Origin of the sequence: Paenarthrobacter sp. NPDC058040 (assembly GCF_042885775.1) — a bacterium.
Classification (GTDB): Bacteria; Actinomycetota; Actinomycetes; order Actinomycetales; family Micrococcaceae; genus Arthrobacter.
Map to the genome: position 1 here is coordinate 196,414 of NZ_JBHVRN010000010.1, position 43,016 is coordinate 239,429.

General features: G+C 64.6%; 36 protein-coding genes and 1 pseudogene. 27 read left to right on the forward strand and 10 right to left on the reverse strand.

From position 1 onward, the window contains the following. Nucleotides 1–645 precede the first annotated feature (645 nt). Nucleotides 646–726, forward strand: a pseudogene (locus ACFVSJ_RS15845) (hypothetical protein); the annotation flags it as partial. Here the strand turns inward: ACFVSJ_RS15845 and ACFVSJ_RS15850 are convergent. After that, nucleotides 697–1,014: a hypothetical protein gene (locus ACFVSJ_RS15850; protein ID WP_387437903.1), complete on the reverse strand. Its 318-nt coding sequence runs from the start codon at nucleotides 1,012–1,014 to the stop codon at nucleotides 697–699. The pseudogene ACFVSJ_RS15845 and the gene ACFVSJ_RS15850 overlap by 30 nt on opposite strands. Before the next feature lie 36 nt (nucleotides 1,015–1,050). On the opposite strand from ACFVSJ_RS15850, the gene ACFVSJ_RS15855 reads away from it, so the two are divergent. Then, the gene (locus ACFVSJ_RS15855; protein ID WP_387437904.1) at nucleotides 1,051–1,512 is read left to right on the forward strand and encodes an endonuclease domain-containing protein; all 462 of its coding nucleotides are present in this window, start codon (nucleotides 1,051–1,053) and stop codon (nucleotides 1,510–1,512) included. 189 nt (nucleotides 1,513–1,701) lie between these two features. Here the strand turns inward: ACFVSJ_RS15855 and ACFVSJ_RS15860 are convergent, their stop codons facing one another. Next, the gene (locus ACFVSJ_RS15860; RefSeq protein WP_387437858.1) at nucleotides 1,702–2,124 is read right to left on the reverse strand and encodes a hypothetical protein; all 423 of its coding nucleotides are present in this window, start codon (nucleotides 2,122–2,124) and stop codon (nucleotides 1,702–1,704) included. 13 nt (nucleotides 2,125–2,137) lie between these two features. Continuing rightward, complete coding sequence (locus ACFVSJ_RS15865; protein ID WP_387437859.1) at nucleotides 2,138–2,809, reverse strand: trimeric intracellular cation channel family protein; 672 nt, start codon at nucleotides 2,807–2,809, stop codon at nucleotides 2,138–2,140. Here ACFVSJ_RS15865 and ACFVSJ_RS15870 point away from each other — a divergent pair, their 5' ends adjacent. The 15 genes from ACFVSJ_RS15870 (at nucleotide 2,810) to ACFVSJ_RS15940 (ending at nucleotide 19,983) form a co-directional block, all read left to right on the forward strand. Next, nucleotides 2,810–3,571 (forward strand): sirohydrochlorin chelatase, encoded by a 762-nt coding sequence (locus ACFVSJ_RS15870; protein ID WP_387437901.1) that lies wholly within the window; start codon nucleotides 2,810–2,812, stop codon nucleotides 3,569–3,571. Nucleotides 3,572–3,722: 151 nt separating this feature from the next. After that, entirely contained in the window at nucleotides 3,723–5,465 is a 1,743-nt protein-coding gene (locus ACFVSJ_RS15875) for a nitrite/sulfite reductase (RefSeq protein WP_387437860.1), read from the forward strand. Beyond that, nucleotides 5,462–6,175, forward strand: a complete 714-nt coding sequence (locus ACFVSJ_RS15880) for a phosphoadenylyl-sulfate reductase (RefSeq protein ID WP_387437861.1) — start codon at nucleotides 5,462–5,464, stop codon at nucleotides 6,173–6,175. The genes ACFVSJ_RS15875 and ACFVSJ_RS15880 overlap by 4 nt, the downstream gene beginning before the upstream one ends. Then, on the forward strand, nucleotides 6,172–7,131 hold the full coding sequence (cysD, locus tag ACFVSJ_RS15885; protein WP_387437862.1) for a sulfate adenylyltransferase subunit CysD: 960 nt from the start codon (nucleotides 6,172–6,174) through the stop codon (nucleotides 7,129–7,131). The genes ACFVSJ_RS15880 and cysD overlap by 4 nt, the downstream gene beginning before the upstream one ends. Continuing rightward, nucleotides 7,132–8,544 (forward strand): sulfate adenylyltransferase subunit 1, encoded by a 1,413-nt coding sequence (locus ACFVSJ_RS15890; RefSeq protein WP_387437864.1) that lies wholly within the window; start codon nucleotides 7,132–7,134, stop codon nucleotides 8,542–8,544. A gap of 97 nt (nucleotides 8,545–8,641) precedes the next feature. After that, entirely contained in the window at nucleotides 8,642–9,595 is a 954-nt protein-coding gene (gene mmuM / locus ACFVSJ_RS15895; protein WP_387437865.1) for a homocysteine S-methyltransferase, read from the forward strand. Between the two features lie 155 nt (nucleotides 9,596–9,750). Next, entirely contained in the window at nucleotides 9,751–10,908 is a 1,158-nt protein-coding gene (locus ACFVSJ_RS15900) for an ABC transporter substrate-binding protein (RefSeq protein WP_387437866.1), read from the forward strand. Nucleotides 10,909–11,031: 123 nt separating this feature from the next. Continuing rightward, nucleotides 11,032–11,763, forward strand: a complete 732-nt coding sequence (locus ACFVSJ_RS15905) for an ABC transporter ATP-binding protein (RefSeq protein WP_387437867.1) — start codon at nucleotides 11,032–11,034, stop codon at nucleotides 11,761–11,763. After that, on the forward strand, nucleotides 11,753–12,691 hold the full coding sequence (locus ACFVSJ_RS15910) for an ABC transporter permease (protein ID WP_387437868.1): 939 nt from the start codon (nucleotides 11,753–11,755) through the stop codon (nucleotides 12,689–12,691). Before ACFVSJ_RS15905 ends, ACFVSJ_RS15910 begins: the two co-directional genes overlap by 11 nt. 201 nt (nucleotides 12,692–12,892) lie before the next feature. Continuing rightward, on the forward strand, nucleotides 12,893–13,450 hold the full coding sequence (locus tag ACFVSJ_RS15915) for a dihydrofolate reductase family protein (protein WP_387437869.1): 558 nt from the start codon (nucleotides 12,893–12,895) through the stop codon (nucleotides 13,448–13,450). Nucleotides 13,451–13,485: 35 nt separating this feature from the next. Continuing rightward, a complete protein-coding gene (locus tag ACFVSJ_RS15920; protein ID WP_387437902.1) occupies nucleotides 13,486–14,529 on the forward strand; it encodes an LLM class flavin-dependent oxidoreductase in 1,044 nt (347 codons plus the stop codon). 135 nt (nucleotides 14,530–14,664) lie between these two features. Continuing rightward, nucleotides 14,665–15,576, forward strand: a complete 912-nt coding sequence (locus ACFVSJ_RS15925) for a glutaminase (protein ID WP_387437870.1) — start codon at nucleotides 14,665–14,667, stop codon at nucleotides 15,574–15,576. A gap of 113 nt (nucleotides 15,577–15,689) precedes the next feature. Further along, nucleotides 15,690–16,958: a uroporphyrinogen-III C-methyltransferase gene (cobA, locus tag ACFVSJ_RS15930; RefSeq protein WP_387437871.1), complete on the forward strand. Its 1,269-nt coding sequence runs from the start codon at nucleotides 15,690–15,692 to the stop codon at nucleotides 16,956–16,958. A gap of 101 nt (nucleotides 16,959–17,059) precedes the next feature. Then, nucleotides 17,060–18,526, forward strand: coding sequence for an FAD-dependent oxidoreductase (locus ACFVSJ_RS15935; RefSeq protein ID WP_387437872.1), 1,467 nt, complete (start codon nucleotides 17,060–17,062; stop codon nucleotides 18,524–18,526). Nucleotides 18,527–18,606: 80 nt separating this feature from the next. Further along, nucleotides 18,607–19,983, forward strand: a complete 1,377-nt coding sequence (locus tag ACFVSJ_RS15940) for a rhodanese-like domain-containing protein (RefSeq protein ID WP_387437873.1) — start codon at nucleotides 18,607–18,609, stop codon at nucleotides 19,981–19,983. 66 nt (nucleotides 19,984–20,049) lie between these two features. Here the strand turns inward: ACFVSJ_RS15940 and ACFVSJ_RS15945 are convergent, their stop codons facing one another. The 3 genes from ACFVSJ_RS15945 to ACFVSJ_RS15955 all read right to left on the reverse strand — a co-directional run bounded on the left by ACFVSJ_RS15945 (nucleotide 20,050) and on the right by ACFVSJ_RS15955 (nucleotide 23,563). After that, a complete protein-coding gene (locus ACFVSJ_RS15945; protein WP_387437874.1) occupies nucleotides 20,050–20,736 on the reverse strand; it encodes a FadR/GntR family transcriptional regulator in 687 nt (228 codons plus the stop codon). Then, nucleotides 20,733–22,010: an MFS transporter gene (locus ACFVSJ_RS15950; protein ID WP_387437875.1), complete on the reverse strand. Its 1,278-nt coding sequence runs from the start codon at nucleotides 22,008–22,010 to the stop codon at nucleotides 20,733–20,735. The genes ACFVSJ_RS15945 and ACFVSJ_RS15950 overlap by 4 nt, the downstream gene beginning before the upstream one ends. A 110-nt stretch (nucleotides 22,011–22,120) precedes the next feature. Beyond that, on the reverse strand, nucleotides 22,121–23,563 hold the full coding sequence (locus ACFVSJ_RS15955) for a PucR family transcriptional regulator (protein WP_387437876.1): 1,443 nt from the start codon (nucleotides 23,561–23,563) through the stop codon (nucleotides 22,121–22,123). A gap of 146 nt (nucleotides 23,564–23,709) precedes the next feature. On the opposite strand from ACFVSJ_RS15955, the gene ACFVSJ_RS15960 reads away from it, so the two are divergent. Together ACFVSJ_RS15960 and gabT are read left to right on the forward strand one after the other, a co-directional pair. Further along, nucleotides 23,710–25,140 carry a gamma-aminobutyraldehyde dehydrogenase gene (locus ACFVSJ_RS15960; RefSeq protein WP_387437877.1) on the forward strand — a complete coding sequence of 477 codons (1,431 nt, stop codon included), beginning with the start codon at nucleotides 23,710–23,712 and terminating at the stop codon, nucleotides 25,138–25,140. 30 nt (nucleotides 25,141–25,170) lie between these two features. After that, nucleotides 25,171–26,526: a 4-aminobutyrate--2-oxoglutarate transaminase gene (gene gabT / locus ACFVSJ_RS15965; protein ID WP_387437878.1), complete on the forward strand. Its 1,356-nt coding sequence runs from the start codon at nucleotides 25,171–25,173 to the stop codon at nucleotides 26,524–26,526. Between the two features lie 83 nt (nucleotides 26,527–26,609). Here the strand turns inward: gabT and ACFVSJ_RS15970 are convergent, their stop codons facing one another. From ACFVSJ_RS15970 to ACFVSJ_RS15980, 3 genes are all read right to left on the reverse strand, one after another. Continuing rightward, nucleotides 26,610–29,018 carry a polysaccharide lyase 8 family protein gene (locus ACFVSJ_RS15970; protein WP_387437879.1) on the reverse strand — a complete coding sequence of 803 codons (2,409 nt, stop codon included), beginning with the start codon at nucleotides 29,016–29,018 and terminating at the stop codon, nucleotides 26,610–26,612. 123 nt (nucleotides 29,019–29,141) lie between these two features. Continuing rightward, nucleotides 29,142–30,236 carry a LacI family DNA-binding transcriptional regulator gene (locus ACFVSJ_RS15975; protein ID WP_387437880.1) on the reverse strand — a complete coding sequence of 365 codons (1,095 nt, stop codon included), beginning with the start codon at nucleotides 30,234–30,236 and terminating at the stop codon, nucleotides 29,142–29,144. Then, on the reverse strand, nucleotides 30,236–31,261 hold the full coding sequence (locus ACFVSJ_RS15980; protein WP_387437881.1) for a hydroxyacid dehydrogenase: 1,026 nt from the start codon (nucleotides 31,259–31,261) through the stop codon (nucleotides 30,236–30,238). The genes ACFVSJ_RS15975 and ACFVSJ_RS15980 overlap by 1 nt, the downstream gene beginning before the upstream one ends. A 256-nt stretch (nucleotides 31,262–31,517) precedes the next feature. Here ACFVSJ_RS15980 and ACFVSJ_RS15985 point away from each other — a divergent pair, with 256 nt between their 5' ends. From ACFVSJ_RS15985 to ACFVSJ_RS16005, 5 genes are read left to right on the forward strand one after another with little or no spacing between them, the layout of a single operon-like run. After that, nucleotides 31,518–32,561 carry an ABC transporter permease gene (locus tag ACFVSJ_RS15985; protein WP_387437882.1) on the forward strand — a complete coding sequence of 348 codons (1,044 nt, stop codon included), beginning with the start codon at nucleotides 31,518–31,520 and terminating at the stop codon, nucleotides 32,559–32,561. Further along, complete coding sequence (locus ACFVSJ_RS15990; RefSeq protein WP_387437883.1) at nucleotides 32,545–33,492, forward strand: carbohydrate ABC transporter permease; 948 nt, start codon at nucleotides 32,545–32,547, stop codon at nucleotides 33,490–33,492. The genes ACFVSJ_RS15985 and ACFVSJ_RS15990 overlap by 17 nt, the downstream gene beginning before the upstream one ends. 31 nt (nucleotides 33,493–33,523) lie before the next feature. Next, nucleotides 33,524–35,173 carry an extracellular solute-binding protein gene (locus tag ACFVSJ_RS15995; RefSeq protein ID WP_387437884.1) on the forward strand — a complete coding sequence of 550 codons (1,650 nt, stop codon included), beginning with the start codon at nucleotides 33,524–33,526 and terminating at the stop codon, nucleotides 35,171–35,173. A 20-nt stretch (nucleotides 35,174–35,193) separates the two neighbouring features. After that, on the forward strand, nucleotides 35,194–37,143 hold the full coding sequence (locus tag ACFVSJ_RS16000; protein ID WP_387437886.1) for a DUF2264 domain-containing protein: 1,950 nt from the start codon (nucleotides 35,194–35,196) through the stop codon (nucleotides 37,141–37,143). Further along, the gene (locus tag ACFVSJ_RS16005) at nucleotides 37,140–38,501 is read left to right on the forward strand and encodes an alpha-L-fucosidase (RefSeq protein WP_387437887.1); all 1,362 of its coding nucleotides are present in this window, start codon (nucleotides 37,140–37,142) and stop codon (nucleotides 38,499–38,501) included. Before ACFVSJ_RS16000 ends, ACFVSJ_RS16005 begins: the two co-directional genes overlap by 4 nt. Before the next feature lie 71 nt (nucleotides 38,502–38,572). On the opposite strand, the gene rarD is transcribed toward ACFVSJ_RS16005, so the two are convergent. Further along, nucleotides 38,573–39,646: an EamA family transporter RarD gene (rarD, locus tag ACFVSJ_RS16010; RefSeq protein ID WP_387437888.1), complete on the reverse strand. Its 1,074-nt coding sequence runs from the start codon at nucleotides 39,644–39,646 to the stop codon at nucleotides 38,573–38,575. 130 nt (nucleotides 39,647–39,776) lie between these two features. On the opposite strand from rarD, the gene ACFVSJ_RS16015 reads away from it, so the two are divergent. The 3 genes from ACFVSJ_RS16015 to ACFVSJ_RS16025 form a co-directional block, all read left to right on the forward strand. Further along, nucleotides 39,777–41,213 (forward strand): FAD-dependent oxidoreductase, encoded by a 1,437-nt coding sequence (locus tag ACFVSJ_RS16015; RefSeq protein WP_387437889.1) that lies wholly within the window; start codon nucleotides 39,777–39,779, stop codon nucleotides 41,211–41,213. 96 nt (nucleotides 41,214–41,309) lie between these two features. Then, nucleotides 41,310–42,686, forward strand: coding sequence for a GAF domain-containing protein (locus ACFVSJ_RS16020; protein WP_387437890.1), 1,377 nt, complete (start codon nucleotides 41,310–41,312; stop codon nucleotides 42,684–42,686). Nucleotides 42,687–42,786: 100 nt separating this feature from the next. Then, nucleotides 42,787–43,016 (forward strand): aldehyde dehydrogenase family protein (locus ACFVSJ_RS16025; protein ID WP_387437892.1); only part of this gene is annotated, 230 nt, incomplete at its 3' end.

The window sequence follows — 43,016 nt, forward strand, 5'->3', positions numbered from 1 at the left end:
GTTGCGGGGCTTGACTGGCCCTGTTATGCGGCGTGTCTCCGGCTAGCGGCCTCAAAGTGGGTGGTGGAGGTACGCAACAACGACGGCGGCACCCGACTTCGGCGACATCTCCCTCGGCGGTGCCGCCACGACCCACTTTGGGTGGTTGCGGGGCTTGACTGGCCCTGTTATGCGGCGTGTCTCCGGCTAGCGGCCTCAAAGTGGGTGGTGGAGGTACGCAACAACGACGGCGGAAGGCTGGCTTCGGGGCGCGCGGCAGTGGTTGGGCAGGCAACCAGGGCTTAAACGGAATGGCCCCGGCTCGCTGCAACGTTACGAGTCATACGCTGCACCGAACCGGGACCACAATCTCCGTTCGCATCAGACCCACCGGAGGCATTTAGTGGATCCGTGAATAGCTTATGACAACCCTGTCACATATGCAACTTATCGCGTCAAAGAATTTTCGGGTGAAGTGCTGTGATTTACAGACTCTGCCCGGTCCTTTACCACCCACTTTGATGCGGGGATCCCGGGACACGCCGGCTGACGGGTTTGTTGGGGTCGATGTAGGCGCAAAGTGGGTGGTGGAGGAACGCCGGGGTTTATCCACATAGGACCAGCCGAGGGCAGCGCTGGCCTGAAAGGGGCTCACAGCATGGGCTGATGGATATCACTCAATTTCTTCAAAGCCGTCATGGCGCTGCGACAACAGCATCACTCTATGCCGCTGGATTTACCCGGCGGGGCCTGGCCAAAGCAGTCAAAGAGGGTGCTGTCAGCAGACTGCATAGAGGTGTCTATGTCGCTCGGGACGCTGATCCCGATATCGTGGCCGCGTTCAGGGCCAACGGAAAGCTGACCTGTGTTTCCGCTGCCCGCTTCTATCAGCTGTGGACCCTGCACGGTGCTGAGCAACTCCACCTCAGCTGCGGAACGGGTCAGGCACGGCGGCGAATAGTTCACCACGGCCAATGCCTGCACCCCGACCACCCTTACTTGCCTGTGGCCGGAGTCGCGGACGTTCTGCTGCATGCCATGAGATGCCTCCCCGAGTTGGAAGCATTGGTCATGGTGCAGAGTGCTGTGAGCCAGGCGTTGCTGACCACCACGTTCCTTGGAAGCAAGCTGAAAGGCAACCGGAACGGAGTAACCAGAACCATCCTGGACCTTGTCCTGCCCAAGGCCGACTCGCTCTTGGAGGTGCTCGCCCACACCCACTTCACAAGGGCCGGGTTGCGGGTCCAGATGCACGCAGATGTACCCGGGGTAGGCGAAGTGGACTGCTTGATAGAGGATTGCCTGATCGTGGAACTCGACGGCGGCACCCATTTTGAGCCCAAGCAGGTGAAGAAGGACCACTACCGGAACAATGCCGGTCTTCGCGGCGGACTCGTGAGCCTGCATTACTACTATGCCGACGTCGTGTTTCACCCAGAACGCATGGTGGAGGAGGTCCTGGCCGTGCTTAGGAACAGGGAGGCCGGCCGCTACGGTCCCTTCCGGTATCTGGCCAGCCAGCCGCCGTCGTAATTCTTCGAGAGGCTGTGCCGCCACCACCAACTTTGAACGCAAAATGTGGCGGAGAGCCCCCTCAGCCGGCGTGGCGGGTCGAGGGTCGGCTCAAAGTGGGTCGTGGCGGTACGCGCTAATCGAAGCGCGTCAAACAAACAGCCCCCACGCAACCACGGAGGCTGCGCAGGGGCTGTGAACCAGGAAAACCTAGTCTTCGTCGTTGAACGCCCATTCGAACATGTCGAACACGAACTCGGAGAACGTGCCTTCCTCGCTCTTCCACTGGCCGCGGGCGTTGTTGCGGCGGTAGACAATGGGATCCGGGATACCGAGATCGGCGACGCGGAAGCCCCACGTGAATTGTTCGTCCTCGTCCTCGAGGAACATGAGGAAGCCTTCGTCGTCCACTTCGAGTTCCTCGGGATCCCAGAAGTAGTGGTACGCCTCCATGAGGTCTTCGCAGCCTCCGAGGGCGAGGTAGAACTCGCGGAGAACCAGCGGGATGGTGAAGGAGTGCTCAGACAGGGCGTCGTCCAATTCCTCGGGCGTCAGGCCGTCTTCTTCCTGCCATTCATCCTCGAGATACTTTGGGACCAGCGCGCGGAACTTCTCGAGGAACATGTCAGTCATGCTCCCATCCTAGCTAATCCCGGACCCCCGGATTTGCGCCGGATCCAACCCCCGCACGGTGCCATCCACGGACCGCGAGGGGTACGTACCAGCTGCGCCGCCACGCCGTAACACGGAAGGCGAAAACCACGCCGGCAATAAGGCAGGCCGTTAGTCCGCTGAAGAGCCCCAGATCCCACAAAAGCGTGGTCAGTGCGGCTCCCACAAAGGCGGGCAGGGCGTAGATGTCGCGGTTGTTGAAAAGGGTGGGAATTTCGTTGGCTGTAATGTCCCTCAGCAGGCCGCCACCCACCGCGGTGGTGACGCCCAGCAGGATGCAGGTCACCGGGTTCATCCCCGCGGTGAGGGCCTTCAGGGTGCCGGTGATGCAGAACAAAGCCAGCCCGCCGGCGTCGAACAGCGTCAAAAGCGATGTGAAGCGCTGGACCGATGAAAACAGGTAGTAGACCAGCAGTGCGGCAAGCAGCGGCGGGGCAAGGTAGGCGGGGTTGGTGAAGGCCACCGGGGGAGCGGCGTCGATAATGATGTCGCGGATTACCCCGCCGCCAAGCGCGACGATGGAGCCCAGCAGGATGGAGCCGACGAAGTCGAACTGCTTGCGGGCGGCCAGCAGGGAACCTGAGACGGCGAAAAAGAACACGCCGATGAGGTCTAGCCACAAAAGAACAATGTCAATGGAAATCAACTGGACGGTTCTTTCTTGAGCGTGCTTCTCAACTGGTGCTGGCTCAACGTTACGCTAGCTCCCATGAACAGCCCCGTTTTGATCGCCTGTGCCCATGGAACCCGCAACGCCGAGGGGCAGGCAGCCATCCGCCAGGTCATGGCCGAAATCGAGGAACTCCGCCCCGGGCTGCAGGTCCTCGAGGCGTACGTAGACGTCCAGGAGCCTGAGTTGTCCGGTGTGGTGGAGGGCCTGCCTGCGGGGACTGCCGCCGTCGTCGTGCCCCTTTTGCTGTCTACGGGATTCCACATCAAGGTGGACGTGCCCAAGGCGATCAAGAGCCGTCCCGAGGTGGTGGCCGCCAAGCCGATCGGCCCGGATACCCGGCTGGCGGAGCTGCTCGCCGAGCGATTGCGGGCCGCCGGGCTGCAGGACCACGACGGCGTCCTGCTGGCCGCTGCTGGTTCATCCCTTCCCGACGGCTCGGTTGATTCGGAGGAACAGGCGCGCCTCCTCGCCGAACTGCTGCCGAACACAGTCCGCGTCGCCTACGGTGCCAGCGCCCAGCCCAACGTGCCCGACGGCGTTGCCTCCTTGCGTGCGGAGCTTGGCACAGGGGGTGGCCGGGTGTTTGTGGCTTCCTATTTGCTGGCGACGGGGTATTTCCACGACCAGTTGTTCAAGGCCGGCGCTGATGTGGTGACCGATCCCTTGCTGCCTTCGAAGGTGCTGGCCGAAATCGCGCTGGAACGGTACGACGCAATAAAGGGCAGCCTTTCCTAAGCGATTTAGGCCCGGAATGACGGGGTTTCCCACTGCATAAGAAGCCCGCCAGTACAAGGCTGTGACGCCCTTCATGACGAAGTGTTTCCTTAGGTGACTCAACATTTCCGGACCTTTGCTGGCGAAATCTGGCCACACCTACCCTCGATATATGACAGATACAGCTGTAGCCGGTGCGTCCGCGGACACCGAAGTCTCCAAGCGTCCCGCACGCACCCGCCCGGCCGCCAAGCCCCACGGTCAGTGGAAGGTTGACGGCACCACGCCCCTCAACGCGAACGAAACCTGGAAGCAGGAGGACAACGGGCTGAATGTCCGTGAACGCATTGAGTCTGTCTACTCAAAAGAGGGCTTCGACTCGATCGACGGCACGGACCTGCACGGTCGTTTCCGCTGGTGGGGCCTCTACACCCAGCGCAAGCCCGGGATCGACGGCGGCAAGACGGCAACGCTTGAACCGCACGAGCTCGAAGACAAGTACTTCATGCTGCGCGTGCGCATCGACGGCGGTGCGCTGACCACCGAGCAGCTGCGCGTCATCGGCCAGATCTCCGTGGACTTCGCCCGCGGCTCGGCCGACCTCACGGACCGCCAGAACATCCAGCTCCACTGGATCCGCGTTGAAGACGTACCGGAAATCTGGCGCCGCCTCGAATCCGTGGACCTCTCCACCACCGAGGCCTGCGGCGACGTGCCCCGCGTCATCCTAGGTTCCCCGGTTGCGGGAATCGCCAAGGACGAGATCATCGACCCCACGCCGCTCATCCACGAGCTCGCCGAGCGTTTCATCGGCGACCCCGAGCTGGCCAACCTGCCGCGCAAGTACAAGACGGCCATCACGGGCCACCCGTCCCAGGACGTGGTGCACGAGATCAACGACTTCGCACTGGTTGGCGTGGTCCACCCCGAGCTTGGTGCCGGCTACGACCTCTGGGTTGGCGGCGGCCTGTCCACCAACCCGCGCCTGGCCGAGCGCCTGGGTGTGTTCGTTTCCGCCGACGTCGCCGCTGAAGTGTGGCTCGGAGTCACCAGCATCTTCCGTGACTACGGTTACCGCCGCATGCGCACCAAGGCCCGCCTGAAGTTCCTCATGAACGACTGGGGCCCCGCCAAATTCCGCCAGATCCTCGAGGATGAATACCTCGGTTTCAAGCTTCCGGACGGTCCTGCCGCCCCCAAGCCGAGCACACCCGGCGACCACATCGGTGTCCACGAGCAGAAGGACGGCAAGTTCTTCATCGGCGTCACCCCGATTGTTGGCCGTACGTCCGGCGAGTCGCTGGTCAAGCTGGCCGACACCCTGGAACAGCACGGCACGTATCGCCTGCGCACCACCCCGCACCAAAAGCTCGTCATCCTGGACGTTGCCAAGGAGCAGGTGGAACCGCTGATTGCCGAACTGGACACCCTGGGCCTTTCCGCCCGTCCGTCCGTGTTCCGCCGCGGCACCATCGCCTGCACGGGCATCGAGTTCTGCAAGCTGGCCATCGTGGAAACCAAGGTCACCGCGGCAACGGCCATTGCCGAACTGGAACGCCGCCTTGCCGACCTCGTGGAGACCAAGCAGTTGCCGTCGGCACTGTCCCTGCACATCAACGGCTGCCCCAACTCCTGCGCCCGCATCCAGACCGCGGACATCGGTTTGAAGGGAATGATGCTGCCCACGCCCGACGGCGACCCCACCCCGGGTTTCCAGGTCCACCTCGGTGGCGGGCTGGCCAACAACAACCGTGAGGAAGCCGGTTTGGGACGCACCGTCCGCGGCCTCAAGGTCACGGTGGAAAACCTGCCCGACTACGTGGAGCGTGTGGTCCGCAAGTTCGTCGCCGAAGGCGCCGAGGGCCAGACCTTCGCTGAGTGGGCACACTCCGCAGACGAAGGAGACTTGCAGTGACCACAGCCACCAAACGGTCCACCGAGGAACTCAAGGCACTGGCCGAGGCCGGCGCGGCTGAGCTCGACTGGAATGCGTCCGCCACCGACGTCATCGCCTGGGTTGCGAAGAACTTCGAGCTGCCGGCGATCACCGTGGCGTGTTCCATGGCCGACGCCGTCCTGCCGGCGCTGGTCGCGGACCAGATCCCCGGCGTCGACGTTTTGTTCCTGGAGACCGGCTACCACTTCAAGGAGACCTACCAGACCCGCGATGAAGTCGCGGCGAACCTGCGGGTCAACGTGGTGGATGTCCTCCCCGAGCACACCGTGGAAGAACAGGACACGTTGCTGGGCAAGGACCTGTTCGCCCGCGATCCCGGCCAGTGCTGCGCGCTCCGCAAGGTCCAGCCGCTGCGACGCTCGCTGGCAGGCTACGAAGTGTGGTTCACCGGCGTCCGTCGCGACGAAGGCCCCACCCGCACCAACACCCCCGTGGTCACGTGGGACGAGGGCTTTGGCCTGGTCAAGGTGAACCCCATGGTGGATTGGTCCTTCGACCAGCTGGTGGAGTACTCCGAGGACAACATCCTCCCCGTCAACCCCCTCCTGAGCCAGGGCTACCCGTCCATCGGATGCCAGCCCTGCACCCGCAAAGTGGCCCCGGGCGAAGACCCCCGCGCCGGCCGCTGGTCAGGTACCGACAAGACAGAATGCGGACTACACACATGAGCACCTACACAACTGAGGAGTCCACGGTGGAACTGGAAGCCAAGGTCGCCGCCCCGACCGCTGAGCGCCTGAGCTCGCTGGACACCCTCGAGTCCGAGGCCATCCACATCATCCGCGAAGTCGTCGCTGAGTTCGAGAAGCCCGCGCTGCTGTTCTCCGGCGGCAAGGACTCCGTGGTGATGCTGCACCTGGCCACCAAGGCTTTCTGGCCGGGCAAGGTTCCTTTCCCGGTGCTGCACGTGGACACGGGCCACAACTTCCCGGAGGTCCTGGACTTCCGTGACCGCACGGTTGAGCGCCTTGGCCTCAAGCTTGTTGTCGGCTCGGTGCAGGAATTCATCGACCGCGGCGAACTTGCCGAGCGTGCCGATGGAACCCGCAACCCGCTCCAGACCGTTCCGCTGCTGGACGCGATCCAGAAGAACAAGTTCGACGCCGTGTTCGGCGGTGGCCGCCGCGACGAGGACAAGGCCCGTGCCAAGGAGCGCATCCTGAGCCTCCGCGACGAATTCGGCCAGTGGGATCCCCGCAACCAGCGCCCCGAACTGTGGAACCTGTACAACGGCCGCCACACGGTGGGCCAGCACGTCCGGGCCTTCCCCATCAGCAACTGGACCGAACTGGACATCTGGCGCTACATCGAGCGCGAGAACATCGAACTGCCCGCCCTGTACTACGCCCACGAGCGCGAGGTCTTTGCCCGCGACGGCATGTGGCGAGCAGTGGGCGAGGTCTCCCAGCCGCTCCCGCACGAGGAAGTCATCACCAAGACGGTCCGCTACCGCACGGTGGGGGACATGTCCTGCACCGGCGCCGTCGAATCCGACGCGTTCACCGTGGCCGACGTCGTTGTCGAAGTCGCTGCCTCCACCCTGACCGAACGTGGCGCCACCCGCGCAGATGACCGCATCTCCGAGGCAGCCATGGAAGACCGCAAGAAGGACGGCTACTTCTAAATGAGCACCGAAACCGCATTCCTCGAAGACGGCCTGGACTCCGCTCCGCTGCCGTCCACGCTGTTCCGTTTCGCTACTGCCGGATCGGTCGACGACGGGAAGTCCACTCTGGTGGGCCGCCTCCTGCACGACTCCAAGGCGATCCTGGCCGACCAGCTCGACGCCGTTGCCCGAACCTCCGCGGACCGCGGCTTCGGCGGCGACAAGGGCGGCATCGACCTGGCCCTCCTGACCGACGGCCTGCGTGCCGAGCGCGAGCAGGGCATCACCATCGACGTCGCCTACCGCTACTTCGCAACGGACCGCCGCAGCTTCATCCTGGCTGACTGCCCCGGCCACGTTCAGTACACCAAGAACACGGTGACGGGCGCGTCCACGGCGGATGCCGTCGTCGTACTCATCGACGCCCGCAAGGGTGTGCTTGAGCAGACCCGCCGCCACCTGTCCGTGTTGCAGTTGCTGCGCGTTGCCCACGTGATCGTCGCTGTGAACAAGATCGACCTGGTGGACTTCAGCGAGCAGGTGTTCCGCGACATCGAAGCCGACGTGCAGAAGGTGGCCCGCGAGCTCGGGCTGGGCTCTGACGGTGTTGCCGACCTGCTGGTTGTTCCTGTTTCAGCTCTCGACGGCGACAACGTGGTGGACCGCTCCGAGCGCACGCCCTGGTACACGGGTCCTGCCCTGCTGGAGGTCCTCGAGACCCTTCCGGCCGCCGATGAGCTTGAGGCCGAACTGGAGAGCTTCCGCTTCCCGGTCCAGCTGGTGATCCGTCCGCAGGGTGCCCTGGCTCCCGACGCAGTGGACGCCGGCCTGGATGTCGAGGCCTACCGTGACTACCGGGCGTATGCCGGGCAGATCACCGAAGGCTCGGTCAAGGTTGGCGACGAGGTTACCGTCCTTACACCCGGCCACGAACCGCGCAACACCACAGTGGTGGGCATCGACTTCGCAGGGCGCTCGCTTGAAGAAGCCGCAGCTCCGCAGTCCGTGGCGGTCCGTCTGGCCGATGAGCTGGACATTGCCCGGGGCGACACCATCGCCGCAGCAGGCACCGTCCGCGAGGCTTCCGCAGACCTGTACTCCTCGCTGTGCTGGCTTTCCCCGAAGCCCCTCCGTGAGGGCCAGAAGGTCCTGGTGAAGCACGGCACGCGCACGGTCCAGGCCTTGGTCCGCAGCGTGTCCGGCAAGCTGGACCTGTCCACCTTCAAGGTGGAGCCGGCGTCGAGCCTGGAGCTTAACGACATCGGAAACGCACAGCTGCGCCTGGCCGCTGCGCTGCCCTTGGAGAACTACCTGCGCCACCGCCGCACGGGTGCGTTCCTGGTGATCGACCCGATCGACGGCAACACCCTCGCGGCAGGCCTCGTGAAGGACCACCCGGGCGACCACGAAGACGAACGTTACGTCATCTAAGGACACGGAAAGACACAGAACCGCGGCTTGTTCGCCGATCCCGGCCGTAGATCGGCCGGACACCGGACAAGCCGCGGTTTCTTTTTTGGAAGGCACCATGCCCCGGAACACCACTCTGAGCACACTTCTCGACGCCGGCACGGACTTGGTCCTGGACGGCGCTTTGGCCACCGAGTTGGAAACCCACGGCTGCGATCTTGACGATCCGTTGTGGTCCGCCAAGGTCCTCATGGAGCAGCCGCACCTGATCAAGCAGGTCCATCGGGACTACTTCGACGCCGGTGCCTCCGTGGCGATCACCGCCAGCTATCAGGCCACTCCGCAGGGTTTCGCCCGGCGCGGGCTGTCCTTGGAGGAATCCCTCGAGCTGGTGGCCAGGAGTGTCCGGCTCGCCGACGAGGCACGGCAGGAGTACCTCTCGGCAAACCCCGATGCCCGTCCGCTGCTGGTGGCCGGATCGGTGGGACCCTACGGCGCCTACCTTGCCGACGGCTCCGAGTACCGCGGTGATTACACGCTTTCTGCCGCGGAATTCCGGGATTTCCATCGCCCACGCATTGCGGCGCTCGTGGAGGCCGGAGTGGATTTCCTGGCCTGTGAGACGCTGCCATCGTTCGCCGAAGCGGAGGCGCTGCTGGCACTCGTGGCGGAGTTCGACGTCGAAAGCTGGTTCACGTTCACGCTGCGGGACAGCGGCCACATCAGTGACGGAACGCCCTTGGCGGACGTGGCCGCGCTGCTCCGCGCGGAACCGCGCGTTGCCGCCGTCGGGCTTAACTGCGTGCCGCTGGAACTGGTGACTCCGGCGTTGGGCTCCCTTCGGAACGTCACTGATGCGCCCTTGGTTGCCTACCCGAATTCGGGGGAGACGTACGACGCCGTGACCAAGACCTGGGGACCTGCCGTCGGGGTCGCGGAGACGGGCACGCTCGCCGGGAATGTTGCCGACTGGCTCGCCTTGGGAGCGCGGCTGGTGGGTGGCTGCTGCCGCACGAATCCGCGGGATATTGAAGGCCTCGCAGCAAATATGACGCCAAGTGACCCTTCATGAACCCTGATTTCTACGGGATTGAAGCGGAAATATGACAGTCCCTACTGTGAACTCATGACCACTCCGGAACGGTCCTTCCTTGCCCTCGACGGGCGATGTTAGGGGCCTGATCTTCGCCCCGCTTCGCATCCCAAAAATCTCTTAAGGACCCCCCAATGTCTAACTCTCCCGAGTCACCCAAGCCCGGATCTGATTCCGGCACCACCCGCATCGTCGCGGGCCAGACCCCGGCCAAGCCCAAGCGCCGCCGCACCCTCGAGATCGGACTGGCCGTTGGCCTGGTCCTCCTGATCGGTGCAGGTGCCGCAGTCGCCTCCGTTGTCTCGAACAACAACCAGGCGGCACCGGCTCCGGCCACCACGCCGGCCGCAGAGCTCAAGCTCGGCTACTTCAGCAACGTCACCCACGGCCCGGCACTGGTTGGCACCAGCAAAGGCTTCATCGCCAAGGAGCTTGGCAGCACCAAGCTCAGCACCCAGATCTTCAACGCAGGCCCCGCTGCGATCGAAGCCCTGAATGCAGGCGCCATCGACGCCACCTACATCGGCCCGAACCCGGCCATCAACTCGTTCGTCAAGAGCAACGGCGAATCCATCAGCATCATCGCCGGCGCAGCTTCCGGTGGTGCCCAGCTGGTGGTCAAGCCGGAGATCAACTCCGCAGCCGACCTCAAGGGCAAGGTCCTCGCTTCGCCACAGCTTGGCGGCACCCAGGACGTCGCACTCCGTGCATGGCTCGGCCACCAGGGCTACAAGACCAACCCTGATGGCAGCGGCGACGTGAACATCAACCCGACCGAAAACGCCCAGACCCTGAAGCTCTTCCAAGACGGAAAGCTCGACGGCGCCTGGTTGCCTGAGCCCTGGGCCTCGCGTCTGGTGCTGGAAGCCGGAGCCAAGGTCCTGGTTGACGAGAAGGACCTGTGGGACAAGGGTGACTTCACCACCACCATCCTCATCGTGAACAAGAAGTTCGCCGCCGAACACCCCGAGACGGTCAAGGCACTCCTCAAGGGCCACGTTGAATCCGTGAACTGGTTGAACTCCGCTTCGGCCTCGGAAAAGGCGAGCACCATCAACGCTGTCCTGAAGGACACCGCAGGCAAGCCGCTCCCGGCCAACGTGATCGACCGGGCGCTGCAGAACATCAAGTTCACCACCGACCCCTTGGCTGGAACCTACAAGAAGCTCCTCCAGGACGGTGTGGACGCAGGTACCACCAAGGCCGCCGACATCAACGGCATCTTCGACCTCCGCGCCTTGAACGAGGTGGAGGGCAAGAAGACCTCCGCCGCCGGACTCGGCCAGGACTAAGCAGTAACAGGTCGGTCCGCTTCCACCTTGGGAAGCGGACCGGCCTTTGGCCGCAGCCGGGCAATGCCTGGCTGCGGCTGCACGCACCACCAGCTTTAGCTACAACAAACGAAGGACGGGACCATGCCAGTCGTACTGGAGAACTTGGGCAAACGCTTCGGTGACGGGGCCCCCGTCCTGGACGACGTCAACGCCACCATCGGGCAGGGCGAGTTCGTCGCCCTCCTGGGTGCGTCCGGCTGCGGCAAGTCCACCCTGCTGAACATCATCGCCGGACTGGAGCAGCCGACGTCGGGCGCCCTTGAGGTGCCCAGCGACGGTGCGGCCTTCATGTTCCAGGACTCGGCACTGTTCCCGTGGCTGACAGCGCGCGGCAACATCGAACTCGCGCTGCAGCTGGCCGACAAATCCAGCAGCAAGGCGAGCCGCCGTGCCAGGGCCACCGAGCTGCTGGAGCTCGTCCACCTCGGTGGTGCCGGAGACAAGCGACCGCATGAACTGTCCGGCGGCATGCGCCAGCGCGTGGCACTGGCCCGTTCGCTGGCCCAGGACCGGCAGGTGCTGCTCATGGACGAGCCGTTCGCCGCCCTCGACGCCATTACGCGCGACCTGCTCCATGACGAACTTGAGCGGATCTGGAAGGAAACGGGCCGCACTATCGTCTTCGTGACCCACAACGTCCGCGAGGCCGTGCGTCTGGGCCAGCGCGTCCTGCTGCTGTCTTCGCGTCCTGGCCGCGTGGTGGCCGAATGGGATGTCACCGAAGAACACCGCACTGATGCCGGCCGCGCAGGGGAGCTGACCGGCGTCATTACCCGACGACTTCGCGAGGAGATCCGCCGCCATGCCAAGTAACCAGACCACCGAAGAGCGGACTCTCCCCGTGTCAGAGCAGAACCACATCACCTCGCCATCCATCAAGGGCAACCCCTCCGAACTTCGGGACCTCGAAGCCGGCCTGGACAACCTCCAGTCGGACATTCGGCGCAGGGGCGGCATTGAATGGAAGCGTGTGTTGCTTCCCGTGGTGGCGTTGGTTGTCCTTGTTCTGGCCTGGCAGTTCTACGTCTCGCTGGGGTTCAAGCGGCGCGACCTCGTCCCCGGTCCCGTGGATGTGTTCAACCAATTCCTCACACTGTGGGGTGAGGGCAAGCTCCAGGAAGCAGTATGGACCTCGCTGCAGCGTGGGGTGATCGGTTTCCTGATCTCCGTTGTGATTGCCACACCCATCGGGTTGCTCCTGGCACAGGTTGCCCCCTTGCGCCGCGCGTTCGGTCCGCTGATCTCCGGCCTGCAGGTCCTGCCGTCCGTTGCCTGGGTTCCTGCTGCCATCATCTGGTTCGGGCTGACCGATGCCACCGTCTACTTCGTGGTCTTCATGGGGGCGATCCCGTCCATCATCAACGGGTTGATCTCAGGGGTGGACCAGATCCCGCCGCAGTTCCGCAGCGTTGGAACTGTCCTGGGGGCCAACCGGCTCCAGATGGCCCTGCAGATCGTCCTTCCCGCGGCCCTTCCCGGCTACATCAGCGGCTTGAAGCAGGGGTGGGCCTTCTCCTGGCGCTCCCTCATGGCCGCTGAAATCATCGCAGTGGGCGGCACCATCGGCTTCGGCCTCGGCTCCCTGCTGGATCAGGGCCGGATCCTGGCGGACATGACGGTGGTTATGTCCGCAATCCTCCTGATCCTCTTCGTGGGCATCCTCATCGAACTGCTGGTCTTCGGGCCGATCGAGAAGCGCCTCCTCCAGCGCCGCGGCCTGTTGGCGGGCAGCAGCCGCTAACGGCTTCCAAACGCAACGCGGGGTCACTTACAGCCCATGTTGATACCAAACATGGGCCGTAAGTGACCCCGCGTTGCTTTGTTCCCGTTCGGATCCTCTCTCACGAAATCCCCCTTTCCCACGGATGCTCTCTCACCGGGTGAGAGAGGGTCGGGCTGAAGGGGGTGTTTGGTGAGAGAGCGTCGGAATTAGAATCGGCGAATGGGACTGCTTACCTTCAGTATCAATGTCACCTTGGATGGTTGCGTCGACCACCGTGAAGGCATCGCGGACGACGAGACGCACGCTTACTTCACCCGGCTCATGGACCAGGGCGGCGCCATGCTTTGGGGCCGAACCACCTACGAGATGATGGAAGACTACTGGCCGCTGGTGGCCCGGGGCGAGGTCGATGCGCCGCCAGCCTTGAAGGAGTGGGCGGACAAGCTGGACGCCAAGCCCAAGTACGTCGTTTCGGCCACGAGAGAAGACTTCCCGTGGACCAACAGCCACCATCTGACCGGCGAGCTGCGAACGGCGGTACAGGAACTCAAGGCCCGGACTCCCGACGGCGTGCTGGTTGGCAGCGGCAAGCTTGCCACGGAGCTGGATCGCCTGGACCTGGTGGACGAGTACAAATTCCTGGTCCACCCCATGATCACCGGCCACGGGCCCAAGTTGTACCAAGACGGACTCGCCTCGACTCGAAGGCTGGATCTGGTCTCTGCAGAGCCGCTCAGCAATGGCGCGGTGGCCATGCACTATCGACGGGCTGATTGAGGAATGTGCAGGCACCCATCAGTGTTGTGACGGGCATGCACAACAAACGCATCGGTTTCCTTTCCTTTGGCCATTGGGCCCGCGTCCCTGGCTCCTTGGTTCCCACCGCCGGCGAGGCCCTGAAGCAGGGGATCGAACTGGCCGTCGCGGCAGAGGAACTGGGCATCGACGGTGCTTTCTTCCGCGTGCACCACTTCGCCCGCCAGCAGGCCTCGCCGTTCCCGCTCCTGAGCGCCATCGCGGCAAGGACCAGCCGGATCGAGATCGGCACCGGCGTGATCGACATGCGCTACGAGAACCCGCTCTACATGGCGGAAGAAGCGGCAGCCACGGACCTCATCAGTGACGGCAGGCTGCAGCTCGGCGTGAGCCGTGGTTCACCCGAGCCTGCGCTGAACGGTGCGGCCAACTTTGGCTACGTACCCGCGGACGGCGAAGACGGCGGCGACATGGCCCGGCGCCACACTGCCCTGTTCCGTAAAGCGATCGCGGGGCACGGCGTTGCCCAAGCAGATCCGCACTATGCCGGAGGGGCCACAGGACTTCTGCCGGTCCAACCTCTCTCCAAAAGTTTGCCGCAACGCATCTGGTGGGGCGCCGGCACCCGCAAGACGGCGGTGTGGGCGGCTGAGCAGGGTATGAACCTGATGAGTTCCACCCTTCTCACCGAAGACACGGGCGTTCCCTTCGACCAGCTTCAGGCCGAGCAGATCCAGATGTTCCGGGACGCCTGGGCAGCGGCAGGGCATGACTTCGAGCCACGCGTCTCCGTGAGCCGTAGCATCATCCCGATCGTGGACGCCGAGGACAACCACTACTTTGGCCTGCGGGCCCAGGCAGACAGCCAAGACCAGGTGGGGATCCTCGACGGTGCCTTGTCCCGGTTCGGCAAGAGCTACATCGGCTCGCCCGAGCAACTCGCCGGGGCGCTTGCGCGGGATGCGGCTGTACGGGCCGCCGATACCGTCCTGCTCACCGTCCCGAACCAATTGGGGGTGGAGTACAACGCAAAGCTCCTGGGCAACGTGGCCAAGCACGTTGCGCCGGCATTTGGTTGGGCAGCCGCCACATCCCGGTAGGAATGCCCTCGGTCCCTCCGGAAAACGAAAAAGGCCGGTAGTGTTGCTGGCTGTGCTTAAGCACCAGTGACACTGCAACACGTGCCCGGCCTCTTCAATGACGAGGAGGATCCGGGCTGGGAAAAGGGCCTATCCATGGACATCCAAAATCTTCTCGAAGACATCGCGGGAGCTGTTCAACCGCACGTGGGCCAAGGGCAGGTGGCCGGCTACATTCCTCAGCTCGGTGCTGTGGACCCCAAGCAGTTCGGCATCTCCCTGGTGACGCGTGACGGCGAGGTCTACTCGGCCGGCGACGCCCACGTGGAGTTCTCCATCCAAAGCATCTCCAAGGTTTTTGCCTTGGCGCTGGTCCTCTCCAGCGACGGCGACGGAATCTGGAAGCGCGTCTTCCGTGAACCCTCGGGCAACCCCTTCAACTCGCTCGTTCAGCTGGAAAGCGAAGAAGGCATACCCCGCAACCCGTTCATCAACGCCGGGGCGATCGTGGTGACGGACAGGTTGTTGAGCCTGACCGGAGATGCTGCCGGAGCCGTACGTGACCTGATGAGGAGGGAATCCGGAAACGCCCTGGTGGACACAGACCACCGTGTAGCCACCTCGGAATTGGAGAGCGGGCACCGGAACGCGTCGCTGGCGCATTTCCTGGCCAGTTGCGGCAACCTGGAGAATCCCGTGGACGAGGTCCTGGAGTCTTACGCTCGTCAGTGCGCGCTGGCCATGACGTGCGAGGATCTTGCCCTTGCGGCCCGTTTCCTCGCTTCGAACGGGCTGGGAGCTGATGGCGGACTGGTGTTGTCGCCCGCCCAAACCAAGAGGATCAATGCCGTCATGCTCACCTGCGGTACATACGATGCTGCGGGCGAATTCGCCTACCGCGTGGGGCTGCCAGGTAAGAGTGGAGTCGGGGGCGGCATCGTGGCTGTCGTACCCGGCAAATGCGCCATCAGCGTCTGGAGTCCCGGCTTGGGGCGTTCCGGCAATTCCGTTGCCGGTGTGGCCGCACTGGACGAATTCACTACGCGCACGGGGTGGTCCGTCTTCTGAGGTTGCCGGGCCAGGCACAGGCATGGATTCCTAATATGACGTTGCATTACCCAGCGTTACCGGTTGTGTCTGGGCCTTTGAAGCATGTTACGCGCCAGCCCTACAGTTTTTTCATGGCAATACAGGACATTTACCCCACGGCACTGCGGCTGCTCGGCCGCCCGGTGCTGGTTGTGGGCGGCGGACCCGTCGCGGCGCGCCGCGCCAAGGGACTGCTCGACGCCGGTGCGAAAGTTACGGTCGTCGCTCCCGTTGCCTCCGAAAAACTTCGCGAACTCGCCGGCTCGGGCCTCCTCACGTGGAAGCCCCGCGAGTACCGCACGGAAGACGTCGACGGCGTCTGGTTCGTCCAGACGGCAACGGGGACTCCCGCTGTGGACACCCAGGTGGCTACCGACGCCGAGGCCCAGCGCATCTGGTGCGTCAATGCCTCCGACCATGAATCGTCCGCCGCGTGGACCCCTGCCGTGGCCGAAGTGGACGACGTGAAGATCGCCATCAACGCCGGGGGAGACCCGCGCCGCGCCATGGCCTTGCGTGACGCCGTCGCCACGGCCTTGGAAACCGGCGACCTTCCGCTGCGCCGCCACCGTAAACCCGATGCCTCAAGCCAAGGTTCCGTAGCCTTGATCGGCGGTGGTCCCGGCGACTCGGGACTCATCACAGTCCGCGGTCGCCGCTTGCTCGGCCAGGCCGACGTCGTGGTTGCCGACCGTCTTGGCCCGCGCGGGCTGCTGAAGGAACTGGCTCCCGACGTCCGCGTGATCGAGGTCGGCAAGACGCCCGGCCACCACCCCGTCCCGCAGCTTGAGATCAACCGCATCCTCGTGGAAGAAGCCCTGAAGGGCAACCGGGTGGTCCGCCTCAAAGGCGGCGACCCCTATGTCCTGGGCCGCGGTGGCGAGGAAGCAGAATTCTGCCGGCAGAACGGCGTCGAGGTTGAAGTGGTGTCCGGCGTGACGTCCGCGATCTCGGTTCCCGCCGCTGCCGGCATCCCGGTGACGCACCGCGGACTGGCCAAGGGCTTCAGCGTGGTGACCGGCCATGAAGAGTTGTCCGAGGTTCCCGCACGCCCCGATCACACTGTGGTGTTGCTCATGGGCGTGGCGCAATTGCGCGAGTCCGCGGGCGCCCTTGCCGCCTCGGGTCTGCCTTTGGACACTCCAGTAGGTATCGTGGAGAACGGGTATTTGCCGCAGCAGCGCGTCACGATCGGCACGTTGGAGACCATCGCGGACCAGGCGGAAGCCGTCGGCGTGGCCAATCCAGCGGTGATCGTCATCGGCGATGTTGTCCGCGTCAGCCCCTTCGCCCCGCAGCATTTCAAGACCGCTGACTACAGCACCATTACCCCCAACCGTCCCCGCGTCCGCACCAACTAGCCCCCGGCCCAACTAAGTAGCACTTGTGCGCGTTATGAGCCTTCAAAACGCGCACAAATGCGACTCAGTTGGGAGGACTGAACAGAAGAAGGAACACAGCCGTGTCAACAAGCACCCCCGTAGGTTCTGCGGACCGTCCGCTTCGCGTCGCCGTCATCGGCTCCGGCCCTGCCGGCGTGTACGCAGCTGACATCCTGACCAAGAGCGAAGCCGTGAAGAGCGGCGAACTCAACGTCAGCATCGACCTCTTTGACCGCTACCCGGCACCGTACGGCCTGATCCGCTACGGCGTTGCCCCGGACCACCCCCGCATCAAGGGCATCGTCAACGCCCTGCACAAGGTGCTGGACCGCGGCGACATCCGCTTCTTCGGCAACGTGGACTACGGCACGGACCTGTCCATCGAGGACCTCCGCAAGCACTATGACGCCATCATCTTCGCAACGGGTGCCATCAAGGACGCGGACCTGAACATCCCGGGCATTGAACTCGAAGGCTCCTTCGGCGGCGCCGACTTCGTCTCCTGGTTTGACGGGCACCCGGACGTTTCCCGCGAATGGCCGCTGGAAGCCACCGAAATCGCTGTGCTCGGCAACGGAAACGTGGCCCTGGACGTTGCACGCGTCCTGTCCAAGCACGCCGACGACCTGCTGGTCACCGAAATCCCGGACAACGTTTACGCCGGCCTGAAGAGCTCGCCTGTCACGGACGTGCACGTCTTCGGCCGCCGCGGCCCGGCCCAGGTGAAGTTCACCCCGCTGGAACTCCGCGAACTCTCGCACTCCAAGGACGTGGACATCATCCTCTACGCCGAGGACTTCGAGTTCGACGAAGAGTCCGACCGCCAGGTCCAGACCAACAACCAGATCAAGACCATGGTTGGTACGCTCACCAACTGGATCGCCGAGCAACCCGAGGACCTCTCCGAGCTCAAGGCGTCCCGCCGCCTGCACCTGCACTTCCTGCACAGCCCGGTGGAGATCGTTGACTCCGCCGAAACCCCGGGCAAGGTTGCGGGCATCAAGTTCGAGCGCACCGAACTGGACGGCACGGGCAACGCCCGCGGCACCGGCGAGTTCATCGACTACCCGGTCCAGGCCGTATACCGCGCCATCGGCTACTTCGGCTCGGCCCTGCCGGACGTCGAGTTCGACCACAAGAAGGGCGTCGTAACGAACGACGGCGGCCGCGTCCTGGACGCCGATGGCCAGCACGTTCCGGGCCTCTACGCTACGGGTTGGATCAAGCGTGGTCCGGTTGGCCTCATCGGCCACACCAAGGGCGACGCCCTGGAGACCGTCACGTACCTCCTGGAAGACCGCGAAAACCTGCCGTTCGCCGAGGTTCCTTCGGCAGACGCCGTCGTGGAGCTCCTCGACAGCCGCGGCGTGCAGTTCACCAGCTGGGAAGGTTGGCTGGCACTTGACGCCCACGAGCTCGCGCTCGGCGCAGCAGCCACAGAGGCCGGCACGTCGCACGGCGTTGAGGTCAAGCGTGAGCGCATCAAGGTTGTACCGCGCGAGGAAATGGTCAACATCTCCCGCGATGGCGTAGCCGCACAGGTCTAACAACAACGCGGGGTCACTTACGGCCGGTCCGGTCCTTCCGGATGGGCCCTAAGTGACCCCGCGTTGTTTTAAGGTGGGGTATGGACGTTGTTGTTATCGAGACACCCCAGCTCGGGGACCGCAGTTACCTGGTTCACGACGGCACCGTTGCGCTGGTAATCGACCCCCAGCGTGACATTGACCGCGTTGAAGCGGCCGTATCTGCCGCGGGCGTCCGGATCACGCACATCGCCGAAACCCACGTGCACAACGACTATGTCACCGGCGGCCTGATTCTCGCCGAGGCCCACGCGGCCGAGTACTTGGTGAACGGCGCGGACAACGTTTCTTTTGAACGAACCCCCGTGGCGGACGGGGATGTCTTTTCAGTGGGACGCCTGTCCGTCCGCGTGGTCGCCACGCCCGGCCATACCCACACGCACCTCGCGTACGTGGTGCGTGATGCAACGCACGACGGCGGCACGGAAGCCGTGTTTTCCGGCGGCAGCCTTCTTTATGGTTCAGTCGGGCGGACGGACCTGGTCTCCGCGGAAGATACGGCTATGTTGGCCCACGCGCAGTATTCCTCGGTGAGGAAACTCGTAGACACGGCAGCGCCGGGGGCCGCGCTCTATCCGACCCACGGCTTCGGGTCTTTCTGCTCCATTGGCCCGGCGAGCCACCAGGACTCCTCAACCATCGGTGAACAAGCCGCGCAGAACCATGCGCTGACGGATGACAGTGAGGACCACTTCGTGGCCGAGCTGCTGGCGAACATTACGGCGTACCCCGCGTACTACGCCCACATGAGCCCGCTCAACTCTGCCGGTCCCGCGCCCGCTGCCCTTGGCGTCCCGGACTCAGTGGAACCGGCTGAGCTGCGACGCAGGCTCTTGGCCGGTGAGTGGGTGGTGGACTTGCGGCACCGGGTGGCTTTCGCGGAGGACCACCTGCAGGGCAGCGTGGCCTTCGAATACGGGAACGGCAGTAACTTCACCAGTTACCTCGGCTGGGTGATCCCATGGGACCAGCCGCTCACGCTCCTGGGCTCACACGCGGACGTGGACAAGGCGATCCGGGACCTGGCGAGGATCGGCATCGACAGTCCGGATGCCGCCGTCGGGCATTCCGGCGGTGATGACGTTGAAGCCCTGGCGCCGGGCGCCCCGCGGTCCAGTTACCCCCACGGAAACTGGAGCCTGCTACTGAAGGAAAGGGCGGGGGAGGATGTGGTCCTGGACGTGCGAAGGCCCGAGGAATTCGAGGCCTCGCATGTGCTGGATGCCGTCAATGTGCCCGTGTACGAACTTCTCGCCCGGATGATCGAACTGCCGGAAGCCAGGGTCTGGGTGCACTGCGCCACGGGCTACCGGGCCAGTGTTGCGGCGAGTTTGCTGGACCGGGCCGGCCGGGACGTGGTGCTCATCGACGCCCGGTTCAAGGACGCGGCTGCGGCCGGCATTTTGCTTGTTCCGTAAGGACGTAGAAAGCCCGCTGTTCCGATGCTGGGCAGCAACGGAACAGCGGGCTTTCAACAGGGCCGGTCAGGACTTGACCGGAGTCTTGTCCGCGCAAAAATCCAGGTTCCGATAGACGCTGGAAACGGCGGCCTCGGGGTCGTGGGCTTCGAGCGCGTCCACCAACTCATCGTGTCCCTCGCGCGGGATGCCGTTGAAGCCGTCCTTGCGCTGCTGGCGGAGCAGGTCGTTGTGGAACACTCCGCCGAAGGAGACGTAGAGCTGGTGCAGGAGGGGATTGCCGGAAGCCAAGGCAACGCGTTCGTGGAATTCCCAATCGGCAGCAGCCCAGGTGGGGTAGTCTTCCGCGAGCCACGCGTCGTGCCGGAGGCCCAGCAGCCGGCGCATCTCCGTGATGTCCTCGGCGGTGGCGTGCTTGGTGGCCAGCCGTGCTGCCTGGGTATCGAGTCCGAGCCGCACCTCCACGATGTGCTCCTGGGTGTGCTCCTGGTACATGCGCTGGGCCGCGCCGGAAATCTCGCTGTTGGCGCGGACGTAGGTGCCATCGCCCCGGCGCACTTCCAACATCCCGGAGTGGGCCAGCGCCTTGATGGCTTCACGCAACGTGCCTCGCGAAACGCCAAGGGTCGCCATGAGCTCGGGCTCGGCCGGGATGCGTTCCTGCAGCGGCCACTCGCCGCTCTTGATCATGTCCCGCAGCTTGGCGGTGATCTCATCGGCGAGCACCGGGCGATGCGAAGGGGTCAGGGTCATGCCGTCCTCGGTTGGGTCTTCGATGCTGTGCGCTTGCTGGTCAGCAGGTGGCAAGTGACCATGAGCGCCACGGCCACAATGGACAACAGGCTCAACGGCAACACCCAGCCACCAGTAGCACTGTGGAGCAGCCCCATGCCAAAGGGGCCGATGGCCGCAATCAAGTATCCCAGCGATTGGGCGATGGTGGAGAGCGCGGTGGTTTCCGCCGTGGATCCTCCGCTGCGGCTGATGATCACCAGGACCAGCGGGAAGATGCCCAGGCCGAAGCCGAACAGGATGGCCGGGACGACTGCCAGGGACGTGGGCAGCCACAGCATGGTGCCGATGGCCACGAGGGTAGAGCTGCTCGCTAGGTACAGGGCGGGTCGCAGCATGCCGGGACGTGAGCCGAAAGCCAGCAGGATCATGCCGGCGGCAACGGAGACCAACTGCATCACGCCGAACTGCAGGCCGCTCTCGGAAGCGCTGAGGCCCTGCGACGTCAGGATGTAGGCGAACCAGCTCATCACGGCATAGGCCAGGAAGGCCTGGAAAGTGAAGATCGCCGTGATGAGGAGGCCCAAGCGGGTGCGGAGCAACGGCCACATGGAAACCCGGGGGCGCTCCATCTTGGTGGAGTTGCGGTGGCTGTGCAGCACCACCGGCAGGAAGCCGAGGAGCGCCGCAACACCCAGGAGGCCCCAAGCTGCGAGGCCCATGGACGGCGAACCCAGCTGTTGTGCGAGCGGGACGCTGACGGCCGCGGAGAATGTGGCGCCGCCGGACATGGTGAAGGTGTAGAGGCCGGTCATCATGGACGTGCGCTCGGAATAGTGCTCCCGGATGAGGGAGGGCATGGCCACGTTGCACACGGCCAACCCGGACATGGCCAGGACTGTTCCGCCGAGGAGCGCGCCCGTGGCCGGAACACCGCGCACCAGCAGGCCGGCAGCCAGGAGTGCCAGGGCGATGAAGATTGCCTTCTCGACGCCCACGCGGCGGGTCAGCCACGAGGTACCCAGTCCGGCTACGGCGAAGCACAGCAGCGGGATGGACGGGAGGATCGAGGCCACCAGGGCGCCATAGCCGAGGAACTGCTGGAGTTCGTGGAACAAGGCGGCCGCGCTGGTGATGCCGGCCCGGAGATTAAGGCCGATGAGGATCACGGCAATGACGCCAACGACGACGACCACGCGGGACTTGGGTGCGCGGGCGCTGGTTACTGCAGCAGCGCTGCCGGGGGAGATCGTAGGGATGTTTCCTGTCGTTGTCGTAAGTGAAGTCGTCGCCATATTTAAAGGTTAGACGTTTGACGTCTAATGTCTAGACTTCTGTGGCGAATCTCTCCCGTAGCTCCTGAACGCAGCGCGGCGGCACCCAAGCGGACGCCGCCGTCGTACTCCTACCGCGGGTTGCGCGACCCCAGGCGCTGGACAGCCAACGCCAGCCACAACTGCACGCGGTCCTGGGTTTGGGAGGGGTCGTAGCCGGTGAGCTCGGTGATCTGGGCCAGCCGATAACGCACCGTGTTCCGGTGGAGGGTCAGCGCCTCGGCCACCGCGGCGACGGAGCCGTTGTGATTCAGGTAGCTCTCCAACGTGGCCACGAGCTCGGCACCATGGGCGGCGTCGAATTTCCGCAGGGGAGTGAGCGACTCGCTCGCCATGTCCGCCAAGGGAACGTCCTCGCTGGCCAGCAAAAGCGATGTCAGGCTCAGCCGCTCGGGTTCGTTGACCGGCAAGCCGTGCGCCACGGCGTCGCGCGCCTCGAAGTAGCTCCAGCGCAAGCCGTTCGGCTTGGTGTAGGCGCCGCCGATGCCGATCACGGCGTGGATGCCCGCTTCCTGCAGGTGGTCGCTCAGGCTCTTGGCGAGGGCGGTTGCCGAGCTGCCGTCGTCGGCCACCACCGCCACCAGGTCCTTCCCGACGACGGCGCTCACGCCACCTTCCAGCATCTGGGGCAGGGAGATGCTGACCAGTTGCTTGTGGTGTGCCGCGGATTCGGCAACCAGCACCACGTTCTTCCGGGTGCTGTTGATGCCCACGCCTGCCAAACGCCGGGCGGCCTCGATGGTTTCCAGGGTGCCATGGATGACGTCGTCCAGCACCTGTCCGGCCATGGCGCGCTGGGCCTGGCGCTGCTTGACCATGTTGTTGAGCTCCACGCTGATCAGGTTCTGCGCGTAGCTCACAATCCCGGAGTCGATGAACGGTTGCCGCAACCACAAGGTGCAGGCGTCGCGGCGGCCGGTGGGAATCGGATAGGAGGCCCAACCCTCGGCCGTCGGGGCAGGCTTGCCGGGCACGCTGTTGTACAGTTGGGCGCTGAACTGGGTGAGTACCACGTCCGTCCGGAGCATGCTCCCCAGCTGTTTGAGGAGTTCGGCCAAGCCACCACCAGTGAGCAGGGCGCGGGCCAGGATCTGGTGGCCGGCCAGGAGCCGTTCCAGATTGGAATAGTGGTCCGCGGAATGGGATTCGGCCACGAGCTTTCCGATGGCGATGAAGGGGATCTCGTAGGGCACTTCAACCAAGGGCAGCCCCCAGCGGTTGGCCTCGGCGATCAGGGGTTCCGGTACGGCCTCGTGCGTCAGGCCGATGCCGAAGCCGATGCCCACGGCTCCCGCCCGCTGTACCTGCCGGACAAAGCGTCGCTGGTCGGCGGCGCTCTTGAGGCGCAAACCGGTGGTGAGGACCAGTTCGCCGCCGCTCAGGAAGCGCTGCGGATCCTCGAGTTCCGTGACGGCAACCCAGCTGATGTCCTGGTTCCATGTTGTTTCCGCCGCCCCCGTTTTCCGGAGTTTCAGGGAGGGGACAGCAACGAGTGAAGCAAGGGACATGGCCATGCTTCCAAGCCTAACCTGCCACTGGGCAAGCGCACTAAGAGCCGGCATCGGGTGTGTGCAGCTGACTATTCCTTGGGACACCCCGCTGGCATAGGCTCTGATCAGCTAACCAGCCATGCCAACACACCGAAAGAGGGTTGCACACCGTGGTTCAAACCTTGCAGAACTTCATCAACGGCGAATTTGTTACGCCGTCAGGTACGGGTCTCCTGGATGTCGTGAATCCCACCAACGGGGAGGTCGTCGCCAAGTCGCCCATTTCGGTGCAGGCAGACGTTGACGCTGCCATGTCTGCCGCTAACGAGGCTTTCAAGACCTGGAAGCACGTCACCCCGGGCCAACGCCAGCTCCTCCTGCTCAAGCTCGCCGACGCGATCGAGGCCAACAGCGACGAACTCGTTGAAGCACAGCACCGGAACACAGGCCAAGTCCGGTCCCTCATCGCTTCCGAGGAAGTCGCTGCCGGTGCAGACCAGCTCCGCTTCTTTGCCGGTGCCGCCCGCCTCCTCGAAGGCAAGTCCGCTGGCGAGTACTTCGAGGGCCACACCTCCTACGTGCGCCGCGAGCCGATCGGTGTCGTAGCCCAGGTTGCGCCGTGGAACTACCCGTTCCTCATGGCCATCTGGAAGATCGGCCCCGCCCTGGCCGCCGGCAACACGGTTGTCCTCAAGCCCTCAGACACCACGCCTGAATCCACACTGGTTCTCGCCCGCCTTGCCGGCGAAATCTTCCCGGCCGGTGTCCTCAACGTCGTCCTGGGCACGGGTGAGACCGGTTCCCTCATGGTGGAGCACAAGGTCCCCGGCCTGGTGTCCATCACCGGTTCCGTCCGCGCAGGCATCGCCGTCGCTAGTGGTGCCGCGAAGGGCCTTAAGCGTGCCCACCTGGAACTCGGCGGCAAGGCTCCCGCGATCGTGTTCAAGGACGCCGACATCAAGAAGAGCGCCGCGGCCATCGCCGAGTTCGCCTTCTTCAACGCCGGCCAGGACTGCACCGCGATCACCCGCGTGCTCATCGAGGACTCGGTCCACGATGACGTTGTGGCAGCGATGGTGGAGCACACCAAGACCCTGCAGACCGGTTCGCAGAACGACGAAGACAACTACTTCGGCCCGCTGAACAACGTCAACCACTTCAACGCCGTGACTTCCGTGGTGGAGAACCTGCCGGAGAACTGCAAGATTGTCACCGGTGGGCACCGTGCAGGCGAGAAGGGCTTCTTCTTCGAGCCGACCATCATCACCGGCGCCAAGCAGAGCGACGACATCGTGCAGAAGGAAACCTTCGGCCCCGTTATCACGGTCCAGAAGTTCACCACCGAAGCCGAAGCGCTCGAGTTGGCGAACGACGTCGAATACGCCCTCGCGTCCAGCGTCTGGACCACCGACCACGGCACGGCCATGCGCATGAGTCGCGACCTGGACTTCGGTGCCGTGTGGATCAACACCCACATCCTGCTGACCGCTGAAATGCCGCATGGTGGCTTCAAGCAGTCCGGCTACGGCAAGGACCTCTCCATGTACGGCGTCGAGGACTACACGCGCATCAAGCACGTGATGTCCGCACTCGACGCGTAGTTTTTCCTGTTCTTAGAAAGGCACCCCCTCATGACCACCACCGCGAACGAACTCTCGTACCGCATCGAGCAGAAGCGCAACATCAACGGCGCTTTCCCCGGCCCGAAGTCGCAGGCACTGGCCGAGCGCCGCTTCGCCGTCGTTGCTGCCGGTGTCGCCTCCGGCGTTCCCGTCTACGTCGAAGACGCCGACGGCGGCATCATCCGCGACGTCGACGGCAACTCCTTCATCGACCTCGGTTCCGGCATCGCCGTGACCAGCGTCGGCGCGTCCGCCCCCGCCGTCGTTGCCGCCGTCCAGGAAGCTGCCGCGCACTTCACGCACACCTGCTTCATGGTGACCCCGTACGAGGGCTACGTCGCAGTTGCCGAGCAGCTGAACCGCCTCACCCCGGGCGACCACGCCAAGCGCACCGTGCTGTTCAACTCCGGCGCCGAAGCCGTGGAAAACGCTGTCAAGGTTGCCCGCCTCGCCACCGGCCGCGACGCCGTCGTAGCTTTCGACCACGCCTACCACGGCCGCACCAACCTGACCATGGCACTGACCGCCAAGGCCATGCCGTACAAGACCAACTTCGGCCCGTTCGCGCCTGAGGTCTACCGCATGCCCATGAGCTACCCGTTCCGTGAAGAGAACCCGGAAATCACCGGTGCCGAGGCAGCCAAGCGCGCCATCACCATGATCGAGAAGCAGATCGGCGGCGACCAGGTTGCCGCGATCATCATCGAACCCATCCAGGGCGAGGGCGGCTTCATCGTTCCGGCCGAAGGCTTCCTGCCGGCACTGTCCGCATGGGCCAAGGAAAAGGGCATCGTCTTCATCGCCGACGAGGTCCAGTCCGGCTTCTGCCGCACGGGCGAATGGTTCGCCGTTGACCACGAAGGTGTTGTCCCGGACATCATCACCATGGCCAAGGGCATCGCCGGCGGCCTGCCGCTGTCTGCGATCACCGGCCGCGCCGACCTGCTCGACGCCGTTCACCCCGGCGGCCTCGGCGGCACCTACGGTGGCAACCCGGTTGCCTGTGCAGCAGCACTGGCAGCGATCGACGCCATGGAACAGCACGACCTCAACGGCCGCGCACGCCACATTGAAGAACTCGCCCTGGGCAAGCTCCGCGAACTGGCTGACGAGGTCTCCGTAGTTGGCGACATCCGCGGCCGTGGCGCCATGCTGGCCATCGAACTGGTCCAGGCCGGTTCCAAGGAGCCGAACGCCGAGCTCACCAAGGCTGTTGCCGCCGCCTGCCTCCAGGAAGGCGTCATCATCCTCACCTGTGGCACCTACGGCAACGTGATCCGCCTGCTCCCGCCGCTGGTGATCAGCGACGAACTGCTCATCGACGGCCTTGAGGTCCTCGCCGCAGCCATCAAGGCCCACGCGTAAGCCTCACCGCTTCAAACACCCAAGGAGGGCCGGGATTTCCCGGCCCTCCTTTGGCGTTGTGCGGGTACGACGGCGGAGCCCGCCTAGGTGCGCAGCGTCAGGTTCTTCTGGTGGCCATGTCCGTCGAGCTGGACCTCGATCGTGTTGTTGCCGCTGAGTCGCGCACCCTCGTCCGCCTGTTCCACCGAGTTCCACGTCCCGGGAAGGGTGATCCGGACACTGCTCTGCGTCCTGGACGGATCCGCGATGGAAACGGTCAGCTTTCCGTCAACACGGTGCGCCGCTAGCGTGCAGGGGCCGGATGCCGTGTATCCCTCCGCACTGCCTGCTGTGTAGAAGTTGGCCAGCACCAGGCCTTCCTTGTCCACGCCAATCATCTGGACATCAGCCGAGTTCGCCAGGACCTTCACGTCGGGGTTTGCGGACTGGGCGAAGGTGGAGTCGTGCGTGGCTGCCGGCAATGCCATGTAGGCATAACCGAATCCGGCCGGGTCCTTCCCATGGCGGTGCGTGATGCTGACGTAGTCGCGGGTGACCGGATCTGCACTTCCGCCCGTGTCAGCGCCTGAGTTGACGTCGTACCAGCTCCCGGAGCGCCGGACCACGGCCACGTCCACAGCGCCGGACACTCCCGGGGCGTCAAGCAGGACGTAGCCTCCGTGGTCCTCGATGTGAACCGAGCGTTTGACCGTCACGGCGGCGTCGCCGGGGGCCATGGAGCGGTTGCGGGAATCGGTGCGCACCGCCGGTACGGAGCCCGCCGCGAAGGCCCTGTTCTCGATGGTGGTCTGCACAGCGGCCCCACCCGTGCCCGTAATGGCCGAGCCCAAGCACACCAGGGCATCGTCCAGGAAGAACCAGGACTTCCTGCCGGAGAGGGTCTTGTTGTGGTTGAGGTGGTCCATGCCGATGACTCCCCACCGGCCGTCAACCGTGAGGCCTCCGGCAAAGGCCTGGTAGGCGCGGGGGATCCCTGTACCGGCACCGCCCGCGCCGCTGACACGGAGCTGGTCGTTGACCGTGGTGCCCGGAAGCCCATACGGATCGACGGTGGGCCAAAAGTCCGCACTGAACTGGGAGGGATCCTTCCGGGTGTAGACGAAGGTCATGCCATCGCCCTGGTACCAGCCGAGGTTGTTTTCGCTGTTACCCCATTCATAGCGGCCAATGCGCTTGGACGAGAGGTTCACGGTGCAGCCCCATTGGGGCCGGTGGTGCACCAGCCTGTCCTGGTCGGCGAACATCCGGGTGTAGACAGGGGCCGGAGCGGCGGACACCGAAATGTCGGACAGTACAGCCAGGGACAGCAACGACTTTGCCAGGCTTTGCGTCGGATGGCCCACGAGTTTCTGGTCCGCGCAGCGCTCCAGCCAGCCCTTGGCCAACGACAGGAAACGCGAGCGGTAGGGCTCCTCGCAGCCGGGCGCCAGCAGGAGCACTGCGGAAATCAGTCCGAAGCCGCTCACATAGTCGGGTTCACGTTGCCGGGATACGGCACGTCCGCGCACGGTGTCCATGATCCGGCCGTCCCAGACGAACGGCGCATAGGTGTCCTCCACGGCGTCGAGGAGCACTGACTGCTTTGGATCATTCACCGCCCAGGTGCTGCCGCCGAGCATGGCAATGATCTCGGCGATGCCGGCCAACGCCACCACGCCGTACGTACCGGCATAGGGGAGATACGTATGCTGCACAAAGGAGCCGTCGGTGTAGAAGCCGTCGCCGCTGGTCACGTACGTGAAGACGCTGTTGGTTCCCCCGCGGACCGTGTCGCTGAGGGCGTCCCGGCCCAGCGCAATCTCATCGGTCCTGCCGTCCAGGATGCCCCGCATGCAGCAAGCCAAGGACTTGTCCACGCGGTTGGCTCCGGTCTCCGCCAGGGATGTAGCACGCCCGCGCCAATTGGGGTTGGGCGCGAACCAGCGGACGGCAGCCAACAGCGAGGTGCGCAGGGCATCGGGAACTTCGGCGTGCAGGAGGGTCAGGATATCCACGCTCTTGCGCGGCACACCGATTTCCCAGAACCACCAGTTCCCGGCCGCCCGGATCGTGGAGTTGTAGGCCGTGTCGCTGAGCAATTGCAGTCCGGCCACGATGTCCGCCGCGAGGTCGGCGTTGCCCGCATAGGGGTTTCCCGGAACCGCGTATCCCAAGGCCATGTCGTAGAGCCGGTTGAAGTGCAGGCCAAGGTTGCCAGTAGCGGTGGCCGATTGGCCGATTCCGGTCAGGGGAATGTCATTCCACAAGGAAGTCCGGACCGGTGCCGTGTCCATGGAGCTCCACCATTTTTCAGCGGTTTGCCCCATGCCGTCCAGTTGCGCCGCCAGCTCGGGGACTCCCTCTGCGCTGCGGCTGCCCGTGAGGACCAGCCGCCGCCGGTCGATGAGTTCCTGCAACCCGGCAGGATCGGCGAACGACGGGCCGGCCTGGGAAAGCAAGGCTCCGGCGAGCGCTGCTGCGCCAGCGGTGCGGAAGAGGGTCCTTCGGCTCATGGTGGATCCTGTGAAGTTCAAAAGTGCTCCGTTCCTGGGCGTGATGGGGTGGAGGTTGCGCCGGAAGTTTCCGCAACCCTATGTCCGGTTCCGGGACCCCTCAACAGGAATGAACAAAAGTGCTCAGGACATTCCGGCAGGCGAGACCGAATCGCGGATGACGATGTGCGTTCCGACGGTGAGGGTGTTGTCGGAGGAGGCTCCGGCGTCGTGCGGCGACTGGGCCAGAGCCAGGCGGACGGCTTCGCGCCCCAGTTCCTCCAGCGGAACCCGAACGGTGGTGAGGCGCGGCCGCAGCTCGCTGGCCACGGGAACGTCGTCGTAGCCCACCACCGAGACGTCCTGCGGAACCCGGAGGCCGCGTTCCTCGAGCGCTTCGAGGATGCCGGCCGCCACGAGGTCGTTGGCACCAAAGACCGCAGTGAAACCGAGGTCCTGGTCCAGGAGCTCCCGCATCCGGCTGTAGCCGAAGCCGCGGCCAAAGGCGCCCTCGTGCACCAATGCCGGATCGCGCTCGATTCCGCGCGCATCCAAGGCACGGTAGAAGCCCGCCAGCCGGGACGCCGTCGTCGAAAAATCGCGGGGTCCGCCGACGTAGAGGATCCGTCGGTGTCCCTGCGAGATGAGGTAATCCGTGATGGCGAAGGCGCCTCCTTCGTTGTCGTAGGTGACCATCTTGGTGGGTACTCCGGAGCCCAGGGAGGGGCGCCCGCACAACACCAGGCATGAGCCGGCGGCGGCCAGTGCGCGTGCGCGGTCTGCCATCTGCCTGCGGTAGCGGGGGTCGTCGGAGGCGCCGCCCACGACGATCACGGCATCGGTCCGCTGTTCCCGCATGAGGTCTACCAGCGCGAGTTCGCGCTCTTTGTCCCCGTGGGTGGCTGTGATGAGGCACAGGCGGCCCTCGGCGCTCGCCTGGCGTTCCACGCCGCGGGCGATGTAGGCGAAGAAGGGGTCCGCGACATCGTTGATGATGATGCCCACCGTTCGCGTCGTGGCGCCAGCCAGGGCCCGGGCATGGGCATTGGCCACGTAACCAAGTTCCGTGACGGAGCGGAAGATGCGCTCGCGCGTGGCCTTCGCCACGGGATAGTTGCCGCTAAGGGCCCGGGAAACAGTGGCCACGGAGACCCCTGCGGCCTGAGCGACGTCGGCGATGGTTGCGCCGGTGCCGCCGCGTGCGGGGACCTGGTCTGTCGAGGAGCTCTTTGCAGTCACTAGGCGATTCTCGCAAGATCTGCGGCCAATACCGGATAGGCCAGGGGCAAGCCCTCGCTTAGCCGGCGGACTTCCGTAACCGCGTGGCTGCCCAAACGGTGGATTTCGTTGCCCATTGCACCGGCGATGTGGGGCGTCACCACCACGTTGGGCAGCGTGTGCAGGACGGAATCGGCGGGCAGGGGTTCTGGAACTGTGACGTCAAGATAAGCGTCGAGCCGGCCGCGGACCAGTTCGGCCGTGAGCGCGGGAGCGTCGATCAACGCTCCCCGTGCCGTGTTGATGACCAGCGTGCCGTCCTTCATGAGGCCCAGTTGCCTGCGTCCGATGAGGCCGCGAGTTTCGGCGATGTCCGGGGCGTGGACGCTCACTACATCTGACAGCGCGCACAACTGGTCCAGTCCGACCACCTCGACTCCCAGCGCGGAAGCTTCGACGGCGTCAAGGTAGGGATCGTAGACCAGCACCCTCGCGTCGAGGTTCTTGAGGAGGTTGATCACCAGGCGTCCGACGCGCGAGGCGCCCACGAGGCCGATGGTCACGCCATTGGTGCCGATGGCGGGGAAGCCGGCAGTGTTGCGGGACGCCCCGGTAAGGCGGAGCTGCTCGCTGAACCGCCGCGCCCGCTTGAGGCCCATGACGATCGCGGCGAAGGTGAATTCCGCAACCGGAACGGCATTGGCGGAGGCCGACGACGACACCTGGATTCCGCGCTCGTACACTTCCGGCGAGAGGAAGGTCTTGACCGTCCCGGCCGCGTGGACGATGCAGCGAAGCTCCGGCAGCTTGTCCAGCACTGCGGCATCGATGACGGGTGCGCCCCATCCGGTGATGAGGAGTTCAACGTCGCGAAGCAGCCCGGAGGTTCCGGCGCGGGAAAAGTCGGAGATGGGCTCGGGGTCCAGCAGGTGCACGAGCCCGTTCAAGCGGGCGAGGTCCTCCGTGCTGAACAGGGTTGCCAGGTTCTTGCGGCCCATCACGAACGCAGCTTTCAAGGCGCCTGCTTGCTGGAGATTGGTGGTCACAGCTGGTTTCCATCCGCTTCGTCAGTAGAAAAGTATAGAAAGCGTTTGCTATCAAGAATCACACTAGGGGCGCGCTCAAAGACCTGTCAATCCCGCTTGAGCACTGAATAAAAGGATTTGTCTATGTTGTTGACATCACATCATGCGTGTGAGTAGCTTGTTCCCTATAGTAAACGCTTACTATTTCAAGCCACAGGGCGCAGCAGCGCCGGGCCACTCCACATCCGCCCCCAGAAGGCGCAGACAGAGGAAATACATGAGCAGCAGCAGCCAAACACTCATGCCCCAGGCGACGCCCGACGCCGGTGGGCCGGCCCCGGCGGCGGAAGGTCGCCGTCGTGGTGGCCAACCGGGGCAACGTGCCGCGGGCCAGGGCCGCAAGAAGGGCCTCATGGCAAGGATCCGGCGCGACAAAGTGATGTTGTTGCTGATCGCGCCGGGGTTCCTTTACTTCGTGGTGTTCCACTACGTTCCGCTCGCCGGGAACGTGATCGCGTTCCTCGACTACAAGCCTTACCTCGGCTTCGTGGACAGCGTGTGGGTGGGGCTCGACAATTTCGCGGCCATGTTCCAGGACGGGGCCTTTTGGGAAGCCCTACGCAATACCTTGGTGATCACGGGCCTCCAGCTCGCCCTGTTCTTCCCGGTCCCCATCTGCCTGGCGCTCCTGCTGAACAGCATCGTCTCTGACAGGATCCGGAAATTCGTCCAAAGCGTGGTCTACCTGCCGCACTTCATCGGCTGGGTGATCATCGTGGCCGTGTTCTCCGAAGTCCTGGGCGCCACCGGCGCCGTGCCGCACCTGTTGGAAAACCTTGGCCTGCCGCGCTTCGACGCCATGACCACCCCCGAATTCTTCCCCTTCCTGGTGACCATCCAATCCATCTGGAAGGACGCCGGCTGGGGCACCATCATCTTCCTGGCCGCCCTCATGAACGTGGACCAGGAACTGTACGAGGCCGCCGCCGTGGACGGGGCCAACGCCAGGCATCGACTGTGGCACATCACCCTGCCCGGCATCATGCCGGTGATCATCCTGCTTCTCATCCTCAACCTGGGCAGCATCCTCTCCGTCGGCTTCGAACAGATCGTCCTGCAACGCGACAACGTAGGCCCGGGCGCCGGCGAGGTACTGGACACCTATGTGTATTTCCACGGCATCCAGGACGGCCAGTGGGGTCCGGCCGCAGCGGTTGGACTCGTGAAGGGTGTGGTGGGCCTGGCACTGGTGCTCGGAGCCAACAAGCTCGCGCATTTCTTTGGACAGGAAGGTGTCTATTCCAATGGCAAGTCAAAGTAGCACCCTGATGGCGGGGCCGGCCCGAGGGCGCAAAAGCCCGGCCCGAGGGCGCAAGAGCCAGCGCCCGGTATGGATGGAGAAACCGAACACGGCGGTCCAGTTGTCCAAGGCCATCGCGCTGGTGGTCATCTGCTTCCTGGCCCTGTATCCCTTGTTGGCGGTCCTGGCCACGAGCCTCTCCAGCCAGTCCGAGATCGCCAACAACAACGGCCTTGTCCTGTTCCCCAAAGAGCCCACGTTCGCCGCCTACCAAACCATCTTTGCCGGTGGAGTGGTCACGGACGCGCTGGTTCGTTCGCTCCTCATCACCACCGTGGGAACGGCGTTGTCCTTGGTGGTCACCGTTGCCATGGCCTACGGACTGACCCGGCGCGACCTCGTGGGCGGCCGCTTCTTCCTCATGACCGCCCTCTTCACCATGCTCTTCAGTCCCGGCATCATCCCCAGCTTCCTCATGGTCAAGGAACTCGGCCTGCTGGACAGCTACGCCGCCTTGGTGCTGCCCACCCTGATGAGCGCCTTCAACCTTGTGGTGGTCCGTTCCTTCTTCATGAACCTCCCGCAGGAACTTTTCGAGGCCGCCAGGATCGATGGTGCGGGGGACTTCCGCATCCTGGTCCAGATGGTGCTGCCACTCTCGCGGGGCGTGCTGGCCGTCGTCGGACTGTTCTACGCGGTGGGGTACTGGAACGCATTCTTCAACGCGATGCTCTACCTGAACGACGACAAGTGGCCGTTGTCCATGATCCTGCGCCAGTACGTGCTGCTCGGCCAGCCGATGGGCGACTCGGCAGTAGCCGAGGTGGCGGTGCCGTCGCAAGCGATCCAGATGGCCGTCGTCGTGATTTCACTGATCCCGATTGTGATCGTGTTCCCGTTCCTCCAGCGGTACTTCACCAAGGGCGTCCTCACCGGCGCCATCAAAGGCTAGTCAAACTCTCCATTCTTGAAAGGGAAGCCCCATGAACGCAGTACCCTCTGCCGGCCCCAGCCGCCGGAACTTCCTCTCGGTCGCAGGCATCGGCGCCTTGGCCCTCTTCAGCGGAGGCGCCCTTGCCGGCTGCGGCCAGCGCACCACCGGCGTGGCATCCAACGCGAGCGAAGCCCTGCTGCCCACTCACGTCCCCCTCAAGGCGGCCGCCGCAGACATCGCCGGCACGGCCGAGGGTGTTCCGGCGGCGTTCTACAAGTACCCGGCACCATTCCGGAGCGTGGAGAAAGCGCCGCTCAGCGGCGGCAAAATCACGGCCATCACCAACCTCTTCGGCACCGCGCCGAATGCCCGGGAAGACAACCCCGCATGGCAGGCGATAGAGAAGCGCCTCGGCGGGCAGGTGTACATCACGTCCGTGTCCTCGGACGATTACGCCACCAAGTTCAACACGATCATCGCCGGTGGTGAGCTGCCGGACCTCATGCTGAACGACGGCGCTGCCGTGCCGAACATCGTGGAATTCCTGCAAGCGAAATGCGCCGACCTCACCCCGCTGCTGGGCGGAGACAAGGTCAAGGACTATCCGAACCTCGCCGCCATCCCGGAAGTGTTCTGGAAGCAGACTGTCCAGGCCGGCAAGCTGTACTCGCTGCCCATCCCGCGGAACTTGACCGGTGGTTCCGGCTTCGTGAACCAGACGTTGCTGGAAGCCGTGGGTGTGAAGTCAACCGAGGACATCAAGGACAAGGACGACTTCTACCGGGTGGCCAAGGAGTTGACCAACCCGTCCAGGAACCAATGGGCCTTGGGCAGCACCAAGTTCGGGCTCACCATGCTCCACCACATGTTCCGCACGCCCAACGTCTGGAAGAACGACGGCGGCAAACTCACCAGGGCGTTCGAGACGGACGAATACATGGCCGCGATCGAGTTCGCAGCCAAGCTCTACAAGGACGGCCTGTACGTGCCGGGTTCCGAGGGCTGGACCAAGTCGCAGATGGTGAACTCCTTCATTTCCGGCAAGGTGGCCATGATCTACGACGGATTGCCCGCCTACATAGGACCCACCGGTTACGGCCGCAGCATCCCCGCTGCGAACAAGGCCAACAAAGCCGTGCCGTTCATCCCGGTAGGCCACGATGGCGGCAAGGCCCAGACCTGGCTGGACAACATCACGTTCGCCACCGTCATGCTCAAGAAAGCCGACGACGCCAAGCTCAGGGAAGTCCTCTCCGTGGCCAACTTCCTGGCGGCGCCCTTCGGCAGCGAGGAGTACCTCCTGCTCAACTACGGCGCCGAGGGAGCGGACTACACCCTGGACGGCAACGGCAACCCCGTGGTCACCGAGCGCGCGCTCCTGGACAATGCCGTGCCCTGGAAGTACCTCGCTGCGCCCCAACAGGTGGTGTACGACCCCAGCAACAAGGACATCGTGGACGTCATGCACAATGCCTACTCCAAGCTCATTCCCATGGGGGTCGAGGACCCGTGTGGCACGCTCTTCAGCCCCACGAACGCCAGCAAGGGTGCCAAGTTGGGCCAGCCCGTCACCGACGCTGCCACCGCCGTGATTGCCGGGCGCGGCACCATGGAGGCCCTCAAGGGTGCCGTGGCTGACTGGAAGAAGAACGGCGGCGACACCATCCGCGGCGAATACGAATCAGCCCTGGCCAAGTAGAACCCAAGGAAACCAACACCGTGACACAGCCCTTGCCAGTAAGCCAGCCGTGGCTCCCCGATCCCGACCCTGCCCTGTCCCCGTTTACGGGGTGGACCCGCGGCCACTGGGAAGCCACAGCGGATCGTTGGCTCGAACACATCCGCCAGTACTCCAGCCCGCTCAAGGCCAGTCCGCGCCTGCCGGGCCACGTCACCCGTGACGGCGAGCGCCGGGAAGGGATGGAGACCATTGGCCGTAGCCTGCTCATGGCGGCTCCCCGGATCGCGGGTGCCCGTGGTGAGGACCACCTGGGCCTGGCTGCCTGGTACCGGGAGGCGCTGCTGGCGGGTACCGATCCTGGCGGTCCGGAGGCGTGGCCTCTGGGTGTGACGTGCAAGTCCCCTCTATTGGGCGTGACCAACTCGATCGTGGAGGCCGCCAACATCGCCTTCTCGCTCCACATTGCGCGGGAATGGCTATGGGAGCCGCTGTCCGCAGCGGAGAAGAAGCAGGTGGTGGACTGGTTGCGGCATCATGCCCGTCTTGAGGTGTGGGGCAACAACTGGCAGCTCTTCCCGGCCATGGCGGAGGGTTTCCTTCGTTCGGTGGGCGAGGACGTTTCGGGCTGCAAGGGTGAACGGAACGTGGCCCGGGTGGAGTCCTGGTACCTGGGGGATGGCTGGTACACGGACGGCCCGGAGCACTCCATCGACTATTACAACGCCTGGGCCATCCACCCGTATTTGTGGGCTTGGTATGCGATGACGGGCCGTGAGGGCACCCCGGAGGGCCGCCGTCACCGTGAGCGTTTGCGGGACTTTGTGGGTACGCAGAGCCTGATGTTCGCCAGTGACGGTGCGGTCCTGCATGTAGGCCGATCCTTGGCCTATCGCACTGCGGTCCTGGCTGCGTTGTGGTGTGCGGAGATCTCGGGGGTGAACCCGCTGACGCCCGGTGCCACTCGCCGTTTGGCATCCGGGGTGTTGGCGAACTTCACCGCCAAGGGCGTGGGGGTGGACGGGCCGCCGGGCCTGGGCTGGTACGCCGACCATCCGGGATCCAGCCAGGCCTACAGCGGCTTCGGTTCGCCGTACCTGGCGGGCATAGGCTTCCTCGGCTTGGCTCTGCCCGCGGAGCACCGGGTGTGGCAGGACGCGGAGGAGTCCCAGCCGAGCGATGGTCCCGCGGTGGTGCGGTCCTTGCCTGATCTTGATTGGACGGTGAACAGTGAGTCCGGCTTGGTACGGCTCACCAACCACGGGAGCGACCATTGCGGTCTGCCCGTGGGCGGCGGCACAGATCCGGACGACCCCCACTACGCCAAGTTTTCCTATTCCACGCACACGGCGCCAGGAACCGGGGCCGCGTGGGAAGACAATATCGACGGCCACCTCGCCCTGTTGGGGTCCGACGGCGTGGCGAGCCGGCGTTGTGCCTTGCGCGCCACCCGCACGGAGGGACTCGTCAGCGGTTCCGTCCACATCCCGCAGCTGTATGGGAAGGCGTTGCCCGGCACTGCCGTCACTACTGTTTCGGTAGTCGAAGGCATCCACGAACTCCGATGCCACTTGGTGCGGGGTCCTATGGAATACGCCGTTCGTGAAGGCGGGCACGCCGTGGCAGATGCCGCACCGGTGGCTACGGGAAAAGCGGGATCTTCGGCCTGGGTTGGCAAAGGAGATGTTTTCGCTGCCGTCACCGGATTGCACGGATGGCAGGACGCCGGAACCACCAGGTACACGGGGGCCAATGCCATGGGTGAACACTCGGCCGTTCCGCACCTCACGGCGCAGCGCACCGCCGGGGAGTCGGTCCACGTTGCCCTCCACACGCTCAGCCCGGGTCCTGCTCCGGAGCCCGAATCGCTCAAGGCGGCTGCCGTCGTCGTGGTTTCCGGAACGGAAGTTTCCGTGTCCTGGCCGAGCGGCACGTCGCACACTTTTGACCTGCGGACGTTCGTGCCGTGGGACGGGCAGGTGGGGAAATGATCGAGCTCAAATACGGAGCCTCCCGGACTGAGCCGCGGCAGGACGAGGCGATGCGCCGGTTCCGGGGCCATCGACTGGGCCAGTTCGTCCACTGGGGGCTCTACTCGTTGCCCGCTGGCAGGTGGGAAGGGAAGGACGTGGAGTTCGCGGCCGAGTTCCTGCCGCGCGTCGCCAAGATCCCGCAGGAGCGCTGGGGAGCCCTCGCGAACGACTTCACCTTGGCCGATTTCGACGCCGGCCGGTGGGCGGACACTGCGCTCGCCCTCGGCGCGAAGTACATGACGGTCACCACCAAGCACCACGACGGTTTCTGCCTCTGGCCCAGCGCCTACACGGATTTCCACATGGGCAACACGCCCTCCGGCCGTGATGTGCTGGCCGAACTCATCGAGGCGTACCAGTCGCGGGGGATCGACGTCTGCTTCTACTACTCGGTGCTCGACTGGCACCACCCGGACTGGCGCTTCACGCTGGAGAACGACGGCGACCAGGCGGCTTTCGCCCGCTACCTGGACTTCGCAATGAAACAGTTGGAGGAACTGGCGGAACGGTACCCGGGCGTCAAAGGGTTCTGGTTCGACGGGACGTGGGACGAATCCGTCAAGGCCAATGGGTGGTGGACCTGGGAAGTCGAGCGGATGCTCAAGGATCGTCTGCCGGGAGTGGTGGTCAACAGCAGGCTTCGGGCTGACGATCTTGGCGCCAGACACGTTGATTCCAACGGACTGCTCATGGGCGACTACGAAAGCGGCTACGAGCGCAGGCTGCCGGAACCGTGGGATATCAGCGTTGCCGCCCGTGATTGGGAGGCCTGTATGACCATCCCGCAAGCCAGCTGGGGCTACCACCAGGGGGAATGGGCGCAATCGACGCTGAAACACCCGTTCGACATCGTGGACATGGTCGCCCACTGCACGTCGCTCGGCGGCAATCTGTTGTTGAATTTTGGGCCGCGCGGGGATGGTTCCATGGCCCCCGCGGAAGTGGAGATCGCCCGCGGGGTGGGGGAGTGGCTCGCCGTCAACGGGGAGGCGGTGTATGGGTGTGGCCACGCCGAAGGGTGGGATTATCCCGGCTGGGGGTACTTCACCCGGGACCAGTCCACGGGAAAGGTCTTCGCCGTCGTTACCCGAATCCCGGCGTCGGGGCGCATCCGTCTGCAGTTGCCGGCCGGGCTCACGCTGGTGGCTCTCCGGCTCCTGGGGTGCGGGGTTCACGCGTTCAAGCAGCTTGCGGATTCCCTGGTGGAGGTGGAAGTCGCAGCCTCGACCGCCGGGCCGCAGGTATTTGCCTTGGAAACGTCGGCGCTCGCCGGACCGGCCGCGCCCAGGGAACCGAACCCTGACGTGCTGGATTAATGCAACGCCGGGGTCACTTACGGCCCATAATTCCCCTTGGGATGGGCCGTAAGTGACCCCGCGTTGCAGTATTACTGGGCCGCGGCCAGGCGGGCCTTCTTCTTCAGCACGGAGTTCTTCCGGGCGGTCCTCAGCATGTCGATGGTCAACAGAACCAGGGCCAGCCACACCACGCAGAAACCGATCCACCGTGCGGTGGTCATGGCCTCGTGGAAGACGGTGAGCGCCACGATGAACTGCAGCACCGGCGCAAAGTACTGGAGCAGGCCGATGGTGGTCATGGGCAGGCGTCGTGCGGAAGCACCGAAGAAGAGCAAGGGCACGGCGGTGATGATGCCGGAGGCCAGGATGAGCCAGAAGTGGCCGGGGCCCTGGGTGGTAAGCGTTGCAACACCCGTGGCGCCCAGAACCACCATGGTGATGGCCGCGAAAGGCGCCAGCACCACGGTTTCAATGGACAAACTGGTGAGGGCATCCACCTTGGGCCCAACCTTCTTCTTGACGAAGCCGTAGAGGCCAAAGCTGAAGGCAAGAAGCAGTGCGATCCAGGGGAGTTGGCCGTAGGAGAAGGTCAGCACACCCACGGCGACGAAGCCGATTCCCACGGCAGCCCACTGGAGCGGCCGCAGCTTTTCCCTCAGGACAAAGACGCCCAGGAGTACGGAGACCAGCGGGTTGATGAAGTAGCCGAGGGAGGTCTCAACGGCATGCCCGGTGGTGACGCCGAAGGTGTAGGTCAGCCAGTTGACGGCGATCAGGCCGGCAGCGAGAGCCAGGGGTCCCATAATGGAACGGTCCTTAACGGCCGAAAAAAGAACGCCCCAGGACCGGGTGATGGTGATGAGGAGGGCGCAGAAAATCAAGGACCACACAATGCGGTTGGCCACGATCTCGAGCGCACCCGCTGGCTGCAGCACAAAGAAATACAGGGGAAGCAGTCCCCACAACCCATAGGCGCCGATGCCAAAGAGCACACCGGTAGTAGTATCGCTCCTGACCGGCTTCGCGCCAGATCCGCCGGTGCCGCCACCGCCGCCCCCGGCTGCCGCCGTCGTGGGTTGGCCTGAAGTGGATGAGGTTGCGATGATCTGCTCCGGTGTCGACACAATGGCGCCAACACCGTCTGCGCGCGCAATATTCCGCAATATTGCTTGCAATGTGAGGAATTTGTGTGAGTAGGGCCATATGCGCGGCCGGGCGCGGGGTCGAGATCTAGAATTGGAAATCTGCGCGCCCCAACCACGGGCGTGGCTCACTGCTTCGGAAGGGCTAACGGTGTCTGACTCAGCCGCAACAACCCCCAGTCGTCCGCTCCGCGTTGCGATCGTCGGCGCAGGTCCAGCCGGTGTGTATGCCGCGGATATCCTGACCAAATCCAATGAGGTCAAAGACGGGCATGTGGATGTCAGCATTGATCTCTTCGAGGCCTACCCCGCGCCCTATGGCTTGATCCGCTACGGGGTGGCGCCCGACCATCCGCGCATCAAGGGAATCGTCAACGCCCTGCACAAAGTCCTGGACCGCGGTGACATCCGCTTCCTCGGCAACGTGACCTATGGCCGTGACCTGACCCTCCATGACTTCCGGGCGTTCTACGATGCCGTGATTTTCTCCACCGGAGCCATCAAGGACGCGGATCTGAACATTCCCGGCATTGAGTTGGAGGGCTCGTTCGGCGGGGCGGACTTTGTTTCCTGGTACGACGGCCACCCCGACGTTCCCCGCGACTGGCCGTTGGAGGCCAAGGAGATTGCGGTGATCGGCAACGGCAACGTGGCCCTCGACGTCGCGAGGATGCTCGCCAAGCACCCCGAAGAACTGCTGGTCACCGAGATCCCGGACAACGTCTATGCCGGGTTGAAGAAGTCCCCGGTCACGGACGTACATGTCTTTGGCCGCCGTGGTCCGGCCCAGGTGAAGTTCACGCCGTTGGAATTGCGCGAACTCTCGCACTGCAAGGACGTGGACATCGTCCTCTACCCGGAGGACTTCGAGTTCGATGACGCTTCCGACGAGGCCATCCGTACCAACAACCAGATCAAGACGATGGTCAACACCCTGACCAACTGGCTCGTGGAGGAGCACGCCGAGTCAGAGCAGCCGTCCTCACGACGCCTCCACCTCCACTTCCTGCACAGCCCGGTGGAGATCCTCGACTCCCAGGAGGCTCCGGGCAAGGTTTCGGCCATCAAGTTCGAACGCATGGAACTCGACGGCACCGGCAACGCAAAGGGCACGGGTGAGTTCGTTGAATACCCCGTCCAGGCCGTGTACCGGGCCATCGGATACCACGGTTCGCCGCTTGAGGAGTTGCCGTACGACGCCCGCCGCGGCGTCATCCCGAACGACGGCGGCCGCGTCCTGGGTGCCGACGGCGAACCCGTCCCGGGAATCTACGCCACGGGCTGGATCAAGCGCGGTCCCGTGGGGTTGATCGGGCACACCAAGGGTGACGCCCTGGAGACCATCGGCTGCCTGCTTGAGGACCGGCTCAACCTGCCCCCGGCGGAGAACCCGGACCCGCAGGCCATCATCAACCTCCTGGAAGAGCGCGGCATCGAGTACACCACGTGGGAGGGCTGGAACCGCCTGGACGCCCACGAGCTTGCCTTGGGCTCTGAGTGGTCCGCTGACGCAAACGGCGACGGCGTGGTCCGTGAGCGTATCAAGGTGGTTCCACGCGAGGACATGATCCGCATCTCCCGCGGCTAGGTCCGGCACCGCTGTACCCAAACCCCGCCGGCCGAACTAGACTGGCCGGTACCGCCCGCCTTTGATGCCGTCCCGTGACCGCCGCCAGGGAGTTCGATGAAGAACCCTATCCACCCGCCGCTTCCCGGTACCGATGCCACGAAGCTGCTGCAGCGCCATGCCCTGGCCGGCCACGAGTACCTGGATTCCCTGCAGTCCGTGGAGCCAACGGACCTGAAAGGCCTCCGTAGCCTGGTGCGCGAGTCCTGGCAACGTTCTGCACAGTTGCTGGCCAATCCCGACGTGGCTGAAGCGCCGCTGGCCATGGACCGCGATGAGCTGGAGGACTACCGCCAGCAGCACCCTCTTGCCACGATCATGCCCGTGATCCGCAAGCTCCTCATCCAGCCCAGCCACGACAGCGGTCTCCTGGTGGCAGTGGGGGACGACGTCGGACGGCTCCTCTGGGTGGACGGCGACCCGGTGATGCAGCGCCGGGCGGAAAGCATGATGTTCGTGGCGGGTTCCGACTGGTCCGAGGCGTCCGTGGGGACCAGCGCTCCGGGCACGGCCCTGGCCCTTGACCGCAGCATCCAGATTTCCGGAGCCGAGCACTTCAAACGCTCCGTCCACCCATGGAGCTGCACGGCCGTTCCTTTCCACGACCCCGATTCCGGCGCGCTCCTTGGCGTCGTGGACATCACGGGCACGGAGACTGCCGTTGCTCCGCACACGGTCTCGCTCGTGGAGGCCACGGTTGCCGCGGCCCAGGCACAGTTGCGCATTGAGCGGTTGCAACTCGCTGCCGCGGCCCTGGAGAAACCACGACGCCGGAGCTCGCCTTCCGCGGCCGCCCGCGGCGCTGGTGCGGCGGGCGGAGTAAACAAGAACTCCTTGTACCGGAACAGTTTGCAGTTGCTGGGACGCGACCAAGCCCTGTTGAGCATTGACGGCAGGACGGTGACGCTATCGGCGCGGCACAGTGAAATCCTGGCTATCCTTGGCAGCCATCCGGCCGGACTGAGCGCCGATGATTTGTGCGCCCAGCTTTACCCGGGTGATGGATCCGCGGTGACCTTGCGCGCGGAGATGGTGCGGCTCCGGAAAGTCATCCAGGAACTCAGCCCCGAAGCCGTCCCGGAATCCCGGCCCTACCGCTTGCCCGTCGAACTGCTGCCCGACTCCGGCCAGGTGCTCACATGCCTGCAGCGCGGTGCCCACCGGATCGCCCTGGAAATCTACAAAGGCGGAGTCCTGCCGCGCTCGGATGCACCCGGCGTCGTGCAGTTGCGCGAACGGGTGTCCCACCTGCTGCGCGAGGCGTTGCTGAGCGACGGCAGCGTCGATTCGCTCCTCAAGTATGCCGAGCTGCCCGAGGCGAGGTTCGACGTCGAACTCCGCCTGGCCATCCTGAAGCTCTTGCCGCCGCGTTCGCCCAAACGGGCCGCGATCGTGGCTGACCTTGAGCGCCTCGAGGACGAACTCACCGCTTGAGTGACCTGACTCACATGGTTGCAACGTAGCTGCAACCTTCGCGCTCCTAGGCTCGGATCAACGGCGACAGCCACCGTGATTCGCAGCAAAGGAGCTAGCAATGACTGTTTATGCACAGCCAGGTGCCGAGGGTTCGAAGGTCACCTTCAAGGACCGTTACGAGAACTGGATCGGCGGGGAGTGGGTTGCCCCGGTCAAGGGCGGCTACTTCGAGAACATCACGCCGGTGACCGGCAAGGCCTTCTGCGAAGTGGCCCGCGGTACGGCCGAGGACATCGAGCTGGCACTGGACTCGGCACACAAGGCTGCGCCGTCCTGGGGCAAGACCTC

Coding starts and splice junctions, on each gene's coding strand:
- ACFVSJ_RS15850 (WP_387437903.1), bottom strand. CDS start 1,014: ATGCAGCAGAACGTCCGCGACTCCGGCCACAGGCAAGTAAGGGTGGTC.
- ACFVSJ_RS15855 (WP_387437904.1), top strand. CDS start 1,051: ATGGTGCAGAGTGCTGTGAGCCAGGCGTTGCTGACCACCACGTTCCTT.
- ACFVSJ_RS15860 (WP_387437858.1), bottom strand. CDS start 2,124: ATGACTGACATGTTCCTCGAGAAGTTCCGCGCGCTGGTCCCAAAGTAT.
- ACFVSJ_RS15875 (WP_387437860.1), top strand. CDS start 3,723: ATGACAGATACAGCTGTAGCCGGTGCGTCCGCGGACACCGAAGTCTCC.
- cysD (WP_387437862.1), top strand. CDS start 6,172: ATGAGCACCTACACAACTGAGGAGTCCACGGTGGAACTGGAAGCCAAG.
- ACFVSJ_RS15890 (WP_387437864.1), top strand. CDS start 7,132: ATGAGCACCGAAACCGCATTCCTCGAAGACGGCCTGGACTCCGCTCCG.
- mmuM (WP_387437865.1), top strand. CDS start 8,642: ATGCCCCGGAACACCACTCTGAGCACACTTCTCGACGCCGGCACGGAC.
- ACFVSJ_RS15900 (WP_387437866.1), top strand. CDS start 9,751: ATGTCTAACTCTCCCGAGTCACCCAAGCCCGGATCTGATTCCGGCACC.
- ACFVSJ_RS15905 (WP_387437867.1), top strand. CDS start 11,032: ATGCCAGTCGTACTGGAGAACTTGGGCAAACGCTTCGGTGACGGGGCC.
- ACFVSJ_RS15910 (WP_387437868.1), top strand. CDS start 11,753: ATGCCAAGTAACCAGACCACCGAAGAGCGGACTCTCCCCGTGTCAGAG.
- ACFVSJ_RS15915 (WP_387437869.1), top strand. CDS start 12,893: ATGGGACTGCTTACCTTCAGTATCAATGTCACCTTGGATGGTTGCGTC.
- ACFVSJ_RS15920 (WP_387437902.1), top strand. CDS start 13,486: ATGCACAACAAACGCATCGGTTTCCTTTCCTTTGGCCATTGGGCCCGC.
- ACFVSJ_RS15925 (WP_387437870.1), top strand. CDS start 14,665: ATGGACATCCAAAATCTTCTCGAAGACATCGCGGGAGCTGTTCAACCG.
- cobA (WP_387437871.1), top strand. CDS start 15,690: ATGGCAATACAGGACATTTACCCCACGGCACTGCGGCTGCTCGGCCGC.
- ACFVSJ_RS15940 (WP_387437873.1), top strand. CDS start 18,607: ATGGACGTTGTTGTTATCGAGACACCCCAGCTCGGGGACCGCAGTTAC.
- ACFVSJ_RS15945 (WP_387437874.1), bottom strand. CDS start 20,736: ATGACCCTGACCCCTTCGCATCGCCCGGTGCTCGCCGATGAGATCACC.
- ACFVSJ_RS15950 (WP_387437875.1), bottom strand. CDS start 22,010: ATGGCGACGACTTCACTTACGACAACGACAGGAAACATCCCTACGATC.
- ACFVSJ_RS15955 (WP_387437876.1), bottom strand. CDS start 23,563: ATGGCCATGTCCCTTGCTTCACTCGTTGCTGTCCCCTCCCTGAAACTC.
- gabT (WP_387437878.1), top strand. CDS start 25,171: ATGACCACCACCGCGAACGAACTCTCGTACCGCATCGAGCAGAAGCGC.
- ACFVSJ_RS15970 (WP_387437879.1), bottom strand. CDS start 29,018: ATGAGCCGAAGGACCCTCTTCCGCACCGCTGGCGCAGCAGCGCTCGCC.
- ACFVSJ_RS15985 (WP_387437882.1), top strand. CDS start 31,518: ATGAGCAGCAGCAGCCAAACACTCATGCCCCAGGCGACGCCCGACGCC.
- ACFVSJ_RS15990 (WP_387437883.1), top strand. CDS start 32,545: ATGGCAAGTCAAAGTAGCACCCTGATGGCGGGGCCGGCCCGAGGGCGC.
- ACFVSJ_RS15995 (WP_387437884.1), top strand. CDS start 33,524: ATGAACGCAGTACCCTCTGCCGGCCCCAGCCGCCGGAACTTCCTCTCG.
- ACFVSJ_RS16005 (WP_387437887.1), top strand. CDS start 37,140: ATGATCGAGCTCAAATACGGAGCCTCCCGGACTGAGCCGCGGCAGGAC.
- ACFVSJ_RS16020 (WP_387437890.1), top strand. CDS start 41,310: ATGAAGAACCCTATCCACCCGCCGCTTCCCGGTACCGATGCCACGAAG.